Origin of the sequence: Halovibrio variabilis, from assembly GCF_007991175.1 — a bacterium.
GTDB classification, from domain to species: domain Bacteria; phylum Pseudomonadota; class Gammaproteobacteria; order Pseudomonadales; family Halomonadaceae; genus Vreelandella; species Vreelandella variabilis.
The window spans coordinates 1-57,671 of the sequence record NZ_BJXV01000019.1; the positions used below are offsets into that span (position 1 = coordinate 1).

Genomic DNA, 57,671 nt, shown 5'->3' on the forward strand with positions numbered 1-57,671 from the left:
TGGTCGCCGAGGCCGTGCCCCGTTGACGTGTGGCGTATAGTACCCGATTCACCGCCAGGGTCAACAGCGATTTGAATATTTATCACTGAAAGTCGTTCAAAATTAATGTTTGCCCACAACGCGCCATAAAACAGCACATAGAGTTGATCTAGGGCAAAACGGCTACTCCCCTCTCCCCTAAGCTTACAGATAGAGGATGTTGAGGCTTGTCACATCAAGACCAAGACGCCGATTATAAAAGCAACGGGAGAATGACCATGACCATAAAAGCGACGTTACTACCCATACTGTCGGCTAGCAGTTTGTTGGCTGCAAGCTTAGCCATGGCAGACGATGGCTTGGAGGATTACCGCCAACGCTTCGAGGCACTGCCTTATTTACCGCCCATCCCCGCGGACAATTCATTAACAGAGGAGAAAGTCGAGCTCGGCAACATGCTGTTCTTTGAGCCGCGCATCTCCTCTAGTGGGGTTATCAGCTGCGCTACTTGTCACAATCCAGCGCTTGGCTGGGCCGACCGAATCCCCCGCGCTGTTGGTCACGATGGGCAAGTCGGTGAACGCAATACGCCAACCGTGTTGAACAGTGGCTTTTTAGGGTCACAGTTTTGGGATGGCAGGGAACCTGATTTAGAAGGCCAAGCACTGGGGCCCATTGAAGCACCCGTAGAAATGGCAATGGACCTAGATATGGCACTGGAGCGTCTAGTGGGGTTTGAGCTTTATCAACAAAAATTCAGTGCCGCCTATCCTGACCAAGAAGAACCTATCACCAGTGATAATTTGGCCCATGCGCTGGCCGCTTTCCAACGCACGCTCAATACACCTAATTCACCTTTTGATCGTTACCTGCATGGTGATTTAGCGGCAATTAACCAACAGGCCAAGGACGGCATGGTGGCTTTTGTTGATAACGGCTGTATTGCCTGCCACCGTGGCCCTGCGTTAACCGATAGCCAATTCCATGCGATTCAGGTACCCGGCTCGACTGATTTAGGTCGTTACATCGTGACCGAGGAAGAGAGCGACAAGTACCGTTTCAGAACGCCGACGCTTCGTAATGTGGCGGTGACCTACCCGTATATGAATAACGGTGCGACTGAAACGCTGGAAGAGGCGGTGGCGATAATGGGTGAAGAAATGCTTGGACGAGAGTTTGACGAGAGCACCAACAGTGACATTACCGCTTTTTTACACACGCTAACGGGTGAAATGCCCGATTTTGATGTGCCCGCACTGCCCTAGACTATTGACTTGATATAGAGCAGCCGCCTGGTCAACGTCACCAGGCGGTCAAACACTAGACGGCAGCTAAACGAGCTAACAGCTCTTCCCGACGTTCTAGGGTAACGAAGGCCTCTTCAATCGCATTCCGCGTTAACTGACGAAATACCGCCTCATCCCAACCAAAGGCCTCAGCGCAAGCGATATGATTGACCATCATGCCGCCGCCAAAATAGGCAGGATCATCTGAGCTAATCGTTACCTTGAGCCCTTCAGCCAAGAGCTTAGGGAGCGGATGATCGCGAAGGTCGTCAACTACCTTCAAACTAACGTTTGAGAGCGGGCAGACCGTTAGCACAATCTGCTCACTGCGTAGGCGCTCAACCACTGTTTGACTTTCCAAGCAGCGAACACCGTGATCGACACGTTCCACACCCAGCACATCCAGGGCCTCTTGAATATATTCTGCGGGCCCCTCCTCTCCAGCATGCGCAACGCAGACTAACTCTAGCTGCTGAGCACGCTTAAACACATCGATAAAATTGGCGGGTGGGTTATTTTGCTCGGCACTGTCCAAGCCGATGGCATCCAGCATTTTCCAATAGGGAGCGGCTTGTTCAAGAACGTGCAGCGCTTCATCGGCGGGGCGATCGCGTAGAAAAGCCATAATCATGCCGATAGAAAGATCGAGAGTGTCCTCGGCCTCTTGCTTGGCTTTTAATAGCCCTGCCATGACCACTTCAAGCGGTACGCCACGTTGAAGGTGTGCCTGAGGGTCAAAGTGCATATCGATATGCACAACCCCTTCCCCACGTGCACGTTTAAAATAATCCATCGCCAGGTCATAAAAATCTTCTTCGTTACGAAGCACATCCATGCCCTGGAAATAAAGCTTCAAGAAGCCCTGCAGATCGCTGAAATGGTAAGCGTCTTTAGCTTCTTGCACCGTCGCATAGGGCAACTGAATACCGTTGCGCTGCGCTAGTGCAAACATTAGTTCTGGCTCCAGTGAGCCTTCAATATGCAAATGGAGCTCTACTTTGGGGAGGTCGCGTAAAAATTCATGCATAGGGGGCTCCTTGAGACTGCATCGATTAGTCAACGTCATTCAATCAGATATTGTTGAAGTTTACCGTCAACGAGATGCCAGTGAAACTCGACCCTGGGCAATAGATTCAACGAGCTAATTTGATGGACAAAATAAATCACCGTTCGATTGGCCAGCCATTGATCTAAGGACGCTGCAATGTGCTGGGCCGTTGCGGCGTCAATAGCGGCAAAAGGCTCATCAAGTATCACAACGCTTGGGTTGCGCAACATCAAACGCGCCAAGGCGACACGTCGAGCTTGCCCACCCGAAAGCTGCTGGCCTTTTTCACCTACCGCCGTATCCAACCCTTTCGGCAATTGCTTGACCCAGTCAGCCAATGCAACCGCCGCTAACACCTCCCAAAGCAATTCGTCGTTAGCTGACGGGTTAGCAATGCGCAGATTCTCGGCTAGAGAGTCGTCAAACAAGTCCACCGACTGAGTCAGCATGGCAAAGTGACTGGCACGACTCTGCGCAGCAACCTGCCAGGGCCGCTCTCCGCCGACCAACACGTCACCCTCGGTGGGCTCTAAGCGTCCGGTTAACACGCTAGCCAACGATGATTTACCCGCACCGGAGCTACCGGTTATCACCGCGCGCTTTCCGGCTGGCAGCTGAAAGCTAACAAAATTCAATGATGGTTGCAGTGACGTTGAATAGAGCAGCGATAGCTGCGTCACATTAATTGCAAGCCCTAGCGCTTTCGGCAAGCTGGTTTGCTTCTCATGCGATGGTGGCGCGCTGGTTAGTTCGTTCAATCGCCGAACAGCCGCGTAGCTAGCCCCCAGCTTTATAAAACTCGATGGCAACGCAATGAAGGCCTCGTTAAGCCCCAATGCAATCAAGACCGCCATTACTAGGATAGGCGCCGCTACTAACTCCTCAACAAAGCCAAGGCTAGACAACCATAGCACCGCTATCACCAGCAGCCCGGCAACCGCACTCACTAAGCCATTTATTAGCGCCGTTTTATGCCCCAAACGCCGCTGGTTGCTGTGCGCTTGTTGTTCCTGGATGGTGATAAGCGAGCGATGCCATTGCGCGCTGCGATAACTCATCAGCTCGGCAGACGCCTGGACTTGATCGACAACCAAGCGGCGTAGGGATTCTTGATCCGCCACTTGCTGGTAGCTTCGCGAAAATCCCCACATCGCCGTCACCAGCGTCACTATCAACCACAATAGGCCTAGCGTTATCGCCATTAATAACGCCACGCCTGGCAACCAAATGGCCACAAATAGCGATATGACCACCACACTCAACAGGGCGACAACGGGCGGCACGAGAATACGCAGATAAAAATTATCCAAGGTGTCGATATCGGCGGTCAAACGGCTCAGCCAGTCACTGGCTCGCTGACGGTGCAAGCTGGCATCGTCAAGGCGGGTTAAATGGCCAAAGACGCGATAGCGTAAGTCAGCGAGCAGGGTTAACACCGTATTGTGGTTATATAGCCGCTCGATATAGCGGGCTATGGTGCGTAACAACGCAAAAAAACGAATGCCGCCACCGGGCACATAGACGTCTAACCGCGCAGGCATGCCCAACGCTAACGCGATGCCCGCTAATGCGCTGGCGGTAATAAACCAACCCGATAACCCCAGCAGCGCAAGACCGGCTATTAGCGTCATCCAAACAAGCAAGGCGCCGCATAAAAAACGCCGACGCCGGCGGACTAAAAGCTGCAACCAGGGGCGAAAGTCTCGAAGAATATGGATCACGTAGCCACCTCTACCAACTGACCATGCGCAAAAGCAAAGTGGCGTTGCGCAGCAGCGATCACCTCAGGGTGATGAGTAGCAATCACCAGGGTACGTCCCTCTTGCGCTAGTTCAAGCAAAGCAGCCATTACGGCCTGCTCAGTCTCCTGGTCGAGGCTTGCGGTAGGTTCATCGAGCAGCACTAAAGGCGCCTTGCTGAGATACACACGTGCAAGTGCAAGGCGCTGAGCCTGGCCACCCGACAAACCCATCCCACGCTCACCAATTAAGCTATCTAGCCCGCTGGGAAGCTTCGCCAAAAGAGGCCCAAAACCGGCTCGCTGCAGCGCCACCGACATCTCCTCGCGGGACGCTTGCGGTGCCGCCAAGCGCAAATTATCGAGCAAACTGCCGTGCAATAAGCAAGGCTGCTGGTCCAACCAGGCATAGTGGCTGTCGGCTACCCGGCGGTAGTCGCCTGAACTTGGCGCAATAAAGCCTGCGAGCAGTGCTAATAGCGTTGACTTGCCACTGCCGGATTCACCGCTGATAGCAATAACGTCGCCCTGCTGAATACTAAGCGCAATGGGGCCCAGGACCTGACCACGGCCTGGGTAGGCAACGCAAACAGCGTCAATTTCGATTATCGCGGTAGGCGAACTGGGGGTCATAGGGGCATGTGGGCTAACCAAAGATGGCTCGTTGAGTATATTTACCACACTCTCAGCCGCGCCTAGCGCCGCAGCGCGATCATGGTAATGCTGGGAAAGCGTACGCAGAGGCTGGAAAAATTCAGGCGCCAAAAGCAGAACAGCAAGGCCTGAAAAAAGTGTTAGCGAGGTGGAGGGGCCATACTCAATGTAACCCAACAGGCCAAAACCAACGTACATGGCCACAACGGCAATCGCGACCGAAGAAAAGAACTCCAGCACCGCCGAAGAGAGGAAAGCCAACCGCAGCGTGCGCATGCTCAAACGTCGATAACCGTCGGTGGCATACCAAACGTCTTGCTGGGCGGCAGCGGTTCGGCCAAATAACTGCAGCGTGGTCATGCCGCGCACACGGTCAATAAAGTGGGCTGACAAGCGTGATACAGCCACAAACTGGTCGCGGTTCAAACGCTCAGCGCCCATGCCCACTAGCGCCATAAAAAGCGGAATAAGCGGCGCAGACAACAATAAAAACACCGCCACTAAATAATCCAGCCAACCCGCCACCGCCAATATCAATAGCGGAAGCAATAGCGTAATGCGAAGCTGGGGATAAAAGCGCGCAAAATATCCCTCAAGGGCATCCACGTGCTCAACCGCTTGGTTGGCAATAGAGCCGCTGTGCTGACCAGTCAACCAAACAGGCCCTAGCGCGGAGAGTTTATCCAGCAGCTGACCCCTGGCTAGCTGACGAATACGCAGGCTCGCCTCCAGGCTCAACGTTTCATACCCCCACTGAAAGACAGCGCGCAACACCACACTGCCCGCCAGCAGGGCAAACACCGGCCAAAGCGCAATCGGCGAACGACCCTGGACCACCAGCTGCTCAATCAGCCATGCAATGCCAACGACGACGACAATCGTTTGACCGCCTGCCAGCACCCCAAACAATGCCGCCCCCAGTAATCGCTTACGCTGCTGCTTAGCCAACGCTTGCAGCCAACGGCGCGGCGTTAAAGTAGCACCCGTTCCTTCGGTGACCATGGGATCAATGATATCCCTCACCGACGCGCACCTTGCCGCGGAACACCCAATATGTCCAAGCGGTGTAGGCCAGTATGATTGGGATAACGAACACCATCCCCACTAGTAAAAACAGCTGAGATTCTGGTGCAGACGCCGCGTCCCAAAGCGTGTAGTTAGGCGGTACGATAACCGGCCATTTACTAACGATCAGCCCCAGGTAAGTGAACACGTAGATGCCGATAGTGGCCAAAAACGGCACGCTTTCGCGGCGCTTCTGTACTGAGCGATACACCAAAAACGAACAGGCCAACGCCAAGAAAGGAAATATCCAGATCAATTGCATATTACCGAACCAGCGCTCGCGCACAAGCGGGTTTATAAAAGGCGTCCAAAGACTGATCACCGCAAAAACGAACAGCACCAGCGCCAGTAACAGAGGCGTAATTTTATACGCCCAATCCTGCACATGACCCTCTGATTTGAGTATCAGCCAGGTAGCACCCAACAAGGCATAGCCCGCCATTAAGCCAAGACCGGTTAACACTGAGAACGGTGTCAGCCAGTCAAATGCACCGCCGACATAGACAAAGTCTTCAACCGGGAAGCCCTGGATGTAAGCCCCAACCACAGCACCTTGCGCAAAGGCCGCAACTGCCGACCCCCAGCAAAATGCACGATTCCACCAGCGCCGATTACGGCGCGATTTAAAGCGAAATTCAAAGGCAACGCCGCGGAAGATTAACCCCGCCAGCATTAAGAACACGCCGATATAAAGCGCTGGCAAGAACACCGAATATACCAGCGGGAAAGCGCCTAACAACCCGGCGCCACCGAGCACCAGCCAGGTTTCGTTGCCATCCCATATCGGCGCCACCGAATTCATCATGACATCCCGGGCGTCTTCATCAGGCGCAAAGGGATAAAGAATCCCTAAGCCTAAATCAAACCCATCCATCAGCACATACATCATGATGCCGAAGCCAATAATAAAAGCCCAAATTAATGTTAGATCAAACATTTCCATGTTCAGCTCCTCACCGGATCAACGTCATCATCGAAAGGTGTATGGGCAGCCGATAGGGGCCGCATAGGGCGTTTAAAGTTGTCATCGGTGGTCTCGCGCTCTTCTTCCGGCAACATACCGTTGCGCACTACCCGAGTAAGGTAATAAACGCCAGCGTAAAACACCACGCCGTAGACCAAGGCATAGCCAATCAGGGTAAATAATGCCATGGGGCCAGTAAGCGAAGGTGTTAAGCCCTCAGCATGGGTCATCATGCCGTAGACCAGCCATGGGGAGCGGCCTGATTCGGTAACAATCCAGCCAGCCAGGACAGCTGCAAAAGGCAAGGGAATAATGGCTACCAGGGCTTTTAGAAACAGCCGCTGGTTGTAAATACGCCCCTTGCGGCGCAACACTAACCCCGTCAGTGAGATCGCAATCATTAGCAACCCAATGCCCACCATGGCGCGAAAGGCCCAAAACACAATCAGCACAGGCGGCTGCTCATCCGGCGCAGCTTCAGTAATGCCCGGCACCTCGCCGTCAGGCGAGTGCGTCAATATAAGGCTGGCAAGACTGGGAATACCTATTTCAAAGTGATTGGTCTGAGCTTCCTGGTCAGGGATCGCAAACAGTAACAGTGGCACATTAGTAGAGGTTTCCCAGTGGCCTTCCATTGCCGCCACTTTTGTCGGCTGGTGCTCTAAGGTGTTGATGCCGTGGAAGTCGCCGATAACCGCTTGGGTTGGGGCCAAAAACAGTAGCAGCCAGAGGCACATGGAAAGCGCACGGCGGTTTGCTTCAGGGTCCCGATCGCGCAGCAGAAACCAAGCGCTGACGCCGGCCACGACAAACCCACCGGTAAGGAAAGAAGCAACCGCCATGTGCATGAAACGATAAGGAAAAGACGGATTAAAGATCGCCTCGCTCCACGACGTTACATGAAAACTGGAGTCGATCAACTCTACGCCCGCCGGGGTATGCAACCAGCTGTTAGCCGATAAAATCCAAAAGGAAGAGATGAAGGTGCCTACCGCCACCATAATGGCGGCAAACAAATGAACGCCCTGAGGGACCTTGCCCCGGCCAAACAGTAATACGCCCAGGAAAGCCGCTTCCAGGAAGAATGCGGTGACGACCTCATAGCTCAGCATGGGGCCGAGAAAGTTCGAAGACGCCTGGGAAAAGTTGCTCCAGTTAGTGCCAAATTGGAACGACATCACGATACCCGACACGACGCCCATCCCGAAGACGACGGCAAATACCTTTGTCCAGAACAGCGATAGGCGGTCCCAAGCGGGATTCTGTGTCTTGAAAAATAGACCATGCAGCAGCGCAATATAGGACGCCAAGCCAATAGTAAACACCGGGAAGATCGCATGAAACGACACGACGAAGGCAAACTGCAATCGCGATAACACAAGCGGATCAAGTTCCATTACACTCTCCTAAGACCTGCCTAAGACCTGCATCGGTTTCCCATGATGGGTTAACACAAGCTTAGTTGAGCCTTGATGGCACGACATTTTTAGTTATAAGCGCTAAGCTTATTTACGCTGCAACCAATCTGTCACTAGCGCCCTTTCTTGGACAACCATCATATAACAATAGCTGGCTGTCCAAGATGAGTCGCGTTGACGCAGCAGGCACCATAGCGATGCACAATGGCGCTATCCTCGCTATCGAGACATCACCACGATGCTCACCATGTAGCCAGTGTAGGCAAGAAATAGCGCAAGCAAGATTCCCCCTTCTAGGCGATTAATTTTCCGCGCACGACCACGCCATGAGAATGCAAACAGAATCATCAATAGCGTCATACCGGTCATCACACTCCAGTCGCGCACCAATACTTCGCGACCGGCCTCAATGGGGCTAATCACACCCGCCAGACCGACGACCGCTAAGCTGTTAAACAGGTTAGAGCCAACCACATTGCCCAGCACCATATCGTGCTCCTTGCGGCGCAATGCGCTAATTGATGAGGCAAGCTCTGGCAAAGAGGTGCCGATAGCCACCACGGTCAAACCGATAATTAAATCGCTAACGCCAAAACGCATGGCAATTTCCACCGCCCCCCAAACCAGCAGGCGCGAGCTGGCAATCAATAGCACCAGCCCCACAAGGGTCCACATCACGGATTTGCCGCGGGACATCGGCTTGCTTTCGAGCGTTTCAGCCACCTCGACGATCAGTGCATCGTCGGGCTGATTGCGTGAGCGCACAATACTAACGCCAATGAAGATAGCCAGCGCCAGCAGCAAACCAATCGCTTCCCAGCGCGCTATTAGCCCATCCAGTAGCATTAATCCCGTCGCCAGCATGACGACCATCAGGAGGGGCATTTCTTGGCGTATCACACTGGAATGAACGGCCAACGGTGACACAAGCGCCACAAACCCCAGCACTAAGCCGATATTGGCAATATTCGAGCCGTAGGCGTTACCCACCGCTAGGCCTGGGTTACCTTGTACTGCAGCCAGTACCGACACCATCATCTCTGGGGCTGAGGTACCAAACCCAATGACCAACATCCCGATCAACAGCGGGGAAAGCCCAAGCCAGCGTGACGTTGCCGCCGCGCCGTCGATAAATTTCTCGGCACTCCAGATTAGAAGCACCAATCCGAGTACCACCGCCAATAAGGGAAGCAACATTTCATTTCCTTCAAGACACAATTACAGGCACTATTTCCAGTACTGTTTGCCAGTACTGTTTGCCAGTACTGTTTGCCAGTACTGTTTTCAAGCACTATTTACGCGTACTGCTTTTAAGCGCTAGGTTTTCAAGCACTAGAGTTTAAAACCCTAAGGTTTCAAGTCTTAAGGGCTCGGTGATGCGCGGCTTGATCGCCATCGACCGACAGCGGCGCGCCACTGCACCGCAGCATAATTGTCTAAACAAGTGCCTTGGTCAAGCGGCTACTGACGTTTTTGGGCATTATTTCAGCGACATAGGCTTGCTTAAATATGTATCTGACTGCTTAATCCGCCACATCCTAGTTGCTTTACTAGAATTTCGCGCTGAGAGTTTTGGTTTTTGCCTCCACAACGATTAATTAAACGCCCTTCTCTACCGGTCAACGCCCCATTAGTTGACCGTTCACCACCTGAGGTTAGAACTCAGCGGCGACGCCTGCGCGCCTGCCATGAATGCGACTGGGTATCGGCATTGCCACCCCTTAGCTCAGGTGAAAAGGCAAGCTGCCCGCGCTGCTCACACGTGCTGGTGACACGCCACCGCTACCCAGCGCAACGCAGTATGGCTTTAGCGATTGCATCGCTAGTGGCGATGCTGTTGGCAGTATCGTTTCCCTTTATAAGTTTCACCGTCAGCGGTGTGAGCAACCGCATTGAACTTACCCAGACCGCCTCGACGCTGATTGGCTTTCACCAACCGCTAGTCGCTATTGCGGTTATCATGACCATCGTCGTGCTGCCGGCGGTTTACTTAATCGGCGTTGTTTGGCTCCAATTTGGCCTACTGCGAAATCACCCCCTGCCCTACAGCCGAGATATTGCCCGCTCGCTGTCGCACTTAACACCGTGGATGATGGCCGATGTGTTTATTATCGGCGCTTTGGTAAGCCTGATTAAAATAGCTGGTTTGGCCGAGGTTGACGTCGGCATCTCCTTTTGGGCATTTTGCGCTTTTGCGCTGCTATTGTTGATGACCAACCAATCGCTTGATGCCGACTGGATGTGGTTCTCGTTAGAGGGTGAGACGCTAGCCCCCGAAGGCACTCAAACAGGACGGCCCGCGGCGGGGCAAGGGTTAACCGGCTGCCCAACCTGCGGGCTGGTTAACCGCCTCTCGCCTCAGGGCACGGGGCGATGTATTCGCTGTCATGAAAAACTTCATCAACGCTTGCCACATAGCCTCCAGCGCACCTGGGCACTATTGGGGGCATCGACCATCATGTATATTCCTGCCAACGTGTATCCCATAATGACGACCACCAGTTTTGGCAGCTCCTCACCTTCGACCATTATTGGCGGCGTTATTCAACTGATTCAGATGGATTCGTGGCCCATCGCCGGCGTTATCTTCATTGCCAGCGTTATCGTCCCCGTGGGCAAACTTGTTGCCTTAACGTGGCTTTGTCTTGTGGTCAGGCGTAGCAACGAGCTGAATGCGCAAAGCCGCACTCGGCTGTATCGCTTGACCGAATTTATTGGCCGCTGGTCGATGGTGGACGTCTTTGTGGTGGCTATTCTGGTTGCTTTGATTCGCGCTGGCTCATTGATGTCGATCACCCCCGGTCCCGCCGCACTCGCCTTTGGCGCAGTGGTTGTGTTAACCATGCTGGCGGCAATGTCGTTTGATCCACGCTTAATTTGGGATACGCCTCCCCCACCTCGCCCCCCTTTTCTCCGCCGTAAAACGGCCACCAAGGAACCTGTTGATGGCTAACGAAACAACACCGCCAGCCGACCAAACGAGTACCGGCTCACCCAATGGCCAGGACGTAAACAGAGCCAAAGTATCACGCCAAACTCGCCTCTCGCCGATTTGGATCGTCCCTATCGTCGCCATCGTCATCGGTTTATGGCTGGTCTACGACAACTACGCCAGTCGCGGCATCCTGGTAACGCTGACCATGGACAGTGCCGAAGGTATCGAAGCGGGCGATACGCTGATTCGCAGCCGCAATGTTGAAATAGGCCAGGTTCAGACGGTGCGCTTATCTGACGACCTTTCTCATGCCGTCATGACCGCGCGCATTCAGCCCGAAGTAGAGGAAATGCTGCGCGAAGATAGCCGCTTTTGGGTGGTCAAGCCGCGCATTGGCCGTGAAGGTATCAGCGGTTTGGGCACCGTGTTGTCGGGGGCTTATATACAGCTCGAGCCCGGCACCGAAGAAGCGCCACGCCGTGAATTCCCCGTCAGTGAAACGCCCCCCGTCGCCCCCGCCGGTCAGGCAGGACTGCGGCTAAGTTTGACGAGCCAGCTGGGCAATTCGCTGCGCGTTGGCGACCCTGTCTCTTACCAGGGCTATACCGTCGGACGTATCGAAGAAAATAGCTTTGAACCTGAATCGCGCACTATGCGGCACCAGGTGTTTATTGAAGAACCCTATACGCAGCTGGTCACTGACAGCACCCGCTTCTGGACCTCCAGCGGCGTCGATTTTCGCTTAGACGCCGACGGCGTCCGCGTTAACGTTGAGTCTGTTGAAGCGCTTCTTGGTGGCGGCGTTACCTTCGGCGTACCCGAAGACCTGGCCATGGGGCAGCCGGTGGACGCCAATACCCGGTTTACGCTGTATGCCGATGAAGATGCCGCCCGAGAAGGCACCTTCAACCGCTACCTGGAATATGTGCTACTGGTAGACGAAACCGTACGCGGGCTTTCCAAAGGTGCGCCGGTAGAGTTTCGCGGGGTGCGAATCGGCACTGTTGCCGCCGTGCCCTGGAACTTTACCGCGCCACAGCCCGACTCGCGCGCCCGCTTCGCGATTCCGGTACTGATTAGGATTGAGCCCCAGCGTCTGGGCATTGAGAACAGCGACATTGACCTAGACGAGTGGGAAGCAAGGTTTCAGCGCATGTTTAGCCTTGGGCTGCGCGCCTCGCTCAAGAGCGGCAGCCTGCTGACGGGGGCGCTGTTTGTGGACTTGAACTTCCAGCGCGACTTAGCCGATGAGTATGTCGCCGAGCGGTTCGCTGAGCGGGACGTTTTCCCCACCGTGGCGGGCGGCTTCGCACAAATTCAGGCCCAGGTAACTAATTTACTGGAAAAGTTAAACGCACTTGAAGTTGAGCCATTGTTAACCGGTCTGGATCGCAATCTACAAGCCTCGGAAAGCGTACTGAATGAAGTTCGCGAGGTGAGCACGTCGCTTAATCAACTGTTGAATGACCCAGAGACCCAGGCCGTGGGCGGCAACCTCAATGCGACCCTTGACGAGCTACGTAGCACACTGCAAGGCCTATCGCCCTCGTCCCCTGCTTATCAAGAACTGACCACTGCGATTGAACGACTGGACCGCTTGATGCGTGATCTGCAGCCGCTAGCCCGCACGTTAAATGACAACCCCAGGGCACTGCTGTTTGACAACCTGGATGCCCAAGACCCTGTTCCACGGGCGCCACGCTAATTAGGAGTTAAAGCATGTTTGCATGGACGAGGTATCTACCCACGCTGATGGTCTGCCTGCTACTGTCTGCTTGCGCCAGCAGCGTTACGCCCCCTGCGCGCTATATGCTGCCCAGCGGCCCATTGGCAAGTACCCCCAATCAGCCAGCGGGAACGCTTGTGGTGAGCTCCCCGCGGCTTGCTGATTATTTGGACGTCGATGGCATTGTGATGCAGCTAGACGACATTACGCTTAACGCCGCTCGGCAGCATCAGTGGGCAGAAGGGTTAGCCAGGCAGCTAGAGCGGAGATTACGCGCGAACCTATCGCAAGCGCTGCCAATGCTTAGGGTGATGCGGGCGGAAGGCAAAAAAGCCAACGCTTTGACCCTGCGCCTGAACGTGGATCAATTCCAGGGCCGCTTTGACGGTGTCGCCGTGGCGAGCGGCCAGTGGCAATTGTTTAATAGTGAGGGGGAGCTATTGGTAATGGAGAATTTCCATACCCAGACAACGTTAGAAGAAGATGGCTATCCCGCCTTGGTGCGGGCGCTAAGCGAGAGCTGGGATCAGGCTGCCGAACTTATCGCCCGCCAAGTGCGTGAGGGCGATTATTTCGACTAATTAATTCATCAGGGCAGCTCAATACCGTTGCATATAAAGCTGCCCTGATGGCATAAGGCAGCTATTCAAGCTGACGTTCTATAAACGTGTTACACTACTTCGCTTATTACTGGCACGTGCCACTAACCATAGGTTTTATAGGTTTTCTGATGCGCCCTTGCACATTAGATAATAGCGCGCCCTGGCGCTAGTACCTTCACGTCTCCTGTCACGGTCATCCACGGCTAACCAACGACCATCGCGGCCTGCTTAGTTATCTGGCACAATTCGCTGCCGCGACGGTGAATCAACCTCGCTTTTTGAACATTACATCTAGTGATAACAACCACTTACCGGTATAAACTCACTAGGTGTCTGCGGAGAACGCATGAGCTTTTCTGATCTTGGCCTGCACGCCGATTTGTTACGCGCTGTCACAGCGCAAGGTTACACCGAACCAACCCCGATCCAACGACAGGCAATCCCCGTCGTACTAGAAGGCCGTGACATGTTAGCCAGCGCCCAAACGGGCACTGGCAAAACCGCTGGCTTTACCCTGCCGATGTTACAGCGACTTAATGACGGCAAGCGTCCAGCAAAACGCCAAGTCCGTGCGTTAGTGCTAACCCCGACACGCGAGCTTGCCGCTCAAGTGGGCGAAAGTGTCGCGACTTACGGCCAACATCTGTCGCTACGCTCCCACATTATTTTTGGCGGCGTTGGTCAGCAGCCCCAAATCGATGCGCTTAAAGCAGGCTTGGACGTGTTAATCGCAACCCCGGGCCGTTTATTAGATCTGCACCAGCAGGGCCACGTTGATCTATCGGTGGTCGAGATTTTAGTGCTTGATGAAGCGGACCGTATGCTGGATATGGGCTTTATCCACGACATTAAACGCCTGCTGCGCCTGATGCCTAAGAAGCGCCAAAACCTGCTTTTCTCGGCAACGTTTTCTAACGAAATCCAAACCCTGGCGAAGCAACTGCTGGACAACCCAGCGATGATCGAAGTGGCGACACGCAATGCCACTGCCGAGAAAATCGAGCAGGCGATCTACCGCGTCGACCGCGAGAAAAAACGCGAGCTGCTGGCTCACTTAATCCAGCAGAACGGCTGGTTCCAAGTGCTCGTCTTCACGCGGACTAAACACGGCGCCAACCGCCTGGCTGAGCAGCTCTCTAAGCAGGACATTCCCTCCATGGCCATCCATGGTAATAAAAGCCAGGGCGCACGCACCCGCGCGCTAACCGCTTTTAAAGGTGGCGACCTGCAAGTGCTGGTGGCAACCGATATCGCCGCCCGCGGCCTGGATATCAATGAACTGCCCCATGTCGTCAATTTCGACCTACCCAACGTGGCCGAAGATTACGTTCATCGCATTGGGCGTACAGGTCGCGCTGGCAGCAATGGTGAAGCCGTCTCGTTGGTATGTGTCGACGAAGACGCCCTGCTCGGCAATATCGAGCGGTTGATCAAACAGACGCTGCCCAAGCATATTGAGCCTGGTTTTGAGCCCGACCCCACCATTAAACCTGAGCCAATCGAAAACGGCCGCCGCAATCAGCGCCAGCCCAGCGCCAAACGCAAACCCGAAGGCCAAAGCGCCAATACCGGCGGTGAGCGCAAACGTCGCGCCCGGCGCTAGTGGCGAGCCCTGCTGGAATATGCGAAGGTTACCCCTTGCATATTCCAAGCTGCTATTTTAAGCCTCTATTTTCAGCCTTTAGGCATGTACATTTTTTCATGGAGTGATTATGGCGTCCTCTCAACTTATGGCCGACTACCGTCAATGGCTGACGTTTCAACGCCAAGAGCAGCTCAGCCGCGAACATCAAGGGATTGTGCAGCGTTTAGAGGATGCTCACGCCTCAGCCAATCAAGTGCTCCAGGCTTACCGCAGCATGGCCGAAAAGGCCTCCGTTGAGGGCGCGTGTTATCGCACCATTTTTTTACGCCAGCGGGAGGACAACCACGCCCTGCCCTGCGAAGGTTGGCTGTTTGTACGACGCATGCTCAGCGAAGGCAACAGCACCCGCGTGCGGGTCACCTTGCTGGAAACCTTTAGCCTTGAAGATGGCATTATGAGCCCAGGCGATAAGCCAGCGCGCAAATTGACCTTGGAAATCTATGACCAATTGAACATGGATAAAGGCATGCGCACTAACGTAAGAGTGGATTGTTTAGATACCCCACAGGACTACCACTTCATCACGTTGCTCGATGCCGTTCGCGGGGACTTACGCCCGCACCTTAAGTAAGCACTGGTTTTAAAACGGGCATGAAATAAGCACACTGATGGCATCGCGTCGCTCAATTACGTTTATTTTGCTGATGGTGGTGGTGGGGCTGAACCTGCGCCCCGCCATGTCCTCGGTTGCCCCTTTGCTAACCCGGCTGCAAGAGAACGCAGGCCTTTCCGCCACCGCCGCAGGGTTGCTCACTACATTACCCGTGCTCTTCTTAGGCTTGTCGGCCCCCTTTGCGCCTACATTGGCCAAACGCATCGGCAGTGAACGGGCGTTGAGTGCGGCACTGATACTGCTTGCCGCCGGGCTTATTTCACGCGGGCTACCGGTACCCGCTGGGCTTTTTATCGGCTCCGCAATGGCTGGCAGCGCGATTGGCATTGGCGGCACTCTACTGCCTGCCTTGGTGAAACGTGAACTCCCCGATAGCGCCGATTTAATCACCGGCTTATACACCATGGCGCTCTGTTTAGGAGGAGCCTTAGGGGCCGGGCTTAGCGTACCGTTAACCCAATGGCTCGGCAGCTGGCAGGCAAGCTTAATGAGCTGGTCACTGCTGGCACTGTTTGCGCTTGCGCTCTGGCAGCTGCAAATGCCCCGCAGCCCTGCGTCAGACACCCCCATGCCGGCAAACAGCGGCACATTACGGCTACTTAAGCACCCCCTTACCTGGCACGTTATGCTCTTCATGGGCATTCAGTCTTCCATGGCGTATATCGTCTTTGGCTGGCTTCCCACACTGTTGGTCGACCGGGGCTATAACGAGGCTGACGCCGGCTGGACCATGGCGGTGTCGATTGTCTGCCAGCTTGCTTCGGCACTCGGCGCCCCCTGGCTGGCGCGCATGGGGCGTGACCAACGTCCTGCACTATTATTTGTGTTGCTTAGCACCGCCATTGGCTTGTGGATGCTGCTTATCGCGCCATTAATATGGAAATGGCCCGGCGCCGCCCTGCTGGGCATCGGCCAGGGCGGCAGCTTTAGCCTAGCGCTCAGTTTGCTAGTCTTACGCACGGCCAACTCGCGTCTCGCAGGTCAGCTCTCCGGGCTCGTCCAGGGCGGTGGTTACACACTGGCAGCGCTCGGCCCCTTCGGTGTGGGGGTTTTACGTCAAGCAGGCGCTGGCACCTTGGCTATTGCTTGGCTGTTAATTGCCTTAATCGCGGTTTGCTGTGGCGTTGCTTTACTGGCGGGGCGCAGTCATCGCTTAGACGACCAAAGTGGTGGACTTGTCGTGCGGCGCATCACCCGCAGTTAATTATTCAGGAGACGGCATGAGCCTCTACTCCCCTTTAGCCAATAGCGACTCGGCCGCAGAGCGCATTTTAGTGATTTACACCGGCGGCACGATTGGCATGCAGCCGCATGCACACGGACTCGTGCCTGGCGGTGATTTCTCTACGCGTATGGCGGCGGCCCTCACCCAGCTGCCGATTACTCAACAGCAAGCCCTACCGCTCTACGAAGTGACTAGCTACGTCACGCTGATTGATTCAAGCGCTGCCACGCCACTTACCTGGCAGCGGCTTGCTCACGACATCAATGAAAAGCTAACGGCTTACAGCGGCTTTGTGATTATTCACGGCACCGATACGCTGAGTTGGACCGCCGCGAGCCTGGCTTATCAGCTGCAAGGGCTAGATCGTCCAGTGGTGTTAACCGGCGCGATGCAACCGCTGGAAGCCCCCGCCAGTGATGCCCTGGCCAATTTACACGGCGCGCTCATGTTTGCGGCCCAGCCAGCCCTGCAAGAAGTCGCTGTCTATTTTGCCGGCAAGTTGCTGCGTGGCGTACGTGCCGTTAAACAGCACAGCGAAGCGGCTGACGCCTTTGCTAGCCTGAACTACCCGCTGATCGGCGAGCGGGTTGGCGACGATTTTGTTTACTACCCCAGCCGTGGGCTGGGCCTGCAGCAGCGTGGCGCGCCGCGCTTTGAGCTGCCCGACTACCGCTTGATCAATCAAGGCGAAGTGGTTCGGGTCGTCCTCTGGCCGGGCATCTCAGCCTGGCAGCTGGACGCCTGGCTAGGTGATTCGCGGGTTAAAGGAGCGCTATTGCAGCTATGGGGCGCTGGCAACTTACCCGACCAACCTGACTTATTGAATGTGCTTGCCAGGGCCAGCGGGGAAGGCAAACTCTTGGCTGCGATTAGCCAGTGCCCGCAGGGAAGCGCCCATTTCAGCACCTATGCGGCGGGTCATGGCCTTAGCGATGCGGGTGTGCTAGCAGGCGACGATATGACGCCGGAAGCCGCTTTCACCAAATTAGCCCACCTGTTGGCGCAGCCTTTGTCTTTCGAGGATCAGCGCCAGCGTTTTGTCACGTCGCTAATCGGTGAACGTTAACCCATCAAAGTCGTTGAAGGGTGGCGTAGGCTGAGATTCACGCTATGGTGTAGAGGTAAAATCTAACCGATTGAAGGAGCAACACATTATGGAAAAGCCGGTACATCATTTCAGCGAACTATTTGAGCAGTTGGGCTTGGCATCTGACGCAGATTCAATTGAGCGCTTTATCCAGCGCAATGCCCCGCTCCCGGAAACAATGCCATTGGCTGAAGCCCCCTGCTGGAACGAGGGCCAAGCAACATTTCTCAAAGAAGCCGTGGAAGACGACGCTGACTGGGCGGAAGTGGTTGATCACCTGGATGCCTCCATGCACAAGCCGCATTAATAAACAGCCGATAAACAATCCCGACCCGGCGCCGCTAAGAGGCGCCGACTGGCGCTGTTGGCAGGGTTTATTAATTGAATTAACTGCGGGTATTTAAACGCGCCTCTACACGCTCAAGAATCTGTCTGCTCACTTTGCCGACCAACGGTTTTGCCGCTCTATTAACGGCTTTTTCCATTAAACGATTACGAATTTCGTAGCTCAATGTGAGCGCTACTTCGGTGCCCTCAGGCACTTCGCGAAGTCGATAACGTCCTTGGTTCTTAACCCCATCCAATGACTCCCAGGCAAGCACATGGGGCGGCTGTATTTCAGTGACCATCACATCGAACGCCCAGTCCATACCCACTGCGCGCACGTGCCACCGATAGCGGTTCTCGCCTAACGTGTCGATAGATTGAATCAAATCGGAGTAGTCCGCAAAGTCTTCAACTCGGCGCAGTAGCTCAAACACGCGCTCAGGCGATGCGTTAACGATTTCACTGTGCTCGATGGTAGCCATTGTTCAGCCTCTAACAGCGTGGATGATTATCCTAGCATGTTGATATTAATACTGCCTGCCAACCCAGTATTTTGCTTGAATGTACGCTAGAACTGGTCAGCTTAACGGCTTTTGCGTAAACTGCCGACCTTCCGGACCGGACCCCGGAACGCTGCGACAGCTAATCGCTGCTCGCGACTCATAAATTCTCCGACAAAGAGTGTCTTCTCATGTCATCAACACCCTCCGTGGCTGCTGATAGCGCCACGACGACCGTGGTTATTTATTCCGGTGGAATGGACTCTTTCACGCTACTGCACCGCGCGCTGCGTGAAGGACTTAGCGTACACGCGCTCTCGTTCGACTATGGCCAACGCCACGCCCGCGAACTCGATACTGCACGCCAAGTATGCACTTCGCTGGGGCTGCCCCATCAAGTGGTGGACATCCGCGCCATCCATAGCCTAATTGATAATTCAGCGCTCACCAACCCAGACCAGGCAATGCCCCAAGGCGACTACGCTGCGGACAACCTTCGCGCTACCGTGGTGCCCAATCGTAATATGATTTTGCTGTCGCTGGCGATTGCCAAAGCGGTCAATATTGGCGCTAGTCGAGTCGACTACGGTGCCCATGGCGGCGACCATATTCTCTACCCAGACTGCCGCCCCGCGTTCGTTGACGCCATGAACCAGGTAGCGGGCATTGCCAATTTCGAGCCAGTCACACTACACGCCCCTTATTTACACACAAGTAAGGCCGACATCCTGCGTGAAGGCCTGGCCATGGGCTTGGATTACCAGCACACCTGGACATGCTATGAAGGCCGTGAACTTGCCTGCGGCGTGTGCGGCAGCTGCCACGAACGTTTAGCCGCCTTTGCCGCCAACGGGGTGACGGATCCCCTGGCTTACAGCCCCAACACTGCAGCAGGCCAACACTGATGTATCAGGTCAAAGAAGCCTTTTATACCCTACAGGGGGAAGGCGCCCAGGCAGGCAGAGCAAGCGTTTTTTGTCGTTTTAGCGGCTGCAACCTGTGGTCGGGCCGTGACGTCGATCGGGCAACGGCTAAATGCACCTTTTGCGATACCGATTTTATCGGCACCGACGGTATTAATGGCGGTAAATTTGCCAGTGCAAGCGCGCTTGCCGAGCATATCGTTTCGCTATGGCCCGAACAAAACACTATCGCAACGCAGCATGCAACGCCCCGTTCTGCGACACCCTATGTGGTATTTACCGGCGGGGAGCCGCTGCTGCAACTCGATACGGCATTGATTGCCACGCTGCACAGCCATGGCTTTGAAGTGGCGGTTGAGACCAACGGTACACTAGCGCCGCCCCCAGGCATTGACTGGCTTTGCGTTAGCCCCAAAGGGGGCAACTCTCTGGTAGTTACGAAGGGCGATGAATTAAAGCTTGTTTTCCCACAGGCAGACGCTCCCCCGGAGCAGTTCGCCTCGCTTGGCTTTCGCCACTTCTTTCTCCAGCCGATGGATCTTGCTCCGCTCAATCAGGATAAGACCACCGTCGCCGAGACGACCGCCTACTGTATGGCTAATCCCCAGTGGCGTTTGTCGCTGCAAATGCACAAATTAGCAGGTTTTGATTAATGGCTTTATTCGTTAACCAACTGACGCACATAGACGTCTCGCTTTGGTGTCCCCAGCGCGGCCTGGTCGGCTGTAGCTGGCAGGTTGACGCGGTATTGGATGGCGAGCTGGGCGACGACGGCATGCTGTTCGATTTTGGCGAGGTCAAACCCTGGATCAAGCGCACGCTGGATAGCGGGCTCGATCATACCCTGCTGGTACCCACTGAAGCGCCCGGGGTCACTGTGACGGATTGCCCTGAAGGCGTGTGTGTGCGCACCACAACGCCCTACTCCATGGAAGTTCGTGGACCCAAAGAAGCGTTTAGCCTACTGCCCTGGCGTACGATTACCCCCGACACCATCGCCACGTATTTAAGCCAGCAGCTGACCACGCAGCGTCCCGATAATGTTCACCAAGTCACTCTGACACTTAGCGATGAGGCCATCAATGGCGCTGCCTATGGCTACACTCACGGCCTAAAGCGTCATATCGGCAACTGTCAGCGCATTGCCCATGGCCACCGCTCACGGCTTTATATTTGGCAACGCGATACGCGTCAACCGCTACTTGAGCAGCAGTGGTCCGACTGGCTGGATAACCGCTATTTACTCGAACAAGCGGACATCGCCGCCCAGGATAGCGACACCCTTACCTGTCGTTATCAGGCTGCCCAAGGCGACTTCTCGATCACGCTGCCGCTGGCGCGGTGTGCGGTACTGCCTGGCCCGACCACGGTGGAAAATATCGCCGCTTGGCTGGCCCAAGAGGTGGCCACGCAAAGCGGCGCCGCAACGCGTATTCAAGCCTTTGAGGGCATCAATAAAGGCGCTATCGCCACGTTTTCACCAAGCGTTACGCCATGAGTGAAGGCTGTCGGGCGGGATGTGGTGCCTGCTGCATCGCGCCTTCAATTAGCTCAGCCATCCCCGGCATGCCTGAGGGCAAGCCGGCAGGCGTTCGCTGCGTCCAGTTAGATGAGCACAATTTATGTCGACTGTTTAACGACCCGCGCCGGCCCGCCGTGTGCGAGCGCTTTAACTTCGACGCTAGCGTGTGCGGCGAACACCGTGAGCAGGCGCTTGAGACGTTGACATGGTTAGAGCAGGATACCCGCTAGGCGGGCCTGCTCTAATCGCCTTTGAGGCTGGCTAATCGTCAACGCTAACCAGGTGCGGCAGGCGACGATCAAGCAAACTGATCCAGCGGGTTAGCACCGGGGCGTCGCTGTTGCTGACGTCACTCAATAAACGCCGAAACCTGTCCTTGGCCTGCTGGTCATTCGGCTCAATACGCGTCAGCCATAGCTCCAGGGCCGCCAGCTCCTGGTGGCGATTACCGTGCTCGCGGGATTGAGTAATCGCCATATCGGCGAGCGCTTTCACTTCGTTGGGCGGATGCCCGAGCAAATCACGCACCTTCGCCAGCTGGGTAGCTAACTCAGGCAGAAATAGCGTGGTGCGCTCACGGGCAATTACTAAGCATTGATCCAGGTAATCTTCTGCAGCGTTTAACTCCCCCAGTTCAATACAGGCATCCGAGTACCAGAGGACGGGGCGCTGATAGCGGTCGCGACCGTTGAGCTCCGCCATCTGGTCCAAGCTGTCGCGCAACTTAACCAACCCGGCGCCATCCCCCGACAAGGCCTGCTGCCAGCCCAGAATGCATTGGGCGGCAATTTGCCATAGCTGCAGATCAGGGGTGCCGGTCATGGCGGCTGCCCGCTCGGCATAGCGAGCCGCCATATGAACGTGGCCTAGCTGCCGATAGAGCGCCGCGGCAAACAGCAGCGCTAACGCTAAGGAGCCTGGATGCGCAATCTTCTCTGCCAGCCGAATCGCTGCGGACACCTGGCGCTCGGCGCGCTGATAATCACCGCGCAGGCACAGCGCCCAGCCCTGGAAGCAAGCGGCAGTGACTTGCGGGTGATCGGAGAAGGGTAGCCATTCGATCATCATCGGCGCATTGAGCGGATCAATTTCATCGAGGTGGTCGTGGGCCTGCTGGATACGACCGGCCCAATATTCACAGTTGGCACGCGCGTAGTCGGCAAGGCGGCGATAGCGGGGGTCTTCAAGCCGTGCCGCAATGTCAGCAAGCGTAGAGGCCAAAGCAAAGGCATCCGCATGCGCATAGCGCTGGCTACGCCCCACCCAGAGACCCCACTTGACCAGGAATATCTGCTCTAAATCTTCAGGGTCTTCGAGGCTATCGCTACCTGATTCACGCAGCAGCTCGCGGGCACGCACGAAGCTTTCATGTGCCGTCGGCGAGCCGTGCCCCTCTAGCGAGAACGCCGCCTGACCACGCACGGTAAGCAGACTCACCTCACGCTCAATCTCATGCTCGACGTGGCGCAAACTCGCCAGGCCAAAATCGGCCATACGCAGCGCGGTTCGGTTGGCGCTTACTTTGAGGGCTTCTCGGGCGGCCAGCTCGAAATAACGTGCGCCACGGGCATAGTGGCCGCTGCGGCGTAAATGGGTAGCAAAATCGCCGGGGTGGCGGCTCATCCATACCGGGAAGCGCTCTTCAATTAAGGTTACCACCTGCTGGTGCAGCGTTACGCGCACATCTCGCGGACAAGACAGGTAGGCCGCTTCTTGCAACAACTGATGGCTAAACTGGTACTCGTGCTCGCCGCTGTCTTTATCCACGGGCTCGATAATTTCCAATAACCGCATATGCTCAAGCGCTTGATTCAGGCGCCCGCTGTCCCAACCGCTGCACTCCAGCAGGAAATCCAAGCGAAAGCGCTTACCCAGCACCGCAGCGACATGGGCAATATCACGATCGCCTTCCAGCTGATCAATCCGACTTGCCAATAGACCTAACAGCCCTTTGGGCAGTTCATCAAATTGGACGCTGCGACCTTCGCGGCGGTCCATATCCAAGCGGCGGCAAATCTCCTGCATATACAGCGGTACGCCGTCGCAGCGTTCAATAATTTGATTACGCAACCGCGGGCTCAAATGAAGACGGTAACGGCGCGACAGCTGCGACAATAGCCGCGCTGACTGCAACGCATCCAGATTACCCAAACTAATTTGCTGATCCCAATGCAACTTAACGGGCAACTGCTCGCGCCCATGGTGGCTAGCCACCAGCATAAAGGCAGTATTGATAGGCAGACGCGCTTGCAGCCCGGCCAACACTTTAAAGGAGGGCTCATCCAGCCACTGTAAATCATCAATCATCAGCACCAGCGTATGGGTCGTCGCCTGATGCTCGATTAAACGGTGCAACAACGTCACTACCAGCTCAACGGCTTCACCACTTTGGGCTAGCTGAGTGATCTCTTGCACTTCATGAACACCCAGCGCCTCCTCAAGCAAATGCTGGCGATCGGCATCCAGCGGGTCCATCTCAAGCGTTGTCTGTAGCGCCTGAATAGCCGCTGCGGTTAACTCTTGTTTTAAATACCAACTGACCAACGTGCGCGCGACCCCGTAAGGATCGAGCACCGATAAACGCGTGGTGGGTTGCCAACAAATAGCCGCTTCGCGACTCAGCTCCAGCTGACGAAAGCCGACCATCAGCGCGGATTTACCCATACCAGACGCACCCCGCACAAGGACGCTCTGGCGTAAACCGATACCTGCCCGTGCCAAGGCATCACGCAGCGTTCGCAGCGAGGTCTCACGGCCGACTAAACTGGGCGGTAGCGCATCGGGACCGCCTTCGTTTTGACCCAACACCAGCGCTCGTAACCGCACGCGACCGTCACTGGCCACCAAACGCGACACCAAGCGCGGCTGTAAATCCAGGGCAGGCGGCATGTGCTGACTGGCCTCTTGCGAGATAACCAGCTCGCTGCCCTCTGCAGCGCTCATCATCTCTAAAGAAGTTTGCGTTACTTGCCCCAACGGGTCGGCCAACTGTCGCTCGGGTAGATAAACCACCCGCCCACTGTGTAACCCAGCGGCCAATTCAAATTGTGGCACCACGCCCTCACCCGTCCAGTGGCGAGCGCTCTCCTGGGGCAACGCCTGGCGGCAGTGCTCATAAAGCGCCACCAGTTCAGCCAGTTGATGCGTCGGCCCATGGGTACCAAAGCAGGCCAGCCCCAGGCCGCCGGTGGCCCCCGGCAGCCAAAAACCGCCTAAGTGGTGGCACTGCTGCTCCAGCCAGCGCAACAGCTCTAGCTGGAGCGCCAGACAATTGCGCGTCGCGGCCCGGTCTTGCCACTCGCCTTTTAAGCGCAGCCGGATAGCCATTACGGAAAGCTGACGCAGCTCAATTTCATCTTCACGCAGGGGCTTGCTGTCCGCCGCCAACGCCCGGGAAAAGGCGCCTTGGGGGCTCATCATGCGCGGGTCATGGTGGCCATCGGACCAGTAGCTGGCCAACTGCAAGAAGCTTGGCTCTGGCTGCTGCCCTGACAGCGCCAATAGTTGTAAGTAGCTATTGTACTGTTCGTGGGCCGCGGCCATTTGGTTCTGCTCCGCCAGCTGGCGAACCAAGCGCTCATGAAAAGGCCCATACCCCGAGAAACGGCTGACCAGGGTTTCCAGGATATGGTCGGGCACATCGCTGTGGGCTTCAAGGACTTGTTCCGCAAAACGAATCACACGCTGACGCCACTCGTTACGCACCTGCACTAACCAGCGCTGAAATTCGCTACAGCTGGCTAGTTGAAGTTCTTCAATCAGATCCCCCTGGTAGCAGGACATCAACGCTTCAAGGGTATCTAAATCGCGCGGCCCTTCGAGTAGCTGCTGTAACGTATGCAGATCGACCTGCCAATGGGCCGGCAGTTGAAAAGCAATGGTCTGGCGAGAGACGCTGAGTACCTGGTCTGCGCTGTCACCCAGCGACTGACGCAAACAGTGCAATGCATGACGCAGGTTAGTTCTACCGGAGGATAGCCCTTGGTCGGGCCACAACAGCTCTGCCAGGGCGGCCCGGTTAACTGGCTGACGGTGCAGCAGCAGATAAATCAGCAACGCCTTGACTTTATCGTAGCTAAAATGAGTGAGTACATCTTCGCCTTGGGTGAGCGAAAAGTGGCCAAAAAGGGTTAACTGGTCGGTCTCACGAGCATCGCGCATGGTTACATCCTGCCGGGCTAAGCGGCTTAAGCTGGCACACCGCTATGAAAACGAAAAGCCGTATCGGGCGAAGTAATTAGCTCCGCTTCACGCGCCACAAAAAAAGCGATCCGCTCATCAATCGAGTGAGGGGTCTGCTGACGAGCAAGCAACAAATAATCCTCGAAATGACGCCCTTCTGACTTCACCAGAGTGCGATAAAACCTGGCAAGCTCTTCATCTAAATAAGGAATTAAGCAAGCAAACCGCTCACAGCTGCGCGCTTCAATGATGGCGCCGATAATTAACACATCGATGAGACGCTCAGGGTCGTTGCTGCGCACATGCTGTCGAAGTCCTTCGGCGTAGCGCGAAGCGGTTAAATGCCGGTAGGCGATTCCCCGCGATGCCATCAACGCCACCACCTGTTCAAAATGCAGCAGTTCTTCACGCGCTAGTTGCGACATCTTACTCAGCAGCAGCGGCTGATCGACGTAACGATAGAGCAAGCTCATCGCTGTGGAAGCCGCCTTTTTTTCGCACTGAGCATGATCAATCAGTAGCGTTTCAGGGTTATCCAGCGCCCATTGCAGCCACGCCGGAGGCGTCGCACAGGCCAAAAACTGCAGCAGACTTTCAGGCAAAAGATCATCAGCGTTGAGCGTATGACTGGCCGTTGGCAAAGTACTTAACTGTATCAAAATATCACCATTAACGATCTTGCATCACATTATTGTACAACAAAAAGCCCCTGCGGCGCCTAGCTCCCTGCTGTTTTCGACTCACAATCGATACATTGAATTGATTGTTACTAATATAGTACCTCGCCTGACAATGCTCCAGCGACTTTACCAGGACTGCTTCAATCGCCCTAGAGTGCCGCTAATTCCATCGCCCTAGAGCGCCGCTCAGGCGATGCATTAACGCTATGGTAACGCGCGGTACCGACAATCACACCCACTCGCCTATGGTTGGCCAAGATATGGTTGGCCAACCATAGGCAAAACGTGCTTGATTTTTAATCGGCCGACCAAGTAAAAGCGCTTTTCTATCCATTTAGGGGGTTGTATCAACATAAAGTACAAGGCGTCACACTGGTTGCCAGCTTAACATTGTCGACAGTTTGGCGTAGAATCCAAGTCATCCGACAACACGCTGTTTGTCAAGCGCATGTCATATGTGATCGGCGCCATTCTTTAACACCGCGCAGCCAACACCGCGCAACGTTTAGGCCGTCACCAAAAAGCAAATGAGAACATAGAAGAGAGGGCCCAACGTGCTTGAAGCTTATCGCCAACATGTCGAGGAACGTGCCGCCGAAGGCGTCCCACCCAAGCCTTTAACCGCCGAAAAAGTTGCTGCGCTGGTCGAGCTACTGAAAGCACCACCGGCGGGTGAAGAAGAATTCATTCTCGACCTCATCACTAACCGGGTACCGCCGGGCGTCGATGAAGCTGCTTATGTAAAAGCCGGCTTTCTCACCGCCATCGCCAAAGGCGAAGCGACCTCCCCGCTGATTGACAAAGTGCACGCGGTTAAACTGCTCGGCACCATGCAGGGCGGCTATAACATCGTTTCCATGGTGGAGCTACTCGACAACGAAGCGTTAGCCCACGAAGTTGGCGAGCAGTTAAAGCACACCCTGCTGATGTTCGATGCCTTCCACGACGTGGAAACGCGCGCCAAGAATGGTAATAGCGTCGCCAAAGACGTTATCCAATCCTGGGCTGAGGCAGAATGGTTCCTCTCCAAACCGGCGCTGGCGGAAAAGATCACCCTGAGCGTGTTTAAAGTGCCTGGCGAAACCAACACCGATGACCTCTCGCCCGCCCCAGACGCCTGGTCACGCCCGGACATTCCGCTGCACGCCAATGCCATGCTCAAAAACGCGCGTGACGGCATTGAGCCGGTTGCCCCAGGCACCACAGGGCCGCTCAAGCAGATCGAAGACGTTAAAGCCAAAGGTTTCCCCGTCGTTTATGTGGGTGACGTTGTCGGCACCGGCTCATCGCGTAAGTCAGCCACCAACTCCGTGCTTTGGTTCTTTGGCGACGATATTCCTTACGCCCCCAACAAGCGCGCTGGCGGTTTCTGCTTTGGTAACAAAATTGCGCCGATCTTCTTTAACACCATGGAAGATTCCGGTGCCCTGCCGGTTGAGATGGACGTTGCTAACCTGCACATGGGCGATGTCATCGACGTTTACCCTTACGCAGGCAAAGTCTGTAAGCACGATAGCGACGATGTTATTACCACCTTTGAACTCAAAACGCAGCTGATCCTGGATGAAGTGCGCGCCGGTGGCCGTATTCCCTTGATCATTGGCCGCGGCCTCACCGGCAAGGCGCGTGAATCGCTTGGCTTGCCAGCGTCTGACGTTTTCCGCCTGCCTGACCAACCCAAAGACACCGGCAAAGGCTTCACCTTAGCGCAAAAAATGGTCGGCAAAGCCTGCGGCTTGGACGGCGTGCGCCCCGGCATGTACTGCGAACCCAAGATGACCACCGTTGGCTCGCAAGACACCACCGGCCCGATGACCCGTGACGAACTGAAAGACCTTGCCTGCCTGGGCTTTCAGGCAGACCTGGTCATGCAGTCTTTTTGCCACACGGCCGCCTACCCGAAACCGGTCGACGTGGATACGCACCACACCCTGCCCGACTTTATTATGAACCGTGGCGGCGTTTCGCTGCGTCCCGGCGACGGTATCATCCACAGCTGGCTAAACCGCATGTTGCTGCCGGATACCGTTGGCACCGGTGGTGACTCGCACACCCGTTTCCCGCTTGGTATCTCCTTCCCCGCCGGTTCAGGCCTGGTGGCCTTTGCCGCCGCCACCGGTGTGATGCCGCTGGATATGCCAGAGTCGGTATTGGTGCGCTTTAAAGGCAAGCGCCAGCCGGGCGTTACGCTGCGCGACCTGGTTCATGCTATTCCGCTCTACGCTATCAAGCAGGGCTTGCTGACCGTCGATAAATCCAACAAGATTAACGCCTTCTCCGGGCGGGTGTTGGAAATTGAAGGTCTGGAAGACCTGACCGTCGAGCAGGCCTTTGAGCTTTCTGACGCGTCCGCCGAGCGTTCTGCCGCTGGCTGTACCATTACGCTGTCAGACGAGAGCGTTTCCCAGTACCTGAAATCCAACATTACGTTATTGAAGTGGATGATGGGCAACGGCTATGGCGATGAGCGCACTATTAGTCGCCGTATCGAAGGGATGGAAGCATGGCTGGCTGACCCCAGCTTGATGCGTGCTGACCAGGACGCCGAATACACTGAAATTATCGAAATTGATCTGGCTGAAATCAAAGAGCCAGTGCTGTGTGCGCCGAACGACCCAGACGATGCGCGCCTGCTGTCTGAAGTGGCAGGCCAGAAAATCGATGAAGTCTTTATCGGCTCATGCATGACCAACATCGGCCACTTCCGGGCCGCCGGCAAACTGCTTGAAAAGCAGCCCGCTGGCAGTTTAAAAACCCGGCTGTGGCTGGCACCACCCACAAAAATGGATCAGCATCAGCTGACAGCAGAAGGCTACTACGGTATTTACGGCCGCGCCGGCGCACGGATGGAAATGCCGGGTTGTTCACTGTGTATGGGTAACCAGGCCCGCGTTGCTGCCAAGAGCACCGTGGTGTCTACGTCTACACGTAACTTCCCGAATCGCCTGGGCGATGGTGCCAATGTGTACCTCGCCTCGGCAGAGCTGGCCGCCGTTGCCGCCGTAGAAGGACGCCTGCCCAGCGTTGAAGAGTACCAGCGGTATATGGGAGAGTTTGACGCTATGGCGGGCGAGATTTATCGTTATATGAATTTTCACGAAATTGAGGAGTATCAAAAAATCGCCTCAAACGTGATACCGGTCGCTCAAGAAGCCTAATTTAGCACTTGATTAGCACTTGAGTTAGACTGCCCCATCGCCGATGCTCGCACCATCACAGCGAACGTGACTCGTCGCATTTGCTGAGTCGATGACCGAACGCCCCGCCTGTCTTCGACAGACGGGGCGTTTTTTTGCGACTATCTGCTTATCGATTTAGACAACAAGGAGCCGATGATGACGACCACCACTCACATAGTGACCCCGGACCTATGCGATGCCCATCCCGAGGTCGCGGTGCTTGAACCGCTGTTTGCAAATTTTGGCGGGCTTGAAGCCTTTTGTGGCACTATTCGTACGATTAAGTGTTTTGAAGACAACTCCATGGTCAAACAAGCAGTTGCTGAACCGGGTAACGGGGCAGTGTTGGTGGTCGACGCCGGTGGCTCACCCCGTTGTGCCATGCTCGGCGACATGCTGGCAGAGCAAGCCGTCGCCAACGGCTGGGCGGGGGTCGTCATGTATGGCTGCGTGCGCGATGTGGATATACTCGCCACGCTCCCCTTAGGCGTTCAAGCGCTGGGCAGCCATCCGCGCAAAAGTGAAAAACGTGGTGAAGGTCAGCGCGATATCGACGTTACCTTTGCCGGTGTTACCCTTCAGCCCGGCCAATGGCTGTATGCCGATAACAACGGCATTATTGTTACCGAGCATGAGCTGCCGCTTTCTTAACATCGACTCTGCATTAATGCCGTTTGTCTCAAAAGAGCCCCCTTGCCAGGCGTGGTGCATACTGCCACCCTGGAGGCTCATTCTTACCGTTTTATGACGATGCAGCCTTTGACCTATCTTGGCTCTGCCTTACTGCGCACGCTGCGCGATCACCTTCGCCCTCTGATCGCCTACCACCTGTTTTTCACCCTACTGGCCTCAGCACTGCTGCTGCCGGCCATTACCTGGGTGGTTCGTTGGCTGCTCGCCCGACTCAACCGCACCGTGGTCACCAATGATGCGTTAATTGCGCTGCTATTTAGCCCGCTAGGGTTGCTGGGCATGCTGGTGGGGCTTGGCTTCGCTTTTCTGGTTATTTACTGGCAGCAGGCGGGCATGCTCCAGGTGGCCGTGAGACCCCGCGATAACCACTACCGACTGGCCCTTGAAGCGCTCTGGCTAAGCACGCGTCGACTGCCCGCCCTAGCGGGTCTGGTGATTCTTCAGGTAGGCACGCATTTATTGCTACTGGCGCCCTTTATGGCCGGGCTTGCATGGCTTTACGACGTCTGGCTAAGTGGCATAGACCCGTATTATTCGCAGCGCGTGCGCCCGCCAGTGCTATGGTATTTCCTTGGCTGCGCGCTGCCGCTCGTCGCCCTTTGGCTATGGGCCGCCGCGTGGCTCTATTTACGCTGGCTATTAGCGCTGCCGTTAGTGGCGCTGGAAAACGACAGCCCTTGGCGAGCGTTAAAGCGCAGCGTTATGCTGACCCGCGGCTGGCGCCGCTCCATTGGTGCTGCGGTACTCTTGCTGCTAGTGATTATTATTAGCCTACCGTTTTTTGCCACTCTGCTGTTTGACCAACTCTTCACGCCGCTGCTGTGGTGGCTACCTGAGCACAACGCCGTGCTTATTCCCGCGATGCTGGCGTATTTGATTGGCTATGTGCTGGTCACTTTAGCCATTACCTTTGTGGGTATCGCGACGAATGCGCTGTTGTCAGCCTGCCTTTATATGCAGCTGGCGCATCACCAACCTCGCCCAGCGGCGCCATCTGAAGACTTCAACGCGGGCAGGCTTGCCTGGGCGGTGGAACTTAGCGTGCTTATCTTTGCGGGCCTGCAAGCGTGGTGGGTACTCAATAGTTTTGAAATACGCGACAATGTTGCCGTGATTGCTCACCGGGGTAGCTCCATGGTAGCCCCTGAAAACACGCTGGCTGCCATCGACCAGTCGCTCATTGATGGCGCCGACTATATTGAAATCGACGTGCGCCTGAGCAAAGACCAACAGGTAATGCTCTACCATGACCGCAGCTTGGCAAGGCTCACCGGCGATAACCGCGAATTTGGCGAACTAACCCGAGAAGAGCTCAGTCAATTCGACGTCGGCAGCTGGTTTGGCAACCCCTTTCAGAATGAACCTATTCCCGGATTAGACGAAGCACTCGAACGGGTGCGAGGCCAAGCGGGTTTAATGATCGATATCAAGCCGCTGCCCGGCCAAGCGCAGGTACTGGCCAACGCGGTGATTGAGACCTTAAACGCCGAAAACGACGTGCGCTATCGTTGCTGGGCAACCCAGCAAAACGCCTTCGATGGCTACGCTGAGTGCGGTTTTCCCCATACGCTGTTAGCCATGCGCATGGCAACCATGTCGCCCTCTTTGCTGGCCTATCTCGATGAACGCGTACCCGAGCTGCGTGTGACGCTACTGGCCCAGCTGATTTTACCCGGGACGCTGAACCGGCGTGATTTTGATGCCCTCGGGCTACGGCATAACCGCATTACGCCAGGGGAAATTCGCTTAGCAAGGCTGTACGGCTACCAAATACACGCGTGGACAGTCAATGATCGCGCCCGCATGTCGGCGCTAATTGATCTGGGCGTCGATGCGATTATCACCGACTACCCAGACCGTTTAACGGCGCTCATACAAGACCGCCGGGCGTTAAGCGACGGTGCCTTGATGCTGGTAAAGCTGCGCAACTGGCTACGTCAATAAAGGCTGACTAATCGCCCCTCACCACGCCTTCACGCCGGGGGTCGGCCCCGCCAAACAGGCTGCCATCTTCAAGGCGCCTAATCGCCTGAAGGCCGCTGGTTAACTTCCGTTCGCTGACCGTATGGCCGCGTTCGCGCAAGCCCTCTAGCGTTGCTTCAGAAAAACGACCTTCTTCAACAAACACGTCGCCGCCTAGGGTAATGGCATGGGGCAGGTTCAACGCTTCCTGGGCATTTAATCCCCAGTCACGCAGGGCGACTAAGGTGCGTGCCGTGTAGTGAATAATCGCGGCACCGCCAGGCGAGCCCAGGCTGGCTACCAGCTCACCGCTGTCCTGATCAAACACCAGGGTCGGGCTCATGCTGGAGCGTGGTCGTTTGCCCGCTTCTACCCGATTGGCTACCGGCTCACCGTCTACTTCCGGTTCAAAGGAGAAATCGGTTAGCTCATTATTGAGCAAGAACCCACCGGCTAACCCCGTCCCCCCATCGGACATAATCCGCGAGCCAAACGCCTGCTCAATCGTGGTTGTCATGGCCACTGCGTTGCCATCTGCATCAATAATGCTGATATGGCTCGTCCCGTACTCAGGTTGCTCGGGCTGAGAGGCCCAGCTAACCGCTAATTCGCCTGGGTTACCCGGCTTGGCCGTGTCGCCCATGCTGGTTTCTTCTATTAGCTCACTGCGCTGCTCAAGATAGTCGGGGGCCAGCATTGTTGACCAGTCACCACCCGGCGCTTCGACAAAATCAGGGTCGGCGATGTAGCGGCCGCGGTCGGCAAAGGCCAGGCGCGACGCTTCTAAAAACTGGTGCAGCCACCCGCTGCTGGGAGCACCATCATCCAGTGGTGCTTCAAGTAGCGGCTGCTGATCGAGCAGGCCCAAAATCTGCATCACGGTGAGATGGCCCGAGGAAGGCGGTGGAAAGCCGCACACTTCCCACTGCTGCCAGGGCGTGCAGAGTGGCTCGCGCTCAAGCGCCTCGTAGCCACTTATATCCTCAAGCATCAATTCACCGGGGCGCTCTGGGTGGTTCTGAACGCGCTCCGCGATATCTTCCGCGACGTCCCCTTCATACAGGGCAGCACTGCCTTGCGCTGCCACGCGGCGAAAAATATCGGCCAGGGCTGGGTTTTTGAGCGTTTCACCGACGGCGATAGGCTCCCCTTCCGCATCGTAATAAAACTGACTCGCCAGTGAGTCCTGGCGCAGGTACTCATCGTTCGCAAGGCTGGTATGCAAACGGTTGCTCACGGCAAAGCCCTCCTCGGCTAACGTAATCGCCGGCGTAAACAGCGCTTCCCAGGACAATTCACCGTGCTCGGCGTGCGCCTTTTCTAGCATACGCAAGGTACCCGGCACCCCTACCGAAAGGCCACTCACCACGGCTTCGTTAAACGCTAAGGGCTCGCCATCGGCGAAAAAAAGCGCCCCGTTGACGCCTTGCGGCGCCGTTTCACGGCCATCGTAGGCGCGCACGTCAGCCCCGTCGTAATGCATCAAAAAAGCGCCGCCGCCGATACCGCTTGACTGCGGCTCTACCAGGTTAAGCACCATCTGCACCGCAACGGTCGCGTCAATGGCGTTGCCACCGGCTTTAAGCACTTGGTAACCGGCGTCGGTCGCTAACGGATTGGCCGCAGCGACGGCGAATGACTCAGCCTCCCAACCGGGCTTCTCCTCGTAGCCAGACTCGCTCTCGGGGGAAATTGCGGGTATCTCATAGCTAAACCCCCAGCTGTATAACGGCGCTACCAGCAGAACGGGTAACGCGAACCTAACCGATTTTGGTGACATCTCAGCGCTCTCCATGACCAATGAACAAACCACTCCAGAAGAGTAGCCTATAAAAACAACGACGCCCGGCACAATGGCCGGGCGTCAGATAACGACTTGGCTTAACGCCATTACTCGATTGTTTGCCCTGCGAGCATAAACCAAGTTTCCAATACCGCATCCGGGTTGAGCGACACAGAGTCAATACCCTGCTCCATTAACCACTTAGCCAGGTCCGGATGGTCTGACGGCCCTTGCCCGCAGATGCCGACATACTTGCCCTTAGCCTTACAGGCTTGAATGGCCATGGCCAGGAGCTTTTTAACCGCTCCATTACGCTCGTCAAACAGATGCGCCACAATACCCGAGTCACGATCCAACCCTAACGTTAACTGGGTTAAGTCATTGGAGCCGATTGAGAAACCGTCAAAATACTCTAGGAACTCGTCGGCCAGCAGCGCATTGGCGGGCAGCTCGCACATCATAATCACTTTCAAGCCTGTGGGGCCGCCACGCTCGAGGCCATTGGCCGCCAGCAGCTCTACTACCTCGCGCGCTTCCTCGGTAGTACGCACAAAGGGCACCATGATTTCGATATTCTCGAAGCCCATTTCCTCGCGCACCCGCTTCAGCGCCCGGCACTCGAGTTCAAAGCAGGGCCGGAAAGCTTCTGAAATGTAGCGCGACGCGCCCCTAAAGCCCAGCATGGGGTTCTCTTCGCCCGGCTCGTAAAGCTTGCCGCCAATCAGGTTTTCGTATTCGTTGGACTTAAAGTCTGACAGCCGCACGATCACCCGCTGGGGGTGAAACGCTGCCGCTAGCGTGGAGATCCCTTCGACCAGTTTATCGACGTAGAAACTGACCGGATCGGCATAGCCGGCGGTACGTAAATCGATAATCTGCTGTAAGTCCACCGGCAGCGTCGCATACTCCAACAGCGCTTTGGGGTGGACACCGATCATGCGGTTAATGATGAATTCGAGACGCGCCAGCCCAACGCCTGCATGGGGCAGGCTGGCAAATCCGAAGGCGCGGTCGGGGTTGCCCACATTCATCATGATTTTAAAAGGGATTTCCGGCATGGCATCGACACTGGAAACTTTGCAGTCAAAGTCCAACAGCCCTGCGTAGACATTACCGGTATCCCCCTCCGCACACGAGATGGTTACATCGATTCCTTCCTGCAATTGGGTCGTTGCATCGCCACAGCCCACTACCGCGGGAATCCCCAACTCACGGGCGATAATGGCGGCATGGCAGGTACGCCCGCCGCGGTTAGTCACAATGGCGGAGGCGCGTTTCATGATCGGCTCCCAATCGGGATCGGTCATATCAGTGACCAAAATATCGCCATCATGAATTTTGTCCATATCGTCAGGACTCAGCACGACTTTGACAGTACCCCGGCCAATGCGCTGGCCAATCGCACGGCCAGTGATTAACGTGCGGCCTTTTTCACGCAGCTGGAAACGCTCAAGCTTGCCGCCTTCCTGCTGGGAAACCACGGTTTCAGGACGCGCCTGAACGATATACAGCTCACCATCGTCGCCATCCAGGGCCCATTCGATATCCATGGGCCGCTGGTAATGCGCTTCAATCGTCATTGCTTGGCGCGCCAGGTCCATCACTTGCTGATCATTCAGGCAGAAACGGCTTCTGTCGCCATGCGGCACGTCGACGGTTTCCACCGATTTACCCGCGCTGGTGTCCTGGCCGTACACCATCTTGATCAGCTTAGACCCCAAGTTGCGGCGCAGTACCGCCGGGCGGCCTGCAGCTAACGTTGGCTTATGCACATAGAATTCGTCCGGGTTCACCGCGCCTTGCACCACGGTTTCACCCAAGCCCCAGGAGGCGGTGACGAAAACCGCATCGCGAAAGCCAGACTCGGTATCCAAGGTAAACATAACGCCCGAGGCACCGATCTCCGAACGCACCATTTTCTGCACGCCGGCTGATAAGGCAACATTTTCATGGGCATAGCCACGGTGCACGCGGTACGAGATCGCACGGTCGTTAAACAGCGAAGCAAAGACTTCGTGCACGGCACGCTTGATATTGTCGAAGCCTTCGATATTAAGAAAAGTTTCCTGCTGGCCAGCAAAAGAGGCGTCGGGTAAGTCTTCGGCGGTGGCCGAACTGCGCACGGCCACTTTTAATTGCGGATGTTGCTGCTGCAGCTGGCCGTAAGCATCGCGCAGGGCGGCTTCAAAGGTGGGAGGCAGCGGTGTCTCAATAATCCACTGACGTATATTGCGGCCGGCTTCGGCCAAGGCCTTAACATCGTCGACATCCAAGCGGTCTAGCGTTGCATTGATGCGCGCGTTTAACCCTTCATGGGAGAGAAATTCGCGGTATGCATGGGCCGTGGTAGCAAAGCCACCGGGCACGGTCACGCCAGCACCGGACAGATTGGAGATCATTTCCCCTAGCGAGGCGTTTTTACCTCCCACGCGCTCGACGTCCGCCATGCCCAGCTGATCGAACCACAGAATGTACTCTTCCACGTAACCCCCTCGCTCTTAGAGATCGACACAGCCACTGATATGGGCATTAAGACCATGGGCCATGGATTATTAACTGGGACACACTAGCACCGCGGCAAGGTATTCGCCATTGGTCTAACAGCGAAGTGGATGGAGGATTTTTACAACAACCGCGCTTTTTAGGCCCGTTATGTAGTCGGCCGCAGTTGCCGATGCCTGGGCCCCAGAAAAGTTGTGCTAACCAACCACTCGGGACACAATAGTTGGATTACTCACCTGTGGATTTCGTTATGAAGCGTACGGCGTTTTTTATTTCTGATGGCACCGGTATTACGGCGGAAAGCTTAGGTCGCAGCCTGTTGGCCCAGTTCAGCGACGTTGAGATCAATATGCTGACCAAGCCTTATATCGATACCCTGGATAAAGCCCAGGCATTAGCTGAAATTATCGAAGCGACGGCGAACCGCGACGGACATCGGCCGATCATTATCGACACCATTGTCGATCAGCAAATTCGCAACGTCATCCGTCAGGCGTCAGGTTTCAAAGTTGATATTTTTTCAACCTTTCTGGAGCCTTTGGAACAGGAATTGGATACCCACTCGTCGTATAGCGTTGGGCGTACTCACTCGATTGGCAGCGACGATGTGTATATGGATCGTATCCATTCGGTGCACTTCGCGTTGGATAACGACGACGGCGCGCGCACCCATCAATACGATAAAGCCGATATCATCCTGGTGGGCGTTTCGCGCTGCGGCAAAACGCCCACCTCGCTGTATCTCGCCCTGCAGTTTGGCATTCGAGCAGCCAACTACCCGCTCACAGAAGACGATTTAGATGAAGACGGCATGCTCAAACTGCCCAAGGCGCTCGCGCCGCATCGCCATAAGCTGTTTGGCTTGACCATTGATGCACGTCGTTTAGCCGCTATTCGTAACGAACGGCGTCCCAACAGTCGCTATAGCTCCATGGACCAGTGCCTGCAGGAAGTCGAACAGGCAGAATCACTTTACCGCACCATGCATATCCCGTTCATCGATGCGACGCGCTTCTCAGTGGAAGAGATTTCCACGCGCATGATTGCCGAAACCGGGCTAGTAAGGCGCTTTTCGCCCCGCTAGCCCTGCAGCCTCTGGGTTAAATCACATACCTTTCGGGGCAAAAATACCCGGTGCGTTGCGCCAGTAACCTTTGTAGTCCATCCCAAAGCCAAACACATAGCGGTCGGCCACCTCTAGGCTGCAGTAATCGGCCTTGAGACCAGGCACCGCTTTGCGACTGTGCTGCTTGTCCACCAGCACCGCCGTGGTCACGCTGGCTGCCTGGGCTTCTTTGCAGTAAGCCAAAATGGCTGCCAGCGTTGCCCCTTCATCCAAGATGTCATCGACAATCACCACGTGGCGGCCGGCCATCGGCACCTCTGGCGAGACGCGCCAAAACAGCTCGCCGCCGCGCAGCTCGTTGCGGTAACGCGTCGCGTGCAAATAATCCACTTCCAGCGGAAAGCCCAAGCGGGTGAGCAGATGCCCGGTGGTAATCAACCCCCCATTCATCACGCAGTAAAAAACCGGCAGTTTATCACCCAGGTCATTGGTGATGGCTTCCGCCATGCGATCAAGCGCCCGCTCTACTTCCTGTTGAGAAATTAAGCAGTCGGCGTTATCCATTAATTCGCGCATCGAGTCTAATGACGCTAATGCTTGCTTATCCAACGTTGACATCTACCAACTCCACGGCGGGTTAAAAGCCTTAATCATCTTGGCTCATCTATATTCAGGTGACGAATGTCATTCGCTGCTTGGCTTTGGGTTATCCGCCAGCGCCTCTAGCTTAGCGTGGGCGCGACGCCAACGACCGAGCGCGCTCAACGCATCCAAATCAGGTCGAGCACGGCCGTAACGTAACTTAGCCGGACGCTTGGTATTGATCCCTTGGCATACGTCCATTACGTCAAGCGCGGCGTTGCGATCATTACATACCAGCAGCATATCGCAGCCGGCAGCTAATGCGGCGCGCGCGCGCTCCTTGGGCTCACCTGCTTCGTGAGCGCCGGCCATACTTAAATCATCAGAAAAAACACAGCCCTTAAACCCCAGCGACTCGCGTAACATCCCCAACCAGCTAGGTGAGAACCCCGCAGGGCGCGAGTCAAAGGCACGGTAAATAACGTGGGCGGGCATGACGCCGTCCAATTGCCCGGCTAAGTGGGCAAAAGGCACAAGATCGTGCTGTTTAATCACTTCCAGCGGTCGGTCATCTACCGGCAGCGCGACGTGAGAGTCGGCCGCTACCCCACCATGACCGGGGAAATGTTTGCCTACCGCTGCCATACCAGCATCGTGAAGCCCGTGAATAAAAGCGCTGCCCAGCTGGGCCACATGCTGTGGGTCACTGCTAAAACTACGGTCGCCAATAACGCTGGATAGACCACTTTCCACATCCAACACGGGAGCAAAACTTAAATCCAGCCCGCAGGCGGCCATCTCCATGCCCAATAGCCAGCCAGCGTCTTTTGCTAATGCCAGGCCATCGGCAGGGTTAGCGCGATAACACTCGCCGATACGTGCCATTGGCGGAAGGCGCGTTAAGCCCTCTTTAATACGCTGAACACGCCCGCCCTCCTGGTCAACCGCCAGCAATAAATCAGCACGTATACGGCGAATGTCGCTACACAGCTTGCGTACCTGATAGCCATTTTCGACATTGCGGGCAAACAAAACCACCCCGCCGACGGTGGGTTCAAGCAGCAAACGTTTTTCGGCGGCCGTCAATTTTGGGCCTTCCAGGTCGAGCATGACCGGGCCTAACGGTTGAGTCATGGTGATAGGTCCAATAAAAGGGAGGAAGATTCTAGACGATCGTCCAGCGGTGTCAAAAACTGATTAATCAAAGCACTGCCGACCGCCGTGTAACCAAACGGAGGTACCCGGCTGCGCTAACGCAAAAACAGTTAACAGGTCACTGTTACGTAAACGGATACAGCCATGGGAGGCAGCCACCCCCATGGGTTGGTCAGGTGAGGTGCCATGCAGATAAATATAGCGCCGCTGAGAATCGACCTGACCGCCGCGGTTGACGCCCTTTTCCAATCCGCACAGCCACAGGATACGGGTCAAAATCCAATCGCGCTCAGGGTGAGTTTCGGCTAACGCCGCGGTAAACACTTCCCCTGTCCATCGCCGACCGCGAAACACCGCATTTTCCGGCATACCTTCACCAATGGCGGCGCGCACATAGTGCCAGCCGTGGGGAGTCTTGCCGCTGCCATTAAGTTCCCCGACCCCTGCTGAACCCGAAGAGATGGCACACTCATAGCGCACTGTAACGCCCTCCCAGCAGCGTAGCTGCTGTTGAGCTGTATCGATTTCCAGCCAGATATTTTCAGTGGGGGGGAGCTCAGCTAGCCTGGGCGTTCGCATGAATTCCTTCTTCTATTGAGAGCGGTAACGGCGCATTCATGGCTGCCACCACGACTGGCCGCAGCCGTCTAACCAAATCTCGCACGCTGACCTGTTCGTGATAATCCTTTTCGGCAATATCACGCAGTGCATCGAGCCCCGACAGGGTAAAAATCACCGTGCCCAGCATAAAGTGTAGACGCCAAAAGCGTTCGACGTCGGGTAGCTCGGGGGTGGCTTTGCGAACCAGCTCGGTGAAGCGCGTAAACACGCCGCCATACTCCTGCTGAATATGCCGCCTTAGATGTCCCTGAGCTTGACTATAGGCCAACCCCAGCAAACGCATGAATACTTTTAGGCTGTTGCGCTCGGCGGGCACTGCCAGGACAGTGGTCGCCATGGTTTCAAGCAGGGTTTCTAAGGGGATGACACGCCCGGCATGCTGTTTTTCAAGGTCGTCAAGGGCGGTGTGAAAACGTTGGGTAAAGGGGTCTAGATAGCGTGAAAATACGGCCTGAATAAGCGCTTTCTTGGAACCAAAATGATAATTCACAGCGGCTAAGTTAACGCGCGCTTTACTGGTGATGTTGCGCAACGAGGTTTCCGCAAAACCGCGCTCGGCAAACAGCACTTCAGCGGTATCGAGAATACGTGTCACTGTGTCAGATTGAGCCATTGCGCTCTCCAGGGAAACAGGTGTTTAAAACATCTCAAAATACTATGCTACAACGTTGGCTGTCTCAACGCTTGATTTGTTAACGAAATAATCGGCCATACGTAAGCAAACAAGCAGTTTCAAACGATTAGTCAAATTGCCAGAGGGCGACCATTTGCACATCAATAGAGCATATACTGGATAGAGGAACATACTGTATACTTAACCACTTATCGACTAAGTTGCCATTTACCTTGTTATTGTCTATTCACTTTTTTGGAGTCTGGTATGTCGCGTCCGCTAACCGCTCGCCAACAGCATGTATTTGATTTTATAGTTAAAACCATGGGCGAATTTGGCTACCCGCCGACACGGGCTGAAATCGCCAAGGCGCTGGGCTTCCGCTCCCCCAATGCCGCCGAGGAGCACCTGCGCGCACTAGAGCGTAAGGGCGTTATTCGCATTATCCGCAACACGTCACGCGGCATTCGCTTGCCCAATCAAGAACCGCAGGAAGCCTTGGACACCGCCGCCAGTGCCGTCCCCGCTAACCTTGAGACGCCGCTTCATACCGGCCTCCCGGTCATTGGCGAAGTGGCGGCAGGCAGCCCTATTTTGGCCGCTGAGCATATCGATCGCTACTGCCCGCTGCCAGCCGAGTACTTCACCCCAAAAGCCGATTACCTGCTGCGCGTGCGGGGTCTATCCATGAAGGATATTGGCATTTTAGAGGGCGACCTGCTGGCGGTGCACCGCACAGAACGGGTACGCGACGGGCAAATCGTTGTTGCCCGCTTGGACGATGAAGTGACGGTTAAACGCTTCAAACGCCAGGGGCATCAGGTGACGTTGTATGCGGAAAACTCTGAATTCGATCCCATCGAAATCGACCTGCGCTCACAGTCGCTTGATATCGAAGGCGTCGGCGTTGGGGTTATTCGCGGTGGCAACGGCCAAGCGCTGGGCTGAGCTTCAGAATTCAAAAAGTGGTGCCTGGCGCTTGCTTAGACGCTACTGCAAATCGATATAACGGTGGTCATTAAAGGTGGCCACCCAGTTCGGATGGTAAACCAGCAGAATGCTCAGCAGCATGCCGGTAATAAACGCTTCTGAAGGCATTAGCAACGGTAAAAAGCGCGCATATTCCTGGGCCAGATAGATCGCTTCAGGGTCAGTTCCCGCGACGATAATCAACAGTACCGCCGCCAGACCTCCCCCCAGCGTTGCCAGCGCTGCCCCGAAAAAGCCGCAGGCAAATAGAAACACCATCAAATTATCCGGCAGGCGGCGATCTACCAGTCGCCATACGGTGCCAATCACCGCGGCAGGCACAATGCCCGTGACCAGTACGTTAGCCCCTAGCAGCATCCATTCGTTGCGCCCAATCACCACCATGGTCACATTAATCAGCACGTTACTTATCAGGGCTAACGGCACCTTGAAGACCAGGGTCATCAACACGGTAAAAACAAGGTGCAGCGTTAGCCAGTCGACCGCCTGAGCGCGTAGTTGCCACATCAAGGCTACCGCCAGCGTGGCACCCAACCAGCGGTGCTGAAGCGCGGTATCTTCGACCAACGCCTGCCAAGGCCGCCGCCAAAGCACCCACGTCATCACTACTAACGAGAGTAGCGAGGTCAGTAGCAGTGCCCAGGGCGCTAACACGCTTTGTGCAAATGACATGACGACCTCTCTGATTGGCTACCGTTAGCTGAAAACAACCGTTTTATTGCCGTGAACCAGCACGCGATCTTGCAAATGCCAACGTAAGCCCCGTGCGAGAACAGCTTTTTCGACATCACGCCCAAAGCGTACTAAATCAGTCGGCGTATGGCAGTGGCTCACGCGATGGATATCCTGCTCAATGATCGGCCCAGCGTCGAGTTCCTCGGTCACGTAGTGGCAAGTGGCGCCAATCAGTTTAACGCCGCGCTGATAGGCTTGATGATAGGGCTTGGCGCCAGCAAACGAGGGTAAAAAGCTATGATGAATATTGATCACCCTACCCGCATAACGCGCGCATAGTTCGGGCGGTAGAATTTGCATATAGCGCGCCAGTACAACGCAATCGGCGCGGGCGCTATCGATTTCAGCCTGCACCTGGGCAAACGATGCCTGCTTATCGTCGGGGTTAACCGGCACATGGTGGTAAGGAATGCCGTACCACTCGGTGAGCGAGCGCATATCATCGTGGTTGGAGATAACGCCGACAATGTCACAGTCCAATTCACCCACCTGCCAACGGTAAAGCAGGTCGACGAGGCAGTGCGACTCACGCGACACCATGAGCACCACACGCCGACGCGTTTGGGTATCTACTAGCGCCCACTGCATATTGAACTCGTTAGCCACGGGCTCAAACGCAGCACGTAGCGCCTCCACCGACATGCCTACCGAATCCGCTAAAATTTCATAACGCATAAAAAAGCAGCCGGTTTCCAAATCAGAATGCTGGCTTGCTTCGGTAATGGAACCGCCCTGCTGGGCAATAAAACTCGACACGCTGGCAACAATGCCTACCCGGTCAGGGCAGGACACGACTAAACGATAATAATGTGACATGTTAGCTACTCTTGATCTATTGCAACGCTACGTATGAAAAACCGCGAACCAGCGACTTGGGATGTAAATGAGGGGGCCAGTGTAACGGAAGGCCCAGGATGATTGTTAGCCGCTCCTGCCTTCCGTATAGTTGAAACATTACTTTTTAGGCTTTTCATAACTAATGTATTCACCACGCGTTCAAATTCGTCCCCGCCGTCGACCACCGCTGCGCTTGCTGCCGCTAGGGGGATGCGGTGAGATTGGTATGAATCTAACGCTCTATGGGTATGACGATCACTGGATCGCCGTCGACTGCGGCATGATTATTCGCCAGGATCTGCCCAATTCGCCGCTTCAGGTGCCTAATCTCGACACTCCCAAAGCGCTGAACATTATACCTAAAGCACTGTTTATTACCCATGGTCACGAAGACCACATTGGCGCGGTTGCCTGGCTGTGGCCGCTGTGGAACTGCCCAATTTATGCCACCCCGCTGGCGGCGGGTCTGTTACGGCTAAAATTTGCCGAGCATCAGCTGAGCAGTGACGCCATTCAGGTCATTGAACCCGGCGAGGCGCTTGAGAGCGGCCCATTCACGCTTCGCTACTTACCGCTAACGCACTCGATTCCTGAAAGCTGTGCCTTGATGATGATGGTCGGGGGATACCGTGTTTTACATACCGGCGATTGGAAGCTCGACCCGGAGCCGCTGATCGGTACGCCGATGGGTGCCGCTCAATTCCGGGCCCTTGCACCGATCGATTTATTAGTCGGCGACTCCACTAACGCGCCTATTCCCGGTCACTCCGGCAGCGAGGGGGATGTCGCCCGGGCACTGACCAAAACCATCGCTCACTGCACAGGCCGCGTCGTGGTGTCTTGCTTTGCCAGCAACCTGGCGCGAGTGCTTGCCATTGGTCGCGCCGCCCAGCAGTGTGGACGGCGGATCAGTTTAATGGGCCGCTCTATGGAGCGCATGGTGAGCGTGGCACGAGGGCTTGGCTACATGGATGATTTACCCCCTCTGGTACCCAATCACGACCTGGGTTATTTACCCCCCGATGAGGTAGTGATTATCGCCACCGGAAGCCAGGGTGAGCCTCGGGCAGCGCTGCAACGTCTCGCCCAGGGCAGCCACCCGTTTGTTGATCTACAGTCTGGCGATAACGTTATTTTTTCGGCCAAGGCCATTCCAGGCAATGAACGCCCCATTGAACAACTCAAAAAGCGTTTAGCACACTTGGGTGTACGGCTCTATGACGAAGTCAATCACCCTGAGCTGCATGCCACCGGGCACCCCGCCCGTGAGGAGTTGATTAAACTCTATCAATGGGTCAGGCCGAAGCATCTTATGCCCGTACATGGCGAGGCGCGTCATCAGCAAGCCCATCAGGCGATTGCTCAGCAAATGGATATCCAGGCGCCGTTAGCGCCGGTCAATGGTGATTTGCTGAGCTTCGACAGCCATGGCCTGCGCTGTGAGGCACGCTATCCGCAGCCCCCCTGCATCATCGCCCAGAACAGTGTGGTGCCCCACCCAGGGCTAGAAAGTAACATCACCACCGCACGCCGCGGCAGTCTATACTTAGCGCTGCCGGTGACCGCAACGGACACCGGCTGGGCACGCATTGGCCGTTTGATGCTGGATTCCTCCGGGGCGAGCCCGCTGGATGAAGACAGCTTTAGCGACTGGCTGGATGATCAGCTTGAGGAGATTACCGCCGATACCCTTGCCGATCTGCGCCATGCGTTGCAGCCCCGCCTGGTTCACTGGCTGGCGGAACACATGCAGCACCTGCCCGACGTACACCTGCAGATTATGGCCGCCGAAATGCCCGAGGACGTCCGCTTGGATAACGCCACCTATCGCTAAAAGATCACTCACTCTGGCTCAAACATTAACGCCAGCGCGCTGCATCCTGCTGGTCGGAGTGGCGCTCCTTGACCCAGTACTCGCCCTGGGTAGAGTGCTCTTTCTTCCAGAAAGGCGCCTGAGTTTTTAGAAAATCCATAATGAAATCGCAGGCTTCAAACGCTTCGCGACGATGGGCGCTGGCGACTAGCACGCGCACAATGGGATCGCCCGGCGCCAAATAACCGACCCGGTGGATAATACGCACTGCCTGCAGCGACCAGCGCTGCCATGCCTGTTCACCAATTTCCGTCAGCGTACGTTCTGTCATGCCGGGGTAGTGTTCCAGGGTCAACCCTGTGACCTCGGGCGTTTCATTAAAATCGCGCACCAGGCCGGTAAAGCTGACGATGGCCCCGATATCGCTGCGCCCGGCTAATGTATCGTCATAGCCGTACCCCATTGCGAAAGGCGCGGCTTGAATCGCCACCTTAATATCCACATTTGCCATCCACACTACCCCCCAGTGACCGGTGGGAAAAACGCCACTTCGTCATCATCGGTCACTAATGCGTCATCGTTTGCCATTACTTGGTTAATCGCGCACAGCGTACGTTGGTCGGTTAATTGTTTAAATCGCTCATCGCGGGCCGCCAGGGTCGCTTTCAACCCGCTAATATCACGGCTGGTTAGTTGATCCAAACTCACCACCGCCTCGCTTTCCCCGACCCGCTCGCGCAGTTCGGCTAAAAATTTAACGCGCACGCAGGGTGAGGAGCAGCGCTGGCCTAAAGTTACCTCACCCGCTGCGCCTTCACCCGTCACAATGGGCGTATGTGCGCTAAGACGCTGGTAATCGCCGCGCTGTCCGCCGTGCTTACTATCGAGTTGAATAGCCTCGATATGCATATTTTTATCTACCGCTTTACACATATCGTAAAGCGTTAAACAGGCAACCGACACCGCGGTAAGCGCTTCCATTTCCACCCCGGTACGACCGTTTAAGCGACACAGGGAGGTAACGTTGACACAGCTTTCAGCAACGTCGATTTCAAACTCAACCGATACTTTCGAAAGCGCCAAAGCATGGCAGAGAGGGATCAGTTCGTGGGTGCGTTTTGCCGCCTGAATGCCCGCAATACGCGCCGTGGCAATCACATCGCCCTTGGGTAATTCACCGTCGCCAAGCAATTTCAGCGTTTCCGGTTGCATGACAATGCGCCCCGAAGCAACTGCTTCGCGACGTGTTTCCTGTTTATCGCCGACATCCACCATATTGGCTTCGCCACGGGTATTGAGGTGGGTTAATTGCATGTGGTTACCGTTCCTGTTTTGAAGACTGGTTTTTGTAGACTGGTTTTAAAGACTGAGAGCTTGAAGACTAGGTGTCGAAAACAACGTATTGAAGACCAGGCATTTAAGACCAAGCATTGAAGACTAAGTGCATGATGCCAACTTAGCGTTTTCCGCGCCTACCCAGGCTTTTATCCAGTGGACAATCGATTCGCTATCGTCAAGATTTAACTGGGTCACTGCTGCCGCCAAGTCAAAAGGCGGCGGCCCACTGAGCGCGACGGCCTCAACCCATGGACCGGTTAAAATAGCCGCATCGCCAATCCCCGCACGGTAAAGCACCAGCTTGGGAATCGGCCAGGCTTTAAAGCCCTCCACAATTACTAGGTCCGGCTTGTGCGGCACCATAAAGGTAAGCAGCTGCGCTAAATCCGGCTCGGTTTGGTCAGGCGTTTCCTGCATCAGGGCAAACCGCTGATGGGAGGCTACCAGCACCGGTGCGGCACCCGCGCGGCGCAGCTTGTAACTATCTTTACCGGGCTTATCCACCTCAAATGAGTGATGCGCATGCTTAATCACGGCGACGTTTAGGCCATGCTCGCCCAAACGCGGCAGCAGTTTCTCTAACAGCGTCGTTTTGCCGGTGCCGCTCCAGGCAGCAATCCCCAGCACGGGAAAAGAGGCGCTTAATTGATTAGCCATAACTGATACTCCTATTGACGCCCCAAGCGACGCTTACTGCGCCCTCAAGAGGTTACTCGCCCTCTTGCTCTCTGGGTAATAGCCAGTTCAACGCAATTCCGACCAGGGCAGCCAAGCTGACACCTTGCAGGGTAAACTGACCACCGCCAAACTGCATACCGCCTATACCAAAGACCAGTATTAGCGAGACCACGACCAAGTTACGCGGCGCGGTCAGTGATTGCCCGGCGCGCACCAGCGTGTTCATACCGACCACTGCGATAGAACCAAACAGCAGCGTCATAATCCCCCCCATCACCGGGGCGGGAATGGTTTGCAACAGCGCCCCCAGTTTAGAGACAAAAGCCAGCACGATGGCGATAATCGCGGCCACGACCATGTATTTGGGATTAAACGCGCGGGTCAGCGTTACCGCGCCGGTGACTTCCGAGTAGGTCGTATTCGGCGGGCCACCCAGCAGCGCCGCAACGCTGGTCGCCAGCCCATCGCCGAGTAAAGTACGGTGTAAGCCGGGTTTTTCAAGGTAATTTTTGCGCGTCACCGAGCCAATGGCAACCATGTCTCCGATATGCTCGACCGCTGGGGCAATCGCGACCGGAATCATAAATAGGATAGCCGCCCAATGAAAACTGGGGGCCGTAAAGCCGGGTACCGATAGCCACGCCGCCTCGCGCACCGGGGTAAAGTCCACCACGCCCATTAGCAACGCCAAGCCATAGCCGGTAACGATACCACCGACAATCGGCACCAGACGCAGCAAGCCGCGACCGAACACAGCAAGCACCAGGGTGACTAGCAAGCTGGTCATGGAAAGAAAGATGGCCAGCCCATAGCCAATATTATCGCTGTTTTCACCGGTCGCCATGCTCACCGCTACCGGCGCTAGCGCCAAGCCGATCACCATAATCACTGGCCCTACAACGACCGCTGGCAGCAAACGATGTAGCCAGGCGGTGCCTTTCAGCCGCACCGCCTGTGAAATGCCCACATAGACCAGCCCCGCTGCCATTAGCCCGCCCATTGTGGCGGACACGCCAAAACTCGCAATGGAGCCCTGAATAGGCGCAATAAACGCAAACGATGAGGCTAAAAACACCGGCACACTCTGCTTAGTGACCGCATGAAACACCAGCGTACCTGCCCCGGCCGTAAATAGCGCAACGCTGGGGTCAAGCCCGGTCAAAAGCGGCACCAGCACCAGGGCACCAAACGCCACAAACAGCATTTGCGCGCCGGTTAGCAGCAGTTTAAGCCACGAATCAGCCTTACTGGCGGTGTCACTCATGAGAGAACTCCTAAAAGGTTGCGAATAATAGGGCAAAAAAATGCCCCTAGCGCGAAGCGCAAGGGGCAATGTGTCGAAGGACGCTCAGCGCGTTCCAAAAATCTTATCGCCAGCGTCACCAAGGCCCGGAACGATATAGCCATTTTCATCCAGGCGGTCGTCAATCGAGGCCGTGTAAATCTCTATATCCGGATACGCTGCCTGCACCCGCTTGATCCCTTCAGGCGCGGCGACGAGCACAATCACCTTCATATGCTCGCAGCCGCGCTCGCGTAGCATGTCCAGCGTTGCCACCATCGAACCGCCGGTGGCGAGCATGGGGTCAATCACAATCGCCATGCGCTCTTTGATGTCGTTTGCAAACTTGGCAAAGTAAGGCACCGGCTGAAGCGTCTCTTCATCGCGGTAAAGGCCAACAACGCTAACCCGCGCACTGGGGATCAAATCCGTCACGCCTTCTAACATGCCGAGCCCGGCACGCAGAATCGGCACGACCGTGACTTTTTTTCCCTTCAAACGCTGGGTGGCAATCGGCTCGCCGTTCCATCCCTGGATTTCATGATCTTCCAGCTCCAGGCCTTTGGTGGCTTCGTAGGTCAACAGCTTGGCGACTTCACCTGCCAGCTCACGAAAGCTCTTGGTGCTAAGATCCACTTCGCGCATCAGACCCAGCTTATGCTGAACAAGCGGATGGTTAATGGCGTAAACACTCATGGGACTTCCTCACTGCAGGGGGTTCAGAATGACAACCAGAGCTGCATCAGCTAGGCGCAAAATTGCGCGTATTCTACCCGCAACCACTTGCAAGGTTAAGGGGTTTCCGGCAATTGCCACTCAATGGGGGCCCGCCCCTGGGCTTGCAGGAATTGATTGGCCTGAGAAAAATGCCGGGTACCAAAAAAGCCCCGGTGCGCAGAGAGCGGTGAAGGGTGCGGCGCTTCGAGTATTAAATGGCGCTGCGGGTCGATTAACGCCTTTTTCTGGCGCGCATGGCTGCCCCATAGCAGAAACACACACGGCGGCGCATGCTGGCTGACGGTCTCAATCGCACGGTCAGTGAACGGCTCCCACCCCTTACCGCGATGCGACGCCGCGTTACCCTGCTCCACAGTGAGCGAGGTGTTTAATAGCAGCACGCCCTGCTTTGCCCAGGCCTCCAGGCAACCGTGACTCACAGGGGTAAACCCCACATCGGCGGCCAATTCTTTATAAATATTGGCCAGCGACGGCGGCACCGGAACCCCAGGCTGTACGGAAAAGCACAGACCGTGAGCCTGATCCGGACCGTGATAAGGATCCTGGCCTAAAATGACCACCTTAACGTCACTCAACGGCGTCAGCTCAAAAGCGCGGAACCATTGCGAGGAGTGCGGATAAATGGTTTTTTTGGCCGCTTTCTGCTGCGCCAAAAAATCCTTGAGCGCGCGCATATAGTCAGCCTGGAACTCACTGCCCAGCCACTGGTTCCAATCGTCGGGAAGTGGATTGGCCATCATTACCTCTTCATTTGGTCAACAAGCGGCTCAACGTAAGCAATGCCCATGTCCCAAGGAAACTGGATCCAGCACTGCTGGCCCACTTCCGTCAGGTATTGATCCACCAACGGACGACCGTCTGGCTTGGCATAGATAGTCACAAAATGCGCCTTGGGCAGCATTTTACGCACCGCGCGGGCCGTTTTCCCGGTATCCACTAGGTCATCCACGAGCAGCCAGCCATCACCGTCGTGATCGACGCCCTTCATAATATCCAGGCCGCCTTGATCCATATGGTCGTAGCTTTTAATGCACACGGTATCGATCAGGCGGATATTCAGCTCCCGGGCAATGAGCGCGGCGGGAATTAAGCCACCGCGAGTAATCGCGACGATGCCTTTAAAATCCCGCTCGATCATCTGGTGGCAAAGGGTGCGGACATCGCGGTGCAACTGATCCCAGGAAACAGTAAAATGTTGATGGTAGCGGTCGCTGCTCATGGCGGATTACTCGTTTTCGTTGAAGGAACAAACCGCAAATACGCTGTAACCCGCATCACGAATTTTCTGCGCACCACCCAGCTCAGGCAGGTCAATAATGGTGGCTGTTTCGACCACCTGACCACCGCTGCGCTGAATTAAATTGGCCGCTGCCAGCATGGTGCCGCCGGTAGCGATCAGATCATCCATCAGCAGAATACGATCATCTTGTTGGAACGCATCGGCGTGCAGCTCTACTTCCGAATGCCCGTACTCCAGCTTATAAGTCTCGCTGATAGTCTTGAAGGGCAGCTTGCCCTTTTTACGTACCGGCACAAAGCTGCAGCCCAACTCATAAGCGAGCGGCGCGCCAATAATAAAACCACGCGCATCAATAGCCGCGATGGCATCCAGGTTCATTTCCTGATAACGGTGTACGAAGCTATCGATCAGCTTGCGAAAGGCAGCGCTATTTTGCAGCAAGGGGGTGATATCGCGAAAATTCACGCCCTGCTCAGGCCAATCGGGAACCGTGCGGATAACGGACTTAATGTAGTCGCCGTAAATGCTCATCGCGTCTCTCATTGAGTAATAAAAAAGGGTCAGGGGCCAATCACCCCATGAACAGGAATCTTGCCGCAAACACCAGCGCTAAAATGATCACCGCCGGGTTCAAATCTTTGAAGCGGCCGGCTAACGTTTTAATCGCCACGTAGCTGATAAAGCCGAGTGCGATACCTTCCGCAATCGAAAACGTCAACGGCATCGCCAGGGCAGCAATAAGCACCGGTGCAGCTTCAGTGGGGTCGTCCCAATCGGCATGCGCTAAGCTACCCGTCATCAATACGGCCACATAAAGCAGCGCGCCCGCCGTCGCGTAAGCCGGAATGGAGCCCGCCAGCGGCGCAAAGAATAGGCTAATCAGGAACATGCCAGCTACCACCACGGCGGTCAAACCGGTACGCCCACCCGACGCAATACCCGCCGTTGATTCAATATAGCTAGTGGTTGTCGAGGTACCCAACACAGCACCGGCCATCGACGCGGTGCTGTCGGCCATCATGGCGCGACCAATGCGCGGCATTTTGCCGTCTTTATCCAGCAGTTTACCGCGATGGGCAACGCCTATCAGCGTGCCGGAGGTGTCGAACAGGTCGACAAACAGGAAGGCAAAAATCACGCTGAGCATCGCCACATCCAGCGCGCCCACCAAATCCATGGCCATAAAGGTCGGCGCAATCGACGGCGGCATCGACATCAGACCGCCATACTCATTGTGGCCCAGCAGTATGGCAATGACGGTGATGCCCAAAATGCCAATCATCACCGCACCGGTCACTCTTAAATAAGACAGCGCGGTGATCACGAAGAAGCCCAGCAACGCATAAATGGCCGACGGCTGCGAGAGATCCCCCAGCGTCACGAAAGTAGCGGGGTCGGCCACCACAATGCCAGCGTTTTTAAGCGCAATCATGGCCAAGAACAAACCGATACCCGCGGCGATACCCAAGCGCAGCGTCATCGGGATAGCGTTAATAATCCACTCGCGTATTTTAAAAATACTGAGTAAAAAGAACGTTAGACCGGAGAAGAAAACCGCCCCCAAGGCCGCCTCCCAGGTATATCCCATGCCCAGCACCACGCCATAGGTGAAAAAGGCGTTCAAGCCCATACCCGGCGCTTGGGCAATCGGGTAATTTGCCCATAACCCCATTATCAAACAGCCAATAGCGGCGGCTAGGCAGGTAGCAACAAACACCGCCCCCGCGTCCATACCGGCTTCGGAAAGAATGCTCGGGTTAACAAAGATGATGTAGGCCATCGTCAGGAAAGTGGTAATCCCGGCAATAACTTCTGTTTTGACGTTGGTATTGTGCTCAGTGAGCTTGAAATAACTATCCAGACGTTTCATGAATCTTCTTATCCTTACACATGAGCGTGCGTTCTGGTGCCGAGAAAAGCCGCACATACTACCGAAACGCTCGCAGCGATGCGAGCGCCTCATTATGGCGACTAACGAAAGCGGGACCCGCTGTTATGAAACAGTCCCGCTGTTATATGCCCAAGCAATCTTTAGGCCATGACCTAACCGATCGGTCAACAAGAAAGTAAATAAACTCGCTAGCGAAGCTACGGTGCCACTTTTTGCTGTGCCAGCACGCGCTCGACGGTTTCAACAATCACCTGGGTTTGCGGATCAATTTCAATGTTGACCTGATCGCCCGGGGCTCGGTCTTGTAAGATAGTGCGTGTTAGTGTTTCCGGGATTAAATTGACGCTGAACTCCACCCCGCCGCGCTCAACGTGGCGTACGTCACCAATGGTCAAGCTGATACCGTCCACCCCGATATAGCCTTTTTCAAACACGAACCGGCCCAGCCTTTCCGGCAGAGCAAACCACAGCCGGCGGTTGTTCGGCGCCTCTTCAATGGCCACCACTTCGGCCATTGAGATGATATGCCCCGACATGGAGTGCCCACCAATCTCATCACCAAAACGCGCCGCACGCTCTATATTGACGCATTGCCCAGGGGTAATTGCACCAAGATTGGTCAATCGCAAGGTTTCACGCATCAAATCAAAACTCACGCGGTCGCCTTCAATCGCGGTGACGGTCAAACAAACACCGTTGTGCGCCACCGATGCCCCCATTTCAAGCCCATCACGCATCAAGGGCGGCATTTCCAACACGTGCACGCGAAACGCCTCTAATTCGTGGACCGCCACTACCTTGGCTACGCCCTGCACAATACCGGTAAACATAACGCCCTTTCTCCCTTCAGCCGTAAAAAACAAAGGTTCAATCCAGCAAGCTTACTACTGGTGCCTCACCATTGTGCAGTCTTCAGCGCGGTGATATTCACATTGACCCTGTTTTTACCTCTTGAGGAAAATAAAACGGCTAACCAAACACACCAATGCTCAACGTCAGAAGCAGCACTAATAGCTTTAAAAGCTATATATTTTAGTCAATAACGCTATTAATAGCTCATAAACCATAAAATAAGCCGCCAATAATTGACTAAATGGCTGGCTCTCTTTAAAGTATTTGCCCGATTGTAACGACGCCGATTTGTACCCATATTGCGGGCGTCTGCTAGGTCATTGGCTTTGTACTGGTTACTGACCTGGTAAAGTGCAGCTAAAAGGGTGTGTCCAGCGTTGATGGCCACCCACCAGGGTGGCTTTTTTGTGTTTCAGCCTATTTTAACCCGCCTTAAGCTTGCACCCCCGCACTCCGTCTACGGCCTAACGGTAAGGCAGACGCAATGATTGAACTTCGCAATGTCAGCAAAACCTATTTCAGTAGCCACAAGGGCAGTCGCACCCATGCCGTTCATGCGCTAAAAAATGCCAGCCTCACCGTCCCCAAGGGTACGATTCACGGTGTTATTGGCCTCTCCGGCGCTGGCAAATCCACTTTGATACGCTGCGTCAATCTATTAGAGCGCCCGACTAGCGGCAGCGTCATTGTCGATGACCAGGAAATGACGCGTTTGAGCCGCTCGGCACTCAATCGCTCCCGCCATCGCATCGGCATGATTTTTCAGCACTTCAATTTGCTTACCACACGCACGGTATTTGACAACGTCGCCCTGCCCCTTGAACTGATGGGGCAAAAACGCCACACCGTGCGCGACCGGGTTATTCCGCTACTGGAAATGGTCGGCTTGGCTGACAAAGCCAATCAATACCCGGCTCAGCTTTCCGGCGGTCAAAAGCAGCGGGTCGCAATTGCTCGGGCGCTGGCCAGCAAGCCGCAGGTATTGCTCTGTGATGAAGCCACCTCTGCCCTGGACCCGCAAACCACCAGCTCAATACTCGAGCTGCTGCGTGATATTAATCATCAGTTGGGTATTACCATCCTGTTGATCACCCACGAGATGGAAGTGGTTAAATCGATTTGCCACCGGGTGAGCCTGATTTCGGACGGCGAATTAGTGGAGGACTCGGAAGTCGGCGACTTCTTTACCGCCCCGCGCACCCAGCTGGGCCGTGAGTTTCTCAACGACTTCCTGCAGCTAACACCGCCCAAAGAGCTGATCGAACGACTTCTTGATGCCCCCGGCGACAACACCCACCCGGTGGTACGCCTAACGTTCTCGGGCGATGCAGTCTCAACGCCGCTGATTTCGCGCCTGGCCCGGGAGTGCGAGGTCGATGTCAGCATTTTACAAGCCAAAGTAGAGTCGATTCAGGAGCGCACCCTGGGCCTGATGATCGCGGAACTGCTGGGCACGCCGACGCAAACTCAGCAAGCCATGCACTATCTTGAATCTCATCAACTGCAAGTAGAGGTACTCGGCCATGTCCAGCGCAATGATTGAGCTAATTTTACAGGCCACGCTGGATACCCTTTATATGGTGGCCATTTCAGGGTTTATTTCTACGCTCGTCGGCCTGCCCCTCGGCGTTATGCTCTATGTCACGCGCCCGCGGCAAATATTGGCGAAACCGTTGCTTAATCAAGTGCTAAGCATCATTACCAATATCGGCCGCTCGATTCCGTTTATTATTTTGATGGTGGCGATCATCCCTTTTACGCGCATGCTGGTAGGCACCTCGATCGGCATTAACGCTGCCTCTGTGCCACTGACGATTGCCGCTATTCCGTTTGTCGCTCGGCTGGTCGAGGCGGCGCTAAATGAAATCTCGCCGGGGTTAGTTGAAGCCGCCCAGGCCATGGGTGCAACGCCTTGGCAAATTATTGCCAAGGTACTGATTCCAGAAGCGCGCGGCGGGATTATGACCGGCTTGACGATCACCGTTGTGACACTGGTCAGCTACTCTGCCATGGCCGGTGCCGTAGGCGGCGGCGGCCTGGGCGACTTAGGCATTCGCTACGGCTATAACCGTTTCAACCCCACCATCATGATGATTACGGTGGTCATTTTGGTTGTCATGGTGCAAGGCTTTCAGAGCTTGGGCGACTACCTCGTACGTAAAAGCGACCGTAAGTAGCAGCCCACCGAGCGGCAATCTGTTATAACAAAAATGCATTAGACAACGGTTTTTTATTGCCGCATCATTATATTATTATCAACAACGTCACTGGAGATACCTCATGCAAAAACTGATTATGGGTAGCCTTACCGCCCTGGCCCTTGCGGTGAACGTCGCTAACGCTGAAACCCACAGCATCAAAATGGGCACCGTTGCCGGCCCCGAAACCGAAATCATGGAAGTCGCCGCGCGCATTGCCAAAGAAGACTATGACCTGGATGTCGAAATCATTGAATTTACTGATTACGTCACCCCCAATGTGGCCCTGGCCGATGGCAGCCTAGACGCCAACGCCTACCAGCATAAACCCTACTTACAGTCGATGGTCGACGACCGTGGTTATGACTTGGCCATTGCCGGTTATACCTTCGTATACCCGATTGGCGCTTACTCGGAAAAATACGACAGCATCGACGACTTGCCTGACGGTGCCCAAATCGCACTGCCCAACGACCCTTCCAATGAAGGTCGCGCGCTTATCTTGATGCACAACGAAGGCCTGATCACCCTTAACGATCCTGAATTCCTCGAAGCGACCCCCATCGATATAGCTGAAAACCCGCGCAATTTCCGTTTTCGTGAAATTGAAGCCGCACAGCTGCCTCGCGTGCTGCCTGATGTCGATATGGCCTTTATCAACAATACGTTCGCACAGCCAGCTGGCTTAAGCCTGGACGATGCATTGATCAAGGAAGGGCCAGAGTCGCCTTACGTTAATCTGATCGCCGTGCGCGACGGCGATGAAGATCGTGAAGAGATTCAACAGCTGGTCGACGCCTACCAGCGTGATGAAGTCATTGAAAAAGCTGAAGAGTTATTTAAAGGTGCCGCGGTCCCAGGCTGGACAGAGTAGTGCTGTCTTAACAAGACTGGCTGAGCCATACCGCGAATTAGCCATCAATAGATGACACCAGGCCGACACGCATAGGTAACCCACCATGCAAAAGTGTCGGCCTGCTGCGTTAGTTCGTTAAAAAAACAGAGTTAAAACAGAGTTAAAGAGGCCCTATGCACAACACTGCTGACTATCCCATGCTTAACCGCCAGCTTGAAGCACTGCTCGACACACGCGATTGGCTGACCAATAGCGCGCAAACCTGTGCGTTTATTAACCAGCAGCTTAGCGACTTAAATTGGGTAGGCTTTTATCTTCAGCGCCAGCTCGACGTGTTAGGTCTCGGACCGTTTCAAGGCCAGCCCGCCTGCCACCCTATCCCGTTTAGCAAAGGCGTATGCGGTGCTGCCGCTCGCTTGCAAGCCACCCAGCGAGTGGACGACGTATATGCGGTTGCCGACCACATTGCCTGCGACGCCAACTCGCGCTCCGAGCTAGTGGTGCCTATCGTGGCGGATGGCCTTGTCTGGGGTGTGCTTGACCTGGACAGCCCTTTGCAGGCGCGCTTCACCGAGCAGGACCAAGCGGGTATAGAGACGCTGATGGCGACGTTTATGCGCCAAACTGATTTACCCGACCTGCTAAAAGTAACGGCGTAACGCACCAACAAAAACACCCCAGACAAATAATGGCTGGGGTGTTTTTTAATATCTGGTAGGACCAGGCGGATTTGAACCGCCGACCTCCACGATGTCAACGTGGCGCTCTAACCAACTGAGCTATGGTCCTAAAAATTGTGACTGGCATGTGCTGGTAGGACCAGGCGGATTTGAACCGCCGACCTCCACGATGTCAACGTGGCGCTCTAACCAACTGAGCTATGGTCCTGCTGTGTTTTTTAGGCAGTTTCAAGCCAGGCAACGGATGCGTATTTTACGCCCTCGCCCCTGAATTGCAAGCTATTTTCCTGCGCTGGCTGGCTTGTCTGCGCGATTCAAAAATTTCCCATTCGCTCGTTTCATTCGACACTTATATCCCTCTACCGCTAGGCTAAGTGCTTCAATGGCCTGGGCGATTTCATAAGGAGAATAAGCCATGCTGGGTATTTTGCTAGGCAGCATCGCCATCGCACTGTTATTGGCCACACTCATTGCGCGCATCGAGCTGCACTGGTGGTTGGTCCGCAGCTTTGAATTTCCACGCTTACAAATCGCTTGCCTAGCGCTGGTTACCGGAATAGTCGCGGCTATTTGGGTTGAACCTGGCCCTTGGCGATGGGTCGCACTACTCGCCTCGGCAATCAGCTTGCTTATTCAAAGCTATTACATACTGCCCTTTACGAAGCTATGGCCTGTTCAGGTCAAGGCGGCAAGCAGTAACGACGCTGATAAAACCATTACGCTACTGATCGCCAATGTGCTGACGTCAAACCGGCAAGCTCAACCCCTCATTGATATGATTCATCAGCGCCAGCCTGACATCGTGCTAACCCTTGAATCAGACCAATGGTGGCAGAATCAGCTAGACCCGGCCTTAGCAGCGCGGTGGCCGCATAGCGTTAAAATCCCACTCGACAATCTTTACGGTATGCATCTCTACTCGTCCCTTGAGCTCAATAACACCTCAGTCGAGTGGCTGATTCAAGATGATATTCCGTCTATTCATACCCGCGTTACACTTGCCAGTGGCGACAGCGTGCGTCTTTATGCCGTACACCCACGACCACCCGCCCCTAGTGAAAGCGAGGAATCCCTTTGGCGCGATGCCGAGCTGTTACTGGTAGGCAAGAAAATTCACCAGGACCCCCAACCAACGCTGGTAGCTGGAGACCTTAACGATGTGGCTTGGTCACGCACGACGCGGCTATTTTGTCGTGTCGGTGGCATGCTCGACCCACGCCGAGGGCGGGGCTTGTTCAGTACCTTTCATGCCCAATACGCAATGTTGC

Annotated in this window: 51 protein-coding genes and 2 tRNA genes (1 of these 53 running past the window's edge); 24 read left to right on the forward strand and 29 right to left on the reverse strand. The window is 55.4% G+C overall.

Translation table 11 applies throughout. From position 1 onward, the window contains the following. Positions 1-257 precede the first annotated feature (257 nt). Positions 258-1,244, forward strand: a complete 987-nt coding sequence (locus tag HVA01_RS14495; RefSeq protein WP_218031563.1) for a cytochrome-c peroxidase — start codon at positions 258-260, stop codon at positions 1,242-1,244. A 55-nt stretch (positions 1,245-1,299) separates the two neighbouring features. Here the strand turns inward: HVA01_RS14495 and HVA01_RS14500 are convergent, their stop codons facing one another. The 6 genes from HVA01_RS14500 to HVA01_RS14525 all read right to left on the reverse strand — a co-directional run bounded on the left by HVA01_RS14500 (position 1,300) and on the right by HVA01_RS14525 (position 9,349). Next, entirely contained in the window at positions 1,300-2,292 is a 993-nt protein-coding gene (locus HVA01_RS14500) for an adenosine deaminase (protein ID WP_146876124.1), read from the reverse strand. Positions 2,293-2,327: 35 nt separating this feature from the next. Continuing rightward, positions 2,328-4,034 carry a thiol reductant ABC exporter subunit CydC gene (gene cydC / locus HVA01_RS14505; RefSeq protein ID WP_146876125.1) on the reverse strand — a complete coding sequence of 569 codons (1,707 nt, stop codon included), beginning with the start codon at positions 4,032-4,034 and terminating at the stop codon, positions 2,328-2,330. Continuing rightward, complete coding sequence (cydD, locus tag HVA01_RS14510) at positions 4,031-5,707, reverse strand: thiol reductant ABC exporter subunit CydD (protein WP_146876209.1); 1,677 nt, start codon at positions 5,705-5,707, stop codon at positions 4,031-4,033. The genes cydC and cydD overlap by 4 nt, the downstream gene beginning before the upstream one ends. A gap of 4 nt (positions 5,708-5,711) precedes the next feature. Beyond that, complete coding sequence (gene cydB, locus HVA01_RS14515; RefSeq protein ID WP_146876126.1) at positions 5,712-6,713, reverse strand: cytochrome d ubiquinol oxidase subunit II; 1,002 nt, start codon at positions 6,711-6,713, stop codon at positions 5,712-5,714. A gap of 2 nt (positions 6,714-6,715) precedes the next feature. Continuing rightward, positions 6,716-8,131 carry a cytochrome ubiquinol oxidase subunit I gene (locus tag HVA01_RS14520; RefSeq protein ID WP_146876127.1) on the reverse strand — a complete coding sequence of 472 codons (1,416 nt, stop codon included), beginning with the start codon at positions 8,129-8,131 and terminating at the stop codon, positions 6,716-6,718. Positions 8,132-8,371: 240 nt separating this feature from the next. Beyond that, positions 8,372-9,349 carry a calcium/sodium antiporter gene (locus HVA01_RS14525; RefSeq protein WP_146876128.1) on the reverse strand — a complete coding sequence of 326 codons (978 nt, stop codon included), beginning with the start codon at positions 9,347-9,349 and terminating at the stop codon, positions 8,372-8,374. Between the two features lie 400 nt (positions 9,350-9,749). Here HVA01_RS14525 and HVA01_RS14530 point away from each other — a divergent pair, with 400 nt between their 5' ends. From HVA01_RS14530 to HVA01_RS14565, 8 genes are all read left to right on the forward strand, one after another. After that, entirely contained in the window at positions 9,750-11,105 is a 1,356-nt protein-coding gene (locus HVA01_RS14530; protein ID WP_371860159.1) for a PqiA/YebS family transporter subunit, read from the forward strand. Continuing rightward, a complete protein-coding gene (gene pqiB / locus HVA01_RS14535; protein ID WP_146876130.1) occupies positions 11,098-12,792 on the forward strand; it encodes an intermembrane transport protein PqiB in 1,695 nt (564 codons plus the stop codon). Before HVA01_RS14530 ends, pqiB begins: the two co-directional genes overlap by 8 nt. A 14-nt stretch (positions 12,793-12,806) precedes the next feature. Then, the gene (locus HVA01_RS14540; RefSeq protein WP_146876131.1) at positions 12,807-13,394 is read left to right on the forward strand and encodes a PqiC family protein; all 588 of its coding nucleotides are present in this window, start codon (positions 12,807-12,809) and stop codon (positions 13,392-13,394) included. Positions 13,395-13,761: 367 nt separating this feature from the next. Continuing rightward, a complete protein-coding gene (locus tag HVA01_RS14545) occupies positions 13,762-15,018 on the forward strand; it encodes a DEAD/DEAH box helicase (RefSeq protein WP_146876132.1) in 1,257 nt (418 codons plus the stop codon). A 109-nt stretch (positions 15,019-15,127) separates the two neighbouring features. After that, positions 15,128-15,631, forward strand: coding sequence for a hypothetical protein (locus tag HVA01_RS14550; RefSeq protein WP_146876133.1), 504 nt, complete (start codon positions 15,128-15,130; stop codon positions 15,629-15,631). A gap of 37 nt (positions 15,632-15,668) precedes the next feature. Next, positions 15,669-16,877: an MFS transporter gene (locus HVA01_RS14555; protein WP_146876134.1), complete on the forward strand. Its 1,209-nt coding sequence runs from the start codon at positions 15,669-15,671 to the stop codon at positions 16,875-16,877. Between the two features lie 16 nt (positions 16,878-16,893). Then, positions 16,894-17,964, forward strand: a complete 1,071-nt coding sequence (locus HVA01_RS14560) for an asparaginase (RefSeq protein ID WP_146876135.1) — start codon at positions 16,894-16,896, stop codon at positions 17,962-17,964. Between the two features lie 88 nt (positions 17,965-18,052). Then, positions 18,053-18,292: a DUF2789 domain-containing protein gene (locus tag HVA01_RS14565; protein ID WP_146876136.1), complete on the forward strand. Its 240-nt coding sequence runs from the start codon at positions 18,053-18,055 to the stop codon at positions 18,290-18,292. A 79-nt stretch (positions 18,293-18,371) separates the two neighbouring features. Here the strand turns inward: HVA01_RS14565 and HVA01_RS14570 are convergent, their stop codons facing one another. After that, a complete protein-coding gene (locus tag HVA01_RS14570; protein WP_146876137.1) occupies positions 18,372-18,794 on the reverse strand; it encodes an SRPBCC family protein in 423 nt (140 codons plus the stop codon). 209 nt (positions 18,795-19,003) lie between these two features. Here HVA01_RS14570 and queC point away from each other — a divergent pair, with 209 nt between their 5' ends. Genes queC through HVA01_RS14590 form a run of 4 tightly spaced genes read left to right on the forward strand, consistent with a single transcriptional unit; the run spans position 19,004 to position 21,487 of the window. Next, positions 19,004-19,717 carry a 7-cyano-7-deazaguanine synthase QueC gene (gene queC, locus HVA01_RS14575; RefSeq protein WP_146876138.1) on the forward strand — a complete coding sequence of 238 codons (714 nt, stop codon included), beginning with the start codon at positions 19,004-19,006 and terminating at the stop codon, positions 19,715-19,717. Then, on the forward strand, positions 19,717-20,388 hold the full coding sequence (queE, locus tag HVA01_RS14580; RefSeq protein WP_146876139.1) for a 7-carboxy-7-deazaguanine synthase: 672 nt from the start codon (positions 19,717-19,719) through the stop codon (positions 20,386-20,388). Before queC ends, queE begins: the two co-directional genes overlap by 1 nt. Continuing rightward, entirely contained in the window at positions 20,388-21,233 is an 846-nt protein-coding gene (locus HVA01_RS14585; RefSeq protein ID WP_146876140.1) for a 6-pyruvoyl trahydropterin synthase family protein, read from the forward strand. Before queE ends, HVA01_RS14585 begins: the two co-directional genes overlap by 1 nt. Then, positions 21,230-21,487: a YkgJ family cysteine cluster protein gene (locus tag HVA01_RS14590; RefSeq protein ID WP_146876141.1), complete on the forward strand. Its 258-nt coding sequence runs from the start codon at positions 21,230-21,232 to the stop codon at positions 21,485-21,487. Before HVA01_RS14585 ends, HVA01_RS14590 begins: the two co-directional genes overlap by 4 nt. Before the next feature lie 31 nt (positions 21,488-21,518). On the opposite strand, the gene HVA01_RS14595 is transcribed toward HVA01_RS14590, so the two are convergent. Beyond that, positions 21,519-25,418, reverse strand: a complete 3,900-nt coding sequence (locus tag HVA01_RS14595; protein ID WP_146876142.1) for an ATP-binding protein — start codon at positions 25,416-25,418, stop codon at positions 21,519-21,521. A 26-nt stretch (positions 25,419-25,444) separates the two neighbouring features. Beyond that, a complete protein-coding gene (locus HVA01_RS14600; RefSeq protein ID WP_170243527.1) occupies positions 25,445-26,101 on the reverse strand; it encodes a MiaE family protein in 657 nt (218 codons plus the stop codon). 572 nt (positions 26,102-26,673) lie between these two features. On the opposite strand from HVA01_RS14600, the gene acnB reads away from it, so the two are divergent. From acnB to HVA01_RS14615, 3 genes are all read left to right on the forward strand, one after another. Further along, the gene (gene acnB / locus HVA01_RS14605; RefSeq protein ID WP_146876143.1) at positions 26,674-29,277 is read left to right on the forward strand and encodes a bifunctional aconitate hydratase 2/2-methylisocitrate dehydratase; all 2,604 of its coding nucleotides are present in this window, start codon (positions 26,674-26,676) and stop codon (positions 29,275-29,277) included. Between the two features lie 177 nt (positions 29,278-29,454). Further along, positions 29,455-29,949 carry a ribonuclease E activity regulator RraA gene (rraA, locus tag HVA01_RS14610; protein ID WP_174787785.1) on the forward strand — a complete coding sequence of 165 codons (495 nt, stop codon included), beginning with the start codon at positions 29,455-29,457 and terminating at the stop codon, positions 29,947-29,949. A gap of 42 nt (positions 29,950-29,991) precedes the next feature. Then, on the forward strand, positions 29,992-31,935 hold the full coding sequence (locus HVA01_RS14615) for a glycerophosphodiester phosphodiesterase family protein (protein WP_146876145.1): 1,944 nt from the start codon (positions 29,992-29,994) through the stop codon (positions 31,933-31,935). A gap of 7 nt (positions 31,936-31,942) precedes the next feature. Here HVA01_RS14615 and ggt read toward each other — a convergent pair whose 3' ends face one another. Further along, complete coding sequence (ggt, locus tag HVA01_RS14620) at positions 31,943-33,697, reverse strand: gamma-glutamyltransferase (RefSeq protein ID WP_371860160.1); 1,755 nt, start codon at positions 33,695-33,697, stop codon at positions 31,943-31,945. 146 nt (positions 33,698-33,843) lie between these two features. After that, positions 33,844-36,219: a phosphoenolpyruvate synthase gene (gene ppsA, locus HVA01_RS14625; protein WP_146876147.1), complete on the reverse strand. Its 2,376-nt coding sequence runs from the start codon at positions 36,217-36,219 to the stop codon at positions 33,844-33,846. Between the two features lie 269 nt (positions 36,220-36,488). Here ppsA and ppsR point away from each other — a divergent pair, with 269 nt between their 5' ends. After that, on the forward strand, positions 36,489-37,322 hold the full coding sequence (gene ppsR / locus HVA01_RS14630; RefSeq protein WP_146876148.1) for a posphoenolpyruvate synthetase regulatory kinase/phosphorylase PpsR: 834 nt from the start codon (positions 36,489-36,491) through the stop codon (positions 37,320-37,322). A 21-nt stretch (positions 37,323-37,343) separates the two neighbouring features. Here ppsR and HVA01_RS14635 read toward each other — a convergent pair whose 3' ends face one another. From HVA01_RS14635 to HVA01_RS14650, 4 genes are all read right to left on the reverse strand, one after another. Then, positions 37,344-37,922 (reverse strand): hypoxanthine-guanine phosphoribosyltransferase, encoded by a 579-nt coding sequence (locus HVA01_RS14635; RefSeq protein WP_146876149.1) that lies wholly within the window; start codon positions 37,920-37,922, stop codon positions 37,344-37,346. Between the two features lie 66 nt (positions 37,923-37,988). Next, positions 37,989-39,020 carry a beta-N-acetylhexosaminidase gene (nagZ, locus tag HVA01_RS14640; RefSeq protein WP_146876150.1) on the reverse strand — a complete coding sequence of 344 codons (1,032 nt, stop codon included), beginning with the start codon at positions 39,018-39,020 and terminating at the stop codon, positions 37,989-37,991. A 63-nt stretch (positions 39,021-39,083) separates the two neighbouring features. Further along, the gene (locus tag HVA01_RS14645) at positions 39,084-39,620 is read right to left on the reverse strand and encodes a L,D-transpeptidase (protein WP_146876151.1); all 537 of its coding nucleotides are present in this window, start codon (positions 39,618-39,620) and stop codon (positions 39,084-39,086) included. Further along, entirely contained in the window at positions 39,598-40,275 is a 678-nt protein-coding gene (locus HVA01_RS14650) for a TetR/AcrR family transcriptional regulator (protein WP_146876152.1), read from the reverse strand. Before HVA01_RS14650 ends, HVA01_RS14645 begins: the two co-directional genes overlap by 23 nt. Positions 40,276-40,542: 267 nt before the next feature. Here HVA01_RS14650 and lexA point away from each other — a divergent pair, with 267 nt between their 5' ends. Next, positions 40,543-41,223, forward strand: a complete 681-nt coding sequence (lexA, locus tag HVA01_RS14655) for a transcriptional repressor LexA (RefSeq protein WP_146876153.1) — start codon at positions 40,543-40,545, stop codon at positions 41,221-41,223. A 42-nt stretch (positions 41,224-41,265) separates the two neighbouring features. On the opposite strand, the gene HVA01_RS14660 is transcribed toward lexA, so the two are convergent. Further along, positions 41,266-41,937 (reverse strand): energy-coupling factor ABC transporter permease, encoded by a 672-nt coding sequence (locus HVA01_RS14660; RefSeq protein ID WP_146876154.1) that lies wholly within the window; start codon positions 41,935-41,937, stop codon positions 41,266-41,268. A gap of 24 nt (positions 41,938-41,961) precedes the next feature. After that, positions 41,962-42,816, reverse strand: coding sequence for a formyltetrahydrofolate deformylase (gene purU, locus HVA01_RS14665; protein ID WP_146876155.1), 855 nt, complete (start codon positions 42,814-42,816; stop codon positions 41,962-41,964). A 247-nt stretch (positions 42,817-43,063) separates the two neighbouring features. On the opposite strand from purU, the gene HVA01_RS14670 reads away from it, so the two are divergent. Then, the gene (locus HVA01_RS14670) at positions 43,064-44,671 is read left to right on the forward strand and encodes a ribonuclease J (protein WP_146876211.1); all 1,608 of its coding nucleotides are present in this window, start codon (positions 43,064-43,066) and stop codon (positions 44,669-44,671) included. A gap of 25 nt (positions 44,672-44,696) precedes the next feature. Here the strand turns inward: HVA01_RS14670 and moaE are convergent, their stop codons facing one another. The 10 genes from moaE to HVA01_RS14720 all read right to left on the reverse strand — a co-directional run bounded on the left by moaE (position 44,697) and on the right by HVA01_RS14720 (position 52,647). Then, entirely contained in the window at positions 44,697-45,161 is a 465-nt protein-coding gene (gene moaE, locus HVA01_RS14675) for a molybdopterin synthase catalytic subunit MoaE (RefSeq protein WP_146876156.1), read from the reverse strand. 5 nt (positions 45,162-45,166) lie between these two features. Next, positions 45,167-45,964 (reverse strand): cyclic pyranopterin monophosphate synthase MoaC, encoded by a 798-nt coding sequence (moaC, locus tag HVA01_RS14680; protein WP_146876157.1) that lies wholly within the window; start codon positions 45,962-45,964, stop codon positions 45,167-45,169. Positions 45,965-46,087: 123 nt separating this feature from the next. After that, entirely contained in the window at positions 46,088-46,645 is a 558-nt protein-coding gene (gene mobB / locus HVA01_RS14685; protein ID WP_146876158.1) for a molybdopterin-guanine dinucleotide biosynthesis protein B, read from the reverse strand. Positions 46,646-46,697: 52 nt separating this feature from the next. Next, complete coding sequence (locus HVA01_RS14690) at positions 46,698-47,930, reverse strand: uracil-xanthine permease family protein (protein WP_146876159.1); 1,233 nt, start codon at positions 47,928-47,930, stop codon at positions 46,698-46,700. A gap of 84 nt (positions 47,931-48,014) precedes the next feature. Then, complete coding sequence (upp, locus tag HVA01_RS14695) at positions 48,015-48,644, reverse strand: uracil phosphoribosyltransferase (protein ID WP_146876160.1); 630 nt, start codon at positions 48,642-48,644, stop codon at positions 48,015-48,017. 95 nt (positions 48,645-48,739) lie between these two features. Next, positions 48,740-49,423, reverse strand: coding sequence for a uracil-DNA glycosylase (gene ung, locus HVA01_RS14700; protein ID WP_174787786.1), 684 nt, complete (start codon positions 49,421-49,423; stop codon positions 48,740-48,742). 2 nt (positions 49,424-49,425) lie between these two features. Further along, positions 49,426-49,905 carry a xanthine phosphoribosyltransferase gene (gene gpt / locus HVA01_RS14705; protein WP_146876162.1) on the reverse strand — a complete coding sequence of 160 codons (480 nt, stop codon included), beginning with the start codon at positions 49,903-49,905 and terminating at the stop codon, positions 49,426-49,428. A gap of 6 nt (positions 49,906-49,911) precedes the next feature. Continuing rightward, on the reverse strand, positions 49,912-50,457 hold the full coding sequence (locus tag HVA01_RS14710; RefSeq protein WP_146876163.1) for an adenine phosphoribosyltransferase: 546 nt from the start codon (positions 50,455-50,457) through the stop codon (positions 49,912-49,914). 40 nt (positions 50,458-50,497) lie between these two features. Next, positions 50,498-51,796 (reverse strand): NCS2 family permease, encoded by a 1,299-nt coding sequence (locus HVA01_RS14715; protein WP_146876164.1) that lies wholly within the window; start codon positions 51,794-51,796, stop codon positions 50,498-50,500. Positions 51,797-52,014: 218 nt separating this feature from the next. Beyond that, positions 52,015-52,647 (reverse strand): riboflavin synthase subunit alpha, encoded by a 633-nt coding sequence (locus tag HVA01_RS14720; RefSeq protein WP_146876165.1) that lies wholly within the window; start codon positions 52,645-52,647, stop codon positions 52,015-52,017. 506 nt (positions 52,648-53,153) lie between these two features. Here HVA01_RS14720 and HVA01_RS14725 point away from each other — a divergent pair. The 4 genes from HVA01_RS14725 (at position 53,154) to msrC (ending at position 56,382) form a co-directional block, all read left to right on the forward strand. Then, on the forward strand, positions 53,154-54,212 hold the full coding sequence (locus tag HVA01_RS14725) for a methionine ABC transporter ATP-binding protein (RefSeq protein ID WP_146876166.1): 1,059 nt from the start codon (positions 53,154-53,156) through the stop codon (positions 54,210-54,212). Continuing rightward, on the forward strand, positions 54,193-54,846 hold the full coding sequence (locus HVA01_RS14730) for a methionine ABC transporter permease (RefSeq protein WP_146876167.1): 654 nt from the start codon (positions 54,193-54,195) through the stop codon (positions 54,844-54,846). Before HVA01_RS14725 ends, HVA01_RS14730 begins: the two co-directional genes overlap by 20 nt. 103 nt (positions 54,847-54,949) lie before the next feature. Beyond that, positions 54,950-55,741, forward strand: coding sequence for a MetQ/NlpA family ABC transporter substrate-binding protein (locus HVA01_RS14735; RefSeq protein ID WP_146876168.1), 792 nt, complete (start codon positions 54,950-54,952; stop codon positions 55,739-55,741). 155 nt (positions 55,742-55,896) lie between these two features. After that, on the forward strand, positions 55,897-56,382 hold the full coding sequence (msrC, locus tag HVA01_RS14740) for a free L-methionine (R)-S-oxide reductase MsrC (RefSeq protein ID WP_146876169.1): 486 nt from the start codon (positions 55,897-55,899) through the stop codon (positions 56,380-56,382). A gap of 53 nt (positions 56,383-56,435) precedes the next feature. Here the strand turns inward: msrC and HVA01_RS14745 are convergent. After that, positions 56,436-56,512 (reverse strand) — tRNA-Val (locus tag HVA01_RS14745). A 22-nt stretch (positions 56,513-56,534) separates the two neighbouring features. Next, positions 56,535-56,611: transfer RNA gene (locus HVA01_RS14750), tRNA-Val, on the reverse strand. Between the two features lie 207 nt (positions 56,612-56,818). On the opposite strand from HVA01_RS14750, the gene HVA01_RS14755 reads away from it, so the two are divergent. Further along, positions 56,819-57,671 carry the 5' portion of an endonuclease/exonuclease/phosphatase family protein gene (locus tag HVA01_RS14755; protein WP_146876170.1) on the forward strand. 218 nt of this gene lie beyond the right edge of the window, so only the first 853 of its 1,071 coding nucleotides appear in the window; it begins with the start codon at positions 56,819-56,821; the stop codon falls past the right edge of the window.

Bases quoted from the DNA above. Each gene is read 5' to 3' on its own strand.
- HVA01_RS14710 (WP_146876163.1), bottom strand. From the start codon at position 50,457: ATGAGCATTTACGGCGACTACATTAAGTCCGTTATCCGCACGGTTCCC.
- HVA01_RS14690 (WP_146876159.1), bottom strand. From the start codon at position 47,930: ATGAGTGACACCGCCAGTAAGGCTGATTCGTGGCTTAAACTGCTGCTA.
- gpt (WP_146876162.1), bottom strand. From the start codon at position 49,905: ATGAGCAGCGACCGCTACCATCAACATTTTACTGTTTCCTGGGATCAG.
- HVA01_RS14585 (WP_146876140.1), top strand. From the start codon at position 20,388: ATGGCTTTATTCGTTAACCAACTGACGCACATAGACGTCTCGCTTTGG.
- rraA (WP_174787785.1), top strand. From the start codon at position 29,455: ATGACGACCACCACTCACATAGTGACCCCGGACCTATGCGATGCCCAT.
- queC (WP_146876138.1), top strand. From the start codon at position 19,004: ATGTCATCAACACCCTCCGTGGCTGCTGATAGCGCCACGACGACCGTG.
- HVA01_RS14670 (WP_146876211.1), top strand. From the start codon at position 43,064: ATGAATCTAACGCTCTATGGGTATGACGATCACTGGATCGCCGTCGAC.
- cydD (WP_146876209.1), bottom strand. From the start codon at position 5,707: ATGGTCACCGAAGGAACGGGTGCTACTTTAACGCCGCGCCGTTGGCTG.
- HVA01_RS14565 (WP_146876136.1), top strand. From the start codon at position 18,053: ATGGAAAAGCCGGTACATCATTTCAGCGAACTATTTGAGCAGTTGGGC.
- HVA01_RS14645 (WP_146876151.1), bottom strand. From the start codon at position 39,620: ATGCGAACGCCCAGGCTAGCTGAGCTCCCCCCCACTGAAAATATCTGG.
- HVA01_RS14570 (WP_146876137.1), bottom strand. From the start codon at position 18,794: ATGGCTACCATCGAGCACAGTGAAATCGTTAACGCATCGCCTGAGCGC.
- ppsR (WP_146876148.1), top strand. From the start codon at position 36,489: ATGAAGCGTACGGCGTTTTTTATTTCTGATGGCACCGGTATTACGGCG.
- HVA01_RS14650 (WP_146876152.1), bottom strand. From the start codon at position 40,275: ATGGCTCAATCTGACACAGTGACACGTATTCTCGATACCGCTGAAGTG.
- HVA01_RS14635 (WP_146876149.1), bottom strand. From the start codon at position 37,922: ATGTCAACGTTGGATAAGCAAGCATTAGCGTCATTAGACTCGATGCGC.
- pqiB (WP_146876130.1), top strand. From the start codon at position 11,098: ATGGCTAACGAAACAACACCGCCAGCCGACCAAACGAGTACCGGCTCA.
- HVA01_RS14550 (WP_146876133.1), top strand. From the start codon at position 15,128: ATGGCGTCCTCTCAACTTATGGCCGACTACCGTCAATGGCTGACGTTT.
- HVA01_RS14495 (WP_218031563.1), top strand. From the start codon at position 258: ATGACCATAAAAGCGACGTTACTACCCATACTGTCGGCTAGCAGTTTG.
- HVA01_RS14720 (WP_146876165.1), bottom strand. From the start codon at position 52,647: ATGTTTACCGGTATTGTGCAGGGCGTAGCCAAGGTAGTGGCGGTCCAC.
- msrC (WP_146876169.1), top strand. From the start codon at position 55,897: ATGCACAACACTGCTGACTATCCCATGCTTAACCGCCAGCTTGAAGCA.
- HVA01_RS14500 (WP_146876124.1), bottom strand. From the start codon at position 2,292: ATGCATGAATTTTTACGCGACCTCCCCAAAGTAGAGCTCCATTTGCAT.
- HVA01_RS14595 (WP_146876142.1), bottom strand. From the start codon at position 25,418: ATGCGCGATGCTCGTGAGACCGACCAGTTAACCCTTTTTGGCCACTTT.
- HVA01_RS14715 (WP_146876164.1), bottom strand. From the start codon at position 51,796: ATGAAACGTCTGGATAGTTATTTCAAGCTCACTGAGCACAATACCAAC.
- HVA01_RS14525 (WP_146876128.1), bottom strand. From the start codon at position 9,349: ATGTTGCTTCCCTTATTGGCGGTGGTACTCGGATTGGTGCTTCTAATC.
- HVA01_RS14520 (WP_146876127.1), bottom strand. From the start codon at position 8,131: ATGGAACTTGATCCGCTTGTGTTATCGCGATTGCAGTTTGCCTTCGTC.
- cydB (WP_146876126.1), bottom strand. From the start codon at position 6,713: ATGGAAATGTTTGATCTAACATTAATTTGGGCTTTTATTATTGGCTTC.
- HVA01_RS14590 (WP_146876141.1), top strand. From the start codon at position 21,230: ATGAGTGAAGGCTGTCGGGCGGGATGTGGTGCCTGCTGCATCGCGCCT.
- upp (WP_146876160.1), bottom strand. From the start codon at position 48,644: ATGAGTGTTTACGCCATTAACCATCCGCTTGTTCAGCATAAGCTGGGT.
- mobB (WP_146876158.1), bottom strand. From the start codon at position 46,645: ATGGCTAATCAATTAAGCGCCTCTTTTCCCGTGCTGGGGATTGCTGCC.
- HVA01_RS14735 (WP_146876168.1), top strand. From the start codon at position 54,950: ATGCAAAAACTGATTATGGGTAGCCTTACCGCCCTGGCCCTTGCGGTG.
- ung (WP_174787786.1), bottom strand. From the start codon at position 49,423: ATGGCCAATCCACTTCCCGACGATTGGAACCAGTGGCTGGGCAGTGAG.
- lexA (WP_146876153.1), top strand. From the start codon at position 40,543: ATGTCGCGTCCGCTAACCGCTCGCCAACAGCATGTATTTGATTTTATA.
- HVA01_RS14545 (WP_146876132.1), top strand. From the start codon at position 13,762: ATGAGCTTTTCTGATCTTGGCCTGCACGCCGATTTGTTACGCGCTGTC.
- queE (WP_146876139.1), top strand. From the start codon at position 19,717: ATGTATCAGGTCAAAGAAGCCTTTTATACCCTACAGGGGGAAGGCGCC.
- nagZ (WP_146876150.1), bottom strand. From the start codon at position 39,020: ATGACTCAACCGTTAGGCCCGGTCATGCTCGACCTGGAAGGCCCAAAA.
- purU (WP_146876155.1), bottom strand. From the start codon at position 42,816: ATGTCACATTATTATCGTTTAGTCGTGTCCTGCCCTGACCGGGTAGGC.
- HVA01_RS14730 (WP_146876167.1), top strand. From the start codon at position 54,193: ATGTCCAGCGCAATGATTGAGCTAATTTTACAGGCCACGCTGGATACC.
- HVA01_RS14660 (WP_146876154.1), bottom strand. From the start codon at position 41,937: ATGTCATTTGCACAAAGCGTGTTAGCGCCCTGGGCACTGCTACTGACC.
- HVA01_RS14560 (WP_146876135.1), top strand. From the start codon at position 16,894: ATGAGCCTCTACTCCCCTTTAGCCAATAGCGACTCGGCCGCAGAGCGC.
- HVA01_RS14555 (WP_146876134.1), top strand. From the start codon at position 15,669: ATGGCATCGCGTCGCTCAATTACGTTTATTTTGCTGATGGTGGTGGTG.
- HVA01_RS14725 (WP_146876166.1), top strand. From the start codon at position 53,154: ATGATTGAACTTCGCAATGTCAGCAAAACCTATTTCAGTAGCCACAAG.
- HVA01_RS14540 (WP_146876131.1), top strand. From the start codon at position 12,807: ATGTTTGCATGGACGAGGTATCTACCCACGCTGATGGTCTGCCTGCTA.
- moaE (WP_146876156.1), bottom strand. From the start codon at position 45,161: ATGGCAAATGTGGATATTAAGGTGGCGATTCAAGCCGCGCCTTTCGCA.
- moaC (WP_146876157.1), bottom strand. From the start codon at position 45,964: ATGCAATTAACCCACCTCAATACCCGTGGCGAAGCCAATATGGTGGAT.